Annotated in this window: 51 protein-coding genes (1 of these 51 running past the window's edge); 34 read left to right on the top strand and 17 right to left on the bottom strand. The window is 69.2% G+C overall.

Features of this window, described 5'->3' with window-relative positions:
- From AAG801_RS01210 to AAG801_RS01185, 6 genes are all read right to left on the bottom strand, one after another.
- On the bottom strand, positions 1 to 671 hold the 5' portion of the coding sequence (locus tag AAG801_RS01210) for a quinone oxidoreductase (RefSeq protein ID WP_192193430.1). Its footprint begins 301 nt before the window's first position; 671 of the gene's 972 nt are visible here — the first part of the coding sequence; its start codon is at positions 669 to 671; the stop codon falls past the left edge of the window.
- A gap of 65 nt (positions 672 to 736) precedes the next feature.
- A complete protein-coding gene (locus AAG801_RS01205) occupies positions 737 to 1,720 on the bottom strand; it encodes a tripartite tricarboxylate transporter substrate binding protein (protein ID WP_341886793.1) in 984 nt (327 codons plus the stop codon).
- A 42-nt stretch (positions 1,721 to 1,762) separates the two neighbouring features.
- Positions 1,763 to 2,821 (bottom strand): 3-keto-5-aminohexanoate cleavage protein, encoded by a 1,059-nt coding sequence (locus tag AAG801_RS01200; RefSeq protein WP_341886792.1) that lies wholly within the window; start codon positions 2,819 to 2,821, stop codon positions 1,763 to 1,765.
- Between the two features lie 56 nt (positions 2,822 to 2,877).
- Positions 2,878 to 3,726 (bottom strand): TauD/TfdA family dioxygenase, encoded by an 849-nt coding sequence (locus tag AAG801_RS01195; RefSeq protein WP_341886821.1) that lies wholly within the window; start codon positions 3,724 to 3,726, stop codon positions 2,878 to 2,880.
- Positions 3,727 to 3,930: 204 nt separating this feature from the next.
- The gene (locus AAG801_RS01190; protein ID WP_341886791.1) at positions 3,931 to 6,615 is read right to left on the bottom strand and encodes a LuxR C-terminal-related transcriptional regulator; all 2,685 of its coding nucleotides are present in this window, start codon (positions 6,613 to 6,615) and stop codon (positions 3,931 to 3,933) included.
- Between the two features lie 53 nt (positions 6,616 to 6,668).
- Positions 6,669 to 7,709 carry an AraC family transcriptional regulator gene (locus tag AAG801_RS01185; RefSeq protein WP_341886790.1) on the bottom strand — a complete coding sequence of 347 codons (1,041 nt, stop codon included), beginning with the start codon at positions 7,707 to 7,709 and terminating at the stop codon, positions 6,669 to 6,671.
- Between the two features lie 140 nt (positions 7,710 to 7,849).
- Between AAG801_RS01185 and AAG801_RS01180 the strand changes: the two genes are divergently transcribed.
- A complete protein-coding gene (locus AAG801_RS01180) occupies positions 7,850 to 8,413 on the top strand; it encodes an alpha/beta fold hydrolase (protein WP_341886789.1) in 564 nt (187 codons plus the stop codon).
- Between the two features lie 56 nt (positions 8,414 to 8,469).
- Complete coding sequence (locus AAG801_RS01175; RefSeq protein ID WP_341886788.1) at positions 8,470 to 9,708, top strand: porin; 1,239 nt, start codon at positions 8,470 to 8,472, stop codon at positions 9,706 to 9,708.
- A 53-nt stretch (positions 9,709 to 9,761) separates the two neighbouring features.
- Here the strand turns inward: AAG801_RS01175 and AAG801_RS01170 are convergent, their stop codons facing one another.
- Positions 9,762 to 10,733 (bottom strand): quinone oxidoreductase, encoded by a 972-nt coding sequence (locus AAG801_RS01170; RefSeq protein ID WP_341886787.1) that lies wholly within the window; start codon positions 10,731 to 10,733, stop codon positions 9,762 to 9,764.
- Between the two features lie 199 nt (positions 10,734 to 10,932).
- Here AAG801_RS01170 and AAG801_RS01165 point away from each other — a divergent pair, with 199 nt between their 5' ends.
- From AAG801_RS01165 to AAG801_RS01155, 3 genes are read left to right on the top strand one after another with little or no spacing between them, the layout of a single operon-like run.
- Positions 10,933 to 11,904: a tripartite tricarboxylate transporter substrate binding protein gene (locus tag AAG801_RS01165; protein ID WP_341886786.1), complete on the top strand. Its 972-nt coding sequence runs from the start codon at positions 10,933 to 10,935 to the stop codon at positions 11,902 to 11,904.
- Positions 11,905 to 11,935: 31 nt separating this feature from the next.
- Positions 11,936 to 12,778 (top strand): TauD/TfdA family dioxygenase, encoded by an 843-nt coding sequence (locus tag AAG801_RS01160; protein WP_341886785.1) that lies wholly within the window; start codon positions 11,936 to 11,938, stop codon positions 12,776 to 12,778.
- A 50-nt stretch (positions 12,779 to 12,828) separates the two neighbouring features.
- On the top strand, positions 12,829 to 13,887 hold the full coding sequence (locus AAG801_RS01155; protein ID WP_341886784.1) for a 3-keto-5-aminohexanoate cleavage protein: 1,059 nt from the start codon (positions 12,829 to 12,831) through the stop codon (positions 13,885 to 13,887).
- 94 nt (positions 13,888 to 13,981) lie between these two features.
- On the opposite strand, the gene AAG801_RS01150 is transcribed toward AAG801_RS01155, so the two are convergent.
- Positions 13,982 to 15,022, bottom strand: coding sequence for an AraC family transcriptional regulator (locus tag AAG801_RS01150; RefSeq protein WP_101488873.1), 1,041 nt, complete (start codon positions 15,020 to 15,022; stop codon positions 13,982 to 13,984).
- Between the two features lie 28 nt (positions 15,023 to 15,050).
- Positions 15,051 to 16,043, bottom strand: a complete 993-nt coding sequence (locus AAG801_RS01145; RefSeq protein ID WP_341886783.1) for a tripartite tricarboxylate transporter substrate binding protein — start codon at positions 16,041 to 16,043, stop codon at positions 15,051 to 15,053.
- Positions 16,044 to 16,281: 238 nt separating this feature from the next.
- On the opposite strand from AAG801_RS01145, the gene AAG801_RS01140 reads away from it, so the two are divergent.
- From AAG801_RS01140 to AAG801_RS01125, 4 genes are all read left to right on the top strand, one after another.
- On the top strand, positions 16,282 to 17,340 hold the full coding sequence (locus tag AAG801_RS01140) for a 3-keto-5-aminohexanoate cleavage protein (protein WP_341886782.1): 1,059 nt from the start codon (positions 16,282 to 16,284) through the stop codon (positions 17,338 to 17,340).
- Between the two features lie 113 nt (positions 17,341 to 17,453).
- The gene (locus AAG801_RS01135; protein WP_341886781.1) at positions 17,454 to 18,608 is read left to right on the top strand and encodes an SRPBCC family protein; all 1,155 of its coding nucleotides are present in this window, start codon (positions 17,454 to 17,456) and stop codon (positions 18,606 to 18,608) included.
- Positions 18,609 to 18,738: 130 nt separating this feature from the next.
- Positions 18,739 to 19,344 (top strand): TetR family transcriptional regulator, encoded by a 606-nt coding sequence (locus tag AAG801_RS01130; protein WP_341886780.1) that lies wholly within the window; start codon positions 18,739 to 18,741, stop codon positions 19,342 to 19,344.
- A gap of 42 nt (positions 19,345 to 19,386) precedes the next feature.
- A complete protein-coding gene (locus AAG801_RS01125; RefSeq protein ID WP_341886779.1) occupies positions 19,387 to 20,364 on the top strand; it encodes a nitronate monooxygenase family protein in 978 nt (325 codons plus the stop codon).
- 3 nt (positions 20,365 to 20,367) lie between these two features.
- Here AAG801_RS01125 and AAG801_RS01120 read toward each other — a convergent pair whose 3' ends face one another.
- From AAG801_RS01120 to AAG801_RS01105, 4 genes are read right to left on the bottom strand one after another with little or no spacing between them, the layout of a single operon-like run.
- Complete coding sequence (locus tag AAG801_RS01120; RefSeq protein WP_341886778.1) at positions 20,368 to 20,880, bottom strand: spore coat U domain-containing protein; 513 nt, start codon at positions 20,878 to 20,880, stop codon at positions 20,368 to 20,370.
- Entirely contained in the window at positions 20,850 to 23,195 is a 2,346-nt protein-coding gene (locus tag AAG801_RS01115; RefSeq protein WP_341886777.1) for a fimbria/pilus outer membrane usher protein, read from the bottom strand. Before AAG801_RS01115 ends, AAG801_RS01120 begins: the two co-directional genes overlap by 31 nt.
- Positions 23,173 to 23,943: a fimbria/pilus periplasmic chaperone gene (locus AAG801_RS01110; RefSeq protein WP_341886776.1), complete on the bottom strand. Its 771-nt coding sequence runs from the start codon at positions 23,941 to 23,943 to the stop codon at positions 23,173 to 23,175. The genes AAG801_RS01115 and AAG801_RS01110 overlap by 23 nt, the downstream gene beginning before the upstream one ends.
- A 26-nt stretch (positions 23,944 to 23,969) precedes the next feature.
- Entirely contained in the window at positions 23,970 to 24,500 is a 531-nt protein-coding gene (locus AAG801_RS01105) for a spore coat U domain-containing protein (RefSeq protein ID WP_341886775.1), read from the bottom strand.
- 396 nt (positions 24,501 to 24,896) lie between these two features.
- Here AAG801_RS01105 and AAG801_RS01100 point away from each other — a divergent pair, with 396 nt between their 5' ends.
- Positions 24,897 to 25,586, top strand: coding sequence for an EAL domain-containing protein (locus AAG801_RS01100; protein WP_341886774.1), 690 nt, complete (start codon positions 24,897 to 24,899; stop codon positions 25,584 to 25,586).
- Between the two features lie 18 nt (positions 25,587 to 25,604).
- On the opposite strand, the gene AAG801_RS01095 is transcribed toward AAG801_RS01100, so the two are convergent.
- The 3 genes from AAG801_RS01095 to AAG801_RS01085 form a co-directional block, all read right to left on the bottom strand.
- Positions 25,605 to 27,503, bottom strand: coding sequence for an ATPase, T2SS/T4P/T4SS family (locus AAG801_RS01095; RefSeq protein WP_341886773.1), 1,899 nt, complete (start codon positions 27,501 to 27,503; stop codon positions 25,605 to 25,607).
- Positions 27,504 to 27,549: 46 nt separating this feature from the next.
- Entirely contained in the window at positions 27,550 to 30,273 is a 2,724-nt protein-coding gene (locus tag AAG801_RS01090; protein ID WP_341886772.1) for a diguanylate cyclase, read from the bottom strand.
- A 188-nt stretch (positions 30,274 to 30,461) separates the two neighbouring features.
- Positions 30,462 to 30,854, bottom strand: a complete 393-nt coding sequence (locus tag AAG801_RS01085; protein WP_341886771.1) for an STN domain-containing protein — start codon at positions 30,852 to 30,854, stop codon at positions 30,462 to 30,464.
- A 114-nt stretch (positions 30,855 to 30,968) separates the two neighbouring features.
- On the opposite strand from AAG801_RS01085, the gene AAG801_RS01080 reads away from it, so the two are divergent.
- The 11 genes from AAG801_RS01080 (at position 30,969) to AAG801_RS01030 (ending at position 44,376) form a co-directional block, all read left to right on the top strand.
- Positions 30,969 to 31,697, top strand: a complete 729-nt coding sequence (locus AAG801_RS01080; RefSeq protein WP_341886770.1) for a sigma-70 family RNA polymerase sigma factor — start codon at positions 30,969 to 30,971, stop codon at positions 31,695 to 31,697.
- Positions 31,694 to 32,689, top strand: a complete 996-nt coding sequence (locus AAG801_RS01075) for a FecR domain-containing protein (protein ID WP_341886769.1) — start codon at positions 31,694 to 31,696, stop codon at positions 32,687 to 32,689. Before AAG801_RS01080 ends, AAG801_RS01075 begins: the two co-directional genes overlap by 4 nt.
- Positions 32,690 to 32,762: 73 nt before the next feature.
- Positions 32,763 to 35,258, top strand: a complete 2,496-nt coding sequence (locus tag AAG801_RS01070) for a TonB-dependent receptor (protein ID WP_341886768.1) — start codon at positions 32,763 to 32,765, stop codon at positions 35,256 to 35,258.
- Position 35,259: 1 nt separating this feature from the next.
- The gene (locus AAG801_RS01065; protein WP_341886767.1) at positions 35,260 to 36,654 is read left to right on the top strand and encodes an MFS transporter; all 1,395 of its coding nucleotides are present in this window, start codon (positions 35,260 to 35,262) and stop codon (positions 36,652 to 36,654) included.
- Between the two features lie 56 nt (positions 36,655 to 36,710).
- A complete protein-coding gene (locus tag AAG801_RS01060; protein ID WP_341886766.1) occupies positions 36,711 to 38,384 on the top strand; it encodes a serine hydrolase domain-containing protein in 1,674 nt (557 codons plus the stop codon).
- On the top strand, positions 38,381 to 40,747 hold the full coding sequence (locus AAG801_RS01055) for an alpha/beta fold hydrolase (protein ID WP_341886765.1): 2,367 nt from the start codon (positions 38,381 to 38,383) through the stop codon (positions 40,745 to 40,747). Before AAG801_RS01060 ends, AAG801_RS01055 begins: the two co-directional genes overlap by 4 nt.
- Positions 40,744 to 41,907 carry an alanine racemase gene (locus AAG801_RS01050; RefSeq protein WP_341886764.1) on the top strand — a complete coding sequence of 388 codons (1,164 nt, stop codon included), beginning with the start codon at positions 40,744 to 40,746 and terminating at the stop codon, positions 41,905 to 41,907. Before AAG801_RS01055 ends, AAG801_RS01050 begins: the two co-directional genes overlap by 4 nt.
- Positions 41,908 to 41,938: 31 nt before the next feature.
- A complete protein-coding gene (locus AAG801_RS01045) occupies positions 41,939 to 42,802 on the top strand; it encodes a MotA/TolQ/ExbB proton channel family protein (protein WP_101488901.1) in 864 nt (287 codons plus the stop codon).
- Positions 42,803 to 42,831: 29 nt separating this feature from the next.
- Complete coding sequence (locus AAG801_RS01040; RefSeq protein ID WP_101488902.1) at positions 42,832 to 43,260, top strand: biopolymer transporter ExbD; 429 nt, start codon at positions 42,832 to 42,834, stop codon at positions 43,258 to 43,260.
- A gap of 22 nt (positions 43,261 to 43,282) precedes the next feature.
- Entirely contained in the window at positions 43,283 to 43,720 is a 438-nt protein-coding gene (locus AAG801_RS01035; protein ID WP_099792493.1) for a biopolymer transporter ExbD, read from the top strand.
- Positions 43,717 to 44,376 (top strand): energy transducer TonB, encoded by a 660-nt coding sequence (locus AAG801_RS01030; protein ID WP_180838858.1) that lies wholly within the window; start codon positions 43,717 to 43,719, stop codon positions 44,374 to 44,376. Before AAG801_RS01035 ends, AAG801_RS01030 begins: the two co-directional genes overlap by 4 nt.
- 29 nt (positions 44,377 to 44,405) lie before the next feature.
- On the opposite strand, the gene AAG801_RS01025 is transcribed toward AAG801_RS01030, so the two are convergent.
- Positions 44,406 to 44,885: a helix-turn-helix transcriptional regulator gene (locus AAG801_RS01025; protein ID WP_341886763.1), complete on the bottom strand. Its 480-nt coding sequence runs from the start codon at positions 44,883 to 44,885 to the stop codon at positions 44,406 to 44,408.
- Between the two features lie 143 nt (positions 44,886 to 45,028).
- Between AAG801_RS01025 and AAG801_RS01020 the strand changes: the two genes are divergently transcribed.
- The 13 genes from AAG801_RS01020 to AAG801_RS00960 all read left to right on the top strand — a co-directional run.
- Positions 45,029 to 46,090, top strand: coding sequence for a class I SAM-dependent methyltransferase (locus AAG801_RS01020; RefSeq protein WP_341886762.1), 1,062 nt, complete (start codon positions 45,029 to 45,031; stop codon positions 46,088 to 46,090).
- Between the two features lie 20 nt (positions 46,091 to 46,110).
- Positions 46,111 to 46,326, top strand: coding sequence for a DUF1059 domain-containing protein (locus AAG801_RS01015; protein WP_341886761.1), 216 nt, complete (start codon positions 46,111 to 46,113; stop codon positions 46,324 to 46,326).
- A gap of 94 nt (positions 46,327 to 46,420) precedes the next feature.
- Positions 46,421 to 48,751, top strand: coding sequence for a cation-translocating P-type ATPase (locus tag AAG801_RS01010; protein WP_341886760.1), 2,331 nt, complete (start codon positions 46,421 to 46,423; stop codon positions 48,749 to 48,751).
- The gene (gene ccoS, locus AAG801_RS01005) at positions 48,751 to 48,888 is read left to right on the top strand and encodes a cbb3-type cytochrome oxidase assembly protein CcoS (protein WP_341886759.1); all 138 of its coding nucleotides are present in this window, start codon (positions 48,751 to 48,753) and stop codon (positions 48,886 to 48,888) included. The genes AAG801_RS01010 and ccoS overlap by 1 nt, the downstream gene beginning before the upstream one ends.
- Positions 48,889 to 48,963: 75 nt before the next feature.
- Positions 48,964 to 50,406 (top strand): cytochrome-c oxidase, cbb3-type subunit I, encoded by a 1,443-nt coding sequence (ccoN, locus tag AAG801_RS01000; protein ID WP_341886758.1) that lies wholly within the window; start codon positions 48,964 to 48,966, stop codon positions 50,404 to 50,406.
- 18 nt (positions 50,407 to 50,424) lie between these two features.
- Positions 50,425 to 51,069: a cytochrome-c oxidase, cbb3-type subunit II gene (gene ccoO, locus AAG801_RS00995; RefSeq protein WP_153282323.1), complete on the top strand. Its 645-nt coding sequence runs from the start codon at positions 50,425 to 50,427 to the stop codon at positions 51,067 to 51,069.
- A gap of 23 nt (positions 51,070 to 51,092) precedes the next feature.
- Complete coding sequence (locus AAG801_RS00990; RefSeq protein ID WP_101488910.1) at positions 51,093 to 51,233, top strand: cbb3-type cytochrome c oxidase subunit 3; 141 nt, start codon at positions 51,093 to 51,095, stop codon at positions 51,231 to 51,233.
- Between the two features lie 14 nt (positions 51,234 to 51,247).
- A complete protein-coding gene (gene ccoP, locus AAG801_RS00985; protein WP_101488911.1) occupies positions 51,248 to 52,162 on the top strand; it encodes a cytochrome-c oxidase, cbb3-type subunit III in 915 nt (304 codons plus the stop codon).
- Positions 52,159 to 53,583, top strand: a complete 1,425-nt coding sequence (ccoG, locus tag AAG801_RS00980) for a cytochrome c oxidase accessory protein CcoG (protein WP_341886757.1) — start codon at positions 52,159 to 52,161, stop codon at positions 53,581 to 53,583. The genes ccoP and ccoG overlap by 4 nt, the downstream gene beginning before the upstream one ends.
- Before the next feature lie 11 nt (positions 53,584 to 53,594).
- A complete protein-coding gene (locus AAG801_RS00975) occupies positions 53,595 to 53,885 on the top strand; it encodes a FixH family protein (protein ID WP_101488913.1) in 291 nt (96 codons plus the stop codon).
- Between the two features lie 5 nt (positions 53,886 to 53,890).
- Complete coding sequence (locus AAG801_RS00970) at positions 53,891 to 54,124, top strand: hypothetical protein (RefSeq protein WP_225616777.1); 234 nt, start codon at positions 53,891 to 53,893, stop codon at positions 54,122 to 54,124.
- Positions 54,121 to 55,527 carry an oxygen-independent coproporphyrinogen III oxidase gene (hemN, locus tag AAG801_RS00965; RefSeq protein ID WP_341886756.1) on the top strand — a complete coding sequence of 469 codons (1,407 nt, stop codon included), beginning with the start codon at positions 54,121 to 54,123 and terminating at the stop codon, positions 55,525 to 55,527. Before AAG801_RS00970 ends, hemN begins: the two co-directional genes overlap by 4 nt.
- Before the next feature lie 4 nt (positions 55,528 to 55,531).
- Positions 55,532 to 55,895: sulfite exporter TauE/SafE family protein (locus AAG801_RS00960; protein WP_341886755.1), on the top strand; the 364-nt coding region annotated here is incomplete at its 3' end.

Below are 55,895 nucleotides of genomic sequence, written 5' to 3'. Positions count from 1 at the left end.
GAGGCTTCCAGCGTGTCCTTTCCCACCGAGTCGTACACGACGGGCACACCCTTGCCGTCGGTGATCTCGCGCACGCGTTGTGCGATGTTCTCGCGCGAGGTCACGATGGTGTGAGCGCAACCGTTGGCCTTGGCGACGGCGGCCTTCTCGTCGGTGCTGACGGTGCCGATCATCGTGACGCCCATCGCACGTGCCCACTGGCAGGCGATGAGTCCCACGCCGCCGGCGGCTGCGTGATACAGGATGGTCTCGCCACCTTTGAGCGGATAGACCTGGCGGAACAGGTACTGCGCCGTCATGCCCTTCATCATCAATGTGGCGGCGGTGCTATCCGAGATGCCATCAGGCAAAGGGATCAACACATCAGCCGGCATCACACGCACCTGCGAGTACGCACCCTGTGGCCCGAGCAGATAGCCCACGCGATCGCCCGCGCGGATGTCGGTCACGCCCGGGCCCACGGCCTCGACCACGCCCACGGCATCGGAACCGAGGCCATTGGGCAGTGCGAGCGGATAGCGTCCGGTGCGGAAATAGATGTCGATGAAGTTGACCGCGATGAGGCTGTGGCGCACGCGCGCCTGGCCCGGGCCGGGCTCGCCGACCTCGACGTGTTCGAGCTTGAGCACGTCGGCGCCGCCGGTTTCGTGGAAGCGGATGGCTTTGGACATGTCTTGTTCCTTGAGGGGGTCTGTATCGGACGCACGCGACGCAGTTCAGGCGTCTGCGTGCACGCTCACTGGTTGAGCTGGATGTTGTAGGTCTTGACGATTCGCGCGTTGCGCTCGTACTCGTCGTGCGTGATCTTCGCGAGCTGCTCGGGGCTCTCGCTGGTCATCGGCACAAAGTTCTGCGCGATGAGCCGCTCCCGCACCTTCGGCGAGGAGGCCGCCTTCGTGAGGACCGCATTGATCCGCTTGACGAGGTCGTCGGGCATCCTGGCCGACACGATGGCGCCGGCCCAGTTCGAGAAGTCGATCTCGTCGAAGCCCTGCTCGGCCATCGTGGGCACGTCCGGAAGCTGCGCCAGCCGGGTCTTGGCCCCGACCCCGAAGACCTTCACCTTGCCGGCCTTGATCAGCGGCAGCGACGTGACGATGCCGTCGAACAGGATGTCGACCTGGCTGCCCATCAGGTTCTGCAGCGCCGGCGGCGAGCCCGGGAACGGCACATGCTGCAGGTCCAGCCCCGCCTTCCTGGCAAAGATGGCGCCGGCGTAGTGCGAGCTGGTTCCCGCGGAGTACGAGGCGTAGCTGCCCGGGCTGCCCTTGCCGGTCTTCAGGTAGGCGATGAGTCCCTTCAGGTCGTTGGCCGGCACCGTCGGTGCGCTCACCAGCACCATCGCCGAGCGCGCCACCATGGTCACCGGCTTCACGTCCTTGACCGGGTCGAAGCTGGTCTTCATCACCAGGGGAATCTCGGTCAGGATGTTGCTGACCATGAACATGATGGTCTGCCCGTCGGGCGGTGCGCTGTTGAGGGCCTGCACCCCGATGGCGCCACCGGCACCCGGCTTGTTGTCGACGATCACCGGCTGCCCGATCTCGGCCGAGATCGCTTCGGACAACACGCGGGCCACGACGTCCATGGTGCCGCCGGCGGGCGCCGGCACCACGATGCGTACCGGCTTGGTGGTCCAGGCATGGGCGAGCAGGGGCGCGGCAGCCAGGGCAACCGCCCATGGCCTCAGGCGGCGAAGGATGTTTTGAGTCTTTTTCATCGCGATGTCTCCAGGTGTTCTTGTGCCGGCGGTGCGTGGGGCTCAGGCCGCCTTGCGCAGGAAGCCCTGCTGCCGGCCCGGGGCGTTTGGCGCAAAGCCGTTGGCCGCCAGCGATGCTTCGGTCGTGTCGTAGAAAACGCCGATCTTGGACATCTCGCGTGCCTGCCGGCCCGTGGCGATGGGGCGGCCGAATTCGCGCGAGATGCGAACGAGTTGCTCGACTTGCTTGGCGGTGCCGATCTTGGCCGAGCGGTCCTGGTTCCACAGGTTGTCTTCGGTGCCGGTGCGCACGTGCAGGCCCATGGCGATGCCCATCATGTTGATCGGCAGCACGTTGAGCACCGAGGCCTCCACCGTCACCACCGCGCCGTCGGGCACGGCGCGCATGAAGTTGGCCAGGCTGTAGACGTTGGGCACGTCCATGCCGCCGCCGATGGCCACCCAGTTCATGACCAGCGGGCCCTTGTAGATGCCGCGGCGCATCAGCCGCTCCACCGACTCGAAGCTGTTGATGTTGTAGCACTGGAAGGCGCTCTGGATGCCAGCCTTGGTCAGTCGGCGGATGTGCTCCTCGGCCCAGCCGGGCTGCGAAGGCACGGTCATTTCCTTGTAGGCGTTGAAGGTGGCGGGGTCTTCCATCGACGTGCCCTGGATGTCGCGCAGGTCGAACTGCTCCATCACGTTCATCTGCGAGGTGTTGATGGTCACCGTCACCTGGTCGGGCTTGGGGTCGAGCTCGGCCAGCATGTGGCGCGTGTCGTCACTCAGCCACTTGGCGGCCGCACCGTCGGTCTCGGGTGCGAAGCTGATCGAGCCGCCCACCTGGATGATCATTTCGGGCACGGCATTGCGCACGCCGGCGATCAGCTCGTTGAACTTGGACAGGCGCTTGCTGCCCCGGCCGTCGAGTTCGCGCACGTGCAGGTGCAGCACGGTGGCGCCGGCGTTGTAGCAGTCCACCGCGCGTTGGATCTGGTCCTCCATGGTCACGGCAATCTCGCCGGGGAAGTCCGAAGGCATCCATGAAGGCGCATACGGCGCGGCGGTGATGATCAGCGGCTGCTGGTTTTCGGGGAACAGATGGCCGTCGAGAAAATTCATGGCAAGACCTCGGGAGAAAGGAAGAGAAAGAAAAGAGAGGAGGGCGCAGCGCCCGCTCAGAAGACCGCTTCGCCGACGATGCCGGCGCGTTCCATCTTTCGATGGCAGGGCGGGTAGTCCATGACCGCGTAGTGCTGGGTCGAACGGTTGTCCCACATGGCCACGTCGCCCGGCTGCCAGCGCCAGCGCACCTGGTACTCGGGGATGGCGGTCTGGCTGATCAGGTACTGCAGCAGCGCCGAGTGGCCCTGGGTGTAGTCCTGCCCGTAGCGCACGTTGGCCGGCGTGTGGAAGTTGGTGAAGTGCGTCGTGAAGCCGTTGACGAACAGAATCTTCTCGCCCGTGTCGGGGTGCGTGCGCACCACGGGGTGCTCGGCGTCGGGGAACTGGGCCTTCAGTGCCAGGCGCTTCTCGGTGGGCATCGCGGCGCCGAAGGTGGCCTCGATGCTGTGGCGCGCGCGCAGCCCCGCAATCTGCTGCTGGATGTGCGCGGGCAGCTTCTCGAAGGCCAGCACCATGTTGGCCCACATCGTGTCGCCGCCGACCGGTGGGCACTCCACGCAACGCAGCACGCAGCCGAAGGGCGGCTTCTCGCGCCAGGTGGCGTCGGTGTGCCAGCTGTTCTCGTAGCGATCGACCGGCGTCTCGGGGTTCTTGTAGATGCGCACGAGGCCCGGGTGCTCGGGGTCGCTGCCGATCACGGGGTGGTCCTCGAGCTCGCCGAAGTGGCGGGCGAAGCTGACGTGCTCGCCGCGCGTGAGTTCCTGCTGGCGGAAGAACAGCACCTTGTGCTGCACCAGCAGCGCGCGAATCTCGGCGGCCAGGCCCGCGTCGCGCGAGGCCTCGGCCAGCGACACGTGGCGCAGTTCGGCGCCGATGGCGCAGGTCACGGGGTGGACCTGGATGCCGCGCGTGTGCACGGCGGGGGCGGCCCCGTTCGAGAGGCCTGGCTGGATCGTGGAACCCATGTGTCTTGTCTCCTGTGCCGGTCGTGGCAGTGACCGTGCTGGGAGCAAGAATAGGTCGGGGCCCCTGCGCGCGCCCCCTCCTCGCGGGAGGGGGAACCGGCTCTGGAGGGGAGGGACAAACCCTCGCCCGCTCACGCTTTTTCAGCGTTCGGGGCCGAGCAGTCCCAGGATGCGCGCGCGCTGGACCACCTGCGTGCGCGTGCCGGCGTCCAGTTTGGCGAACAGGTTCTTGACGTGCCACTTGATGGTGGTTTCGCCCACCTGCATGGCGCGCCCGATTTCCTTGTTCGACAGGTTGCGCGCCAGCAGCGTCAGCACCTCGCCCTCCTTGGGCGTGAGCACGGCGCCGTGCGTCGTCACGGGCGGCACGGGCGCGGGCGGCGTCGTGGCTGTGGCAGGGGCGAACGGCGTCTCGGGCTGCGCGCCCTCGGCCGCGAGCGTGCCGACCCAGGCGCCCAACTCGGGGTGCGCGTCGGAGAACACGCGCTGCAGCCCGTAGGCGCGCGCCAGGTCCATCGCCTCGCGCAGCAGCGCCTGCGCGGGCTGGCCGCAGCGCTCCAGTGCCAGCGCGCGCAGGCCCAGCAGCTCGATGTGCAGGCCGCCCTGCTTGCGCTGGCGTGCCTGTTCGTCGGCACGCGCGAGCTGCGCGAGGGCGCCGGGCCAGTCGCGCGCGGCGATGGCCGCGTGGGCGTGCGCCACATCGCGCAGCCCCTGCACGCTGCGCCGCCACAGCGGGCCTTGCGGCAGCGCGGGGTCGGCCAGTTGCGCGTCGATGCGCTCGCACAGCTCGCGGCAGGTCTGGGCGCGGTGGCGCTGCGCGTGCAGGCGCACCTGCTCGGCCAGGCTGGCGATGCGCAGCCGCGGCAGGCGCCGCGCGGCACCGGCCGCGTCGAGTGCGTTCAGCAGTTCCAGCGCGCGGTGCTCGGCGCCTTCGGCCGCCGCGATGCGCGCCGCGGTGCGGTAGGCGAGCAGCAGCGATTCGGGCAGGCCGCTGTGCTCCAGCACGTCGAGGCGGTCGGCCAGCAGCAGGGCGGCGTCGCCGGGCAGGTCGCGCTCCCAGGCCACCGCGGCGAGCAGCGCGGCGAGGTTGCAGCTGAGGCGGTGGCGCCGGCCCAGCTCGGCCTCGGCACCGGCCACGGCGGGCCGCAGCAGCTGTTCGGCCAGCAGCACCTGACCTTCCCAGGCATAGCTCAGGCCGATGACCAGTTCGCTCCAGCGCCGGATGTAGTCGATGCCGGGGCCCGCCTGCCCGCGCGCGACCTGCTGCTGGCGCAGGCGCGCGAGCGCCGGCTCGCCTTCGAGCAGCGCGCGGTAGGCCATGCGGTTGGCGTGCGACTGCAGCAGCAGCGGGTCGGTGATCGGCACGGCCTCGGTCCACGGCGCGTGCAGTTCGACGAAGTGGTCGGGGTCGTCCGCGAACACAGCGGCGCCGCCGAGGATCAGCGCGCATTCGCAGCGCAGCGCATCGCTCGCACCGGGTTGTGCGAGCAGGCGTGCCACGAAGCGGCCGGCTTCGTCGTGCCGCTCGCTCGATGCGAGCGTCCATGCCGCGGCCAGCAGCAGGCGCGGGCGGCGGTCGAGCTCGTCGGCGGGCAGTTGCGCGAGCCATTCGAGCACGGCGGACTGCCGGCCACGCCGCATCAGCGATTCGTACACGCTGCGCTCCGCGAGTTCGTAGGCGGTCTGGTGCTGGCCCGCGCTCAGCGCATGGTGGGCGGCCTCGTCGATCAGGTCGTGCGCGGCCAGCCACTGCGCCGCGCGCGCATGCACCGCCACCTGCTCGGCGGCGTCGAGCGCGCCGAAGCGCTGGCGCAGCACGTCGCGCGCCAGCGCATGCATGCGCAGCCACTCGCCCCCTTCAGCGGCGGCGAACACCGGCGTGTCGTTGCTCAGCCGCGCCAGCCTCGCCGCGGCGTCGTCGGCGCCGGACACGGCCTGGCACAGCTCGGGGTGCAGCAGGTCGAGCACGGCGATGCGGACCAGGAAGTCGCGATCCTGGGGGTCGAGGTTGACCAGCAGCAGCCGCACCAGCTCGCTCTGCAGCTCGCCGGCCGCAGCTGTCATGTCGGACAGTGCGGCGTGCGCGTCGGCCCCGCGCGAGATGATCGTCGTCGCCAGCTGCAGGCCCAGCGGCCAGCCTTCGGTCAGCTCGTGCAGCCGCGCTGCCATGTTGCGGTCGACGCGCGCGCCGAAGCGCGCGTGCACGAGCTGCAGCGTTTCGTCGAGGCTGAACTTCAGCAGCGCGGGGCCGATCTCCACGCACTGCCCGTAGGCCACGAGGTCTTCGATGTCGAGCCGGCCGTCGGGCCGCGTGGCGATGAGCGTGCGCACGTTGGGCGGCGCGTTGCGCAGCAGGTAGGCCAGTGCCTCGCGCGAGGCCGGCGGCAGCCGCTCGGCTTCGTCGATGACCAGCACCACGTCGAGGGCCGCCTGCGTCAGCTCCGACAGCAGGGCCGTGACGCTGCCGAGGTTGCCGGGCCGGTCGTCTTCGAGCACGCTGCGCCCGAACGCGGGGCGGCCCATGGCCACGCGCAGCGCGAGCGCCAGGCTCTGCACCAGCCGGCCCGGGTCGTCGTGGGTCTGCGCCGAGACCCAGGCCACCGGCATGCCCATCGCCAGGTACTCCAGCCGCCACTGCGCCAGCAGCGAGGTCTTGCCGAAGCCCGACGGCGCCTGCACCACGAACACCGCGTGGTCGCGCAGCGCGTCGGCGGTGGCCAGCAGGCGGGCGCGCGACACCAGGTGGCGCGGCACGCGCGGCGGTGTCACCTTGAGCAGCAGGTCGCGGGGGGCGCCGGTCGCACCGGTCGTCGGGAAGGTGGCCAAGTCGTTCGTGTCCGTGGTGTCTGCAGGAAGGAGGGCGGCGCCGATTCTGCGCGTCAATCGTGCGCCTGCCGCGCGGCGGCGCGGCGGCGACCCGCACTGCGTTGGGCGCGGCTTTCTTTCGCGCTGCAGCCGAACTGCGCGTGGAACCAGCGCGACAGCCCGCTGGGCGCCGAGAAGCCGAGCAGCGTCGCCACCTCGGCCAGCGGACGGTCGCTCTCGAGCACGTGGCGCGTGGCGAGTTCCTTGCGCACGTCGTTGACGATCGACGAGAAGGTCTGCCCTTCGTCGGCGAGTCGGCGCTGGACCGTGCGGCACACCACGCCCACGTGGTCCGACACCTGCTCGATGGTGCAGCGCCCGCTGGGCAACAGCAGCAGCACCGCGCGCCGCACATCGTCGTGCAGCGCATCGCCGCCCGGCCGAGCGGCGGCGTCGAGCAGCTGCTGCGCATAGCGCGCCATGGCCGGGTCGGCCGACGGGTTGGGTGCGGCCAGGTCTTCGCGCGCGCAGACGATGCAGTTGAAGTCGTGGTCGAACGCGAGGGCCGGGCCCATCACGCGGCGGTGCGTGCGCAGGTCGCGCGGCGCCGGGTGCGCCAGGCACACGCGCCGCGGCTGCCAGTCGGCGCCGAGAAACTGCCGCATGATCCGCAGCATCACGCCCAGCGCGAGTTCGATGCGCTGGCGCGTGGCGCGGTTGGCCTTGCCGGGCTTCACCTCTTCGCGGATGACCACCACCTGGTCGAAGGCCTCGACCATCAGCGACAGCGAGCCGTTGAGCAGCGGCAGGTAGCGCATCAGCACATCGAGCGAATCGCGCAGCGTGGGTTGTTCGCGCACCAGCAGGCCGACGGCGCCCAGGTTGGACAGGCGCCGCGACTCGGCCATGCACAGGCCGAAGCTCTCGTTGCCCGAACGCTCGGCCGACGACTGCAGCAGCGAGGCGACGGCCTCGACGGGAATCATGAGGTCGGGTTCGTCGAGCACGCTCGGGTTCAGGCCGGCATCGAGCAGCATGCGCACCGGGTCCAGTCCACTGGCACGGGCGACATCGCTGTAGTTGGTGAGACTGGCGGCGCGGACCAAGGAAGACATCGAAAACCTGAGCACTGGAGTGGCATCGAAGGGTAAGTGGCTGGCGCGCAATGTCAATCGGGGGAACACCGCCGTCACCAGAATCCGGGGCAACGCGATGCACTGCCATCGCTCTCCAACGCCCTTGCTGAAACGTGCCCATGACCCCTCCGATTCCCACCACCGTTCTCATCGTGCCCGGCCTGCGCGACCATGTCGCCGACCACTGGCAGACGCTGCTCGCGGCCCGGCTGCCGCGCGTGCGCAGCGTGCCGCCGCTCGAGCACGACAAGCTCAGTTGCGCGGCGCGCGTCGACGCGATCACACGCGCGCTGCAGGACATCGACGGGCCCGTGGTCTTCGTGGCACACAGCGCGGGCGCGATCATGGTGGCGCACTGGGCGCAATCGCATCGCGCGGACCGCATCCGCGGCGCGCTGCTCGCGACGCCCGCGGACCTCGAGACGCCGCTGCCCGCGGGCTACCCCACGCACGACGCACTGCAGGCCCACGGCTGGCTGCCCCTTCCGCGTCTGCCGCTGCCGTTCCCCAGCATCGTGGCCGCGAGCAGCAACGACCCGCTCGCGCAGCTCGATCGCACACGCGACCTCGCGCAGGCCTGGGGCAGCCGCTTCGTCGAGCTGGGCGCGGTCGGGCACCTGAACCCGCAGGCGGGCTTCGGCGACTGGCCGGGCGCTGACGCGTTGATTCGCGAGCTCGCCTGAGCGGGCCGCGCTTCGCAAAAAAAGAATTTCATCCACAGCCATCGGAGACACCGGGCATGCGCATCAGACCTTTCATCCTTGTCGCGGGAACGCTGGGCGCCGTCGGCGCCAGTGCCCAGTCCTCACTCACCGTGTTCGGTGTCATCGACGCAGGCATCAGCCGCTACACGACGAAGAGCGAGACCTACGGCGCCGCTGCGCTGCTCGGTTCGCGCACGGCGGGCCAGCGCCAGACGGTGCTGTCGCCCTCGGGCCTGAGCTCCAGCCGCCTGGGCTTTCGCGGCACCGAAGACCTCGGCGGCGGCCTGGCCGCGAGCTTCTGGCTCGAGGCGCCGCTGAGCAACGACACGGGCGGCGGCATCGCGAATTTCGGACGCCGCTCCACGCTGAGCCTCAGCGGTCCCTTCGGCGAAGTGCGCCTGGGCCGCGACTACACGGCTTCGTTCTGGAACGATGCGGTGTTCGACCCGATGACGGTCAACGGCGTGGGCACGAACCTCATCGCGGTGGTCAACAGCAACATCGCGGCCTCGCGTGCGCTGGCTACAGGCGGCCTGCTGAACGGCGGCCTCTCGGCAGGCACCGACAGCTACCTGCGCACGAGCAACGCGATCAGCTACTTCCTGCCGGCGAACCTGGGCGGCTTCTACGGCCAGGTGCAGTACGCGTTCCCGGAGAACATCAAGGTCGAAGGCCCTGGCGCCCCGGCGGGCACCGGCCAGCGCGGACGCTATGCCGGCGCCCGGGCCGGGTGGACCGGCGGCCCCGTCGACGTGGCGATGGCCTACGGCGAAAGCACGGTGGCCGACACGGCGCTCAACAAGGAGCGGATCAAGAGCTTCAACGTCGGCGCGTCGTACGACTTCGGCGCGGCCAAGCTGTTCGGCGAACTGTCGCGCGTGAAGGATGTGCGCGAAGGCCCGCTGTTCGCGCGCATCAGCGACCGCTACGACGGCGCCTTGCTCGGCCTCACGGTGCCGGTCGGCCCGGGCCTCATTCGCGTCTCGTACGCGAAGGTGAAGTTCGACAACGGCTTGCCGGTGCCGAACGGCGACGCCAGCACCAACAAGTTCGCGGTCGGCTACGTGCACCACCTGTCGAAGCGCACGGCGCTGTACGCGTCGGTGGCGCGCATCCGCATCCGCGACGGCCACAACAACCCCACCGTGATGGGCGTGACGCCGCTGGTGCTGAGCCTGCCCGCGATCTTTCCGCAGGCGAGCTACACGAACACGGGCGGGTTCCAGCCCCGCGGCGCAATGGGCTACGACGTCGGCATCCGGCACGCGTTCTGAGCGTCTGCGAAACAAGGGGGCGAGGCCATCGGCCTCGCCCCCTTGTTTTGTGCTCAGGGCACGAGCACGGTGGCGCCGGTGGTCTTGCGGCCTTCGAGCGCACGGTGCGCCTCGGCTGCATCCGCCAGCGCAAAGCTCTGCTGCGGCTCGCTCACGATGCGGCCGGCCAGCACGTGGCCGAACAGCTCGTCGGCCATGCTCAGCATGTGCGGGCGCGGGTGGATGTAATGCACCATCGCCGGCCGCGTGAGCCAGATCGAGCCCTTGCCCGCGAGCACCTTGGTGTCGAGGACCACGGACCCCGACGACGTGCCGTTGCTCACGAGCGTGCCGCGCGGCTGCAGGCAGTCGAGTGACGCGTCCAGGGTGTCTTTGCCCACGGAGTCGTACACGACCGGTACGCCCTTGCCGTCCGTGATCTCGCGCACACGCTGGGCGATGTTCTCGCGCGAGGTCACGATGGTGTGCGTGCAGCCGTTGGCCTTGGCGACGGCGGCCTTCTCGTCGGTGCTGACCGTGCCGATCATCGTGACGCCCATCGCACGCGCCCACTGGCAGGCGATGAGGCCGACACCACCGGCCGCTGCGTGATACAGGATGGTCTCGCCACCCTTCAGCGGATAGACCTGGCGGAACAGGTACTGCGCCGTCATGCCCTTCATCATCAATGTGGCGGCCGTGCTGTCCGAGATGCCATCGGGCAGAGGGATCAGCACGTCAGCGGGCATCACACGCACTTGCGAGTACGCACCCTGCGGCCCGAGAAGGTAGCCCACGCGATCGCCCACACGGATGTCGGTCACACCCGGCCCCACGGCCTCGACCACACCCACGGCATCGGAACCGAGACCATTGGGCAGTGCGAGCGGATAGCGTCCGGTGCGGAAATAGATGTCGATGAAATTGACGGCGATGAGGCTGTGGCGCACGCGCGCCTGGCCTGGGCCGGGCTCGCCGACCTCGACGTGTTCGAGCTTGAGCACGTCGGCGCCGCCGGTTTCGTGGAAGCGGATGGCCTGGTTCATGGTGCGTCTCCTGGAGTGTCTGGGTGCATGGAAGCGCCCATTCTTGCGGCGCACCGCAGCGACCGGAAGTGCGGTCGAAGGGATGTCCCAAATCGACAAACGGACGCCCCAATAAAGCAAGAACCGAGGGCGGGGTGCGCCGGATACTGGCGGCGTTGGCCCACCGAGGCCTGCGTGACACAAGAACCGGAGACACCCCATGAAACTGCTTCACTTTGTACGCACCGCCGCCGTGGCGCTGGTCGGATGCTCGATGGCCCTCGGGGCCTGGGCGCTGGGCGACAAGCCCCTCAAGCTCATCGTTCCCGCGCCGCCGGGCGGCACGATGGACATCGTCGCCCGCGTCGTCGGGCAACAGATGGCACTGGACATCGGCCGTCCCGTGATCATCGAGAACCGCCCCGGCGCGGGCGGCTCGATCGGCCTGCAAGCGATGCTGCAGGCGCCGGCCGACGGCAACACCATCGTGATGGCCGCGAGCAACGTGCTGGCCGAAACGCCGCAGCTCGTGAAGATGCCCTTCGATCCGCTCAAGGACGTGGTGCCCATCGCCTCGGTGGCGCGCTCGGGCGTGGTGCTCGTCACGGCGGCGAACTTTCCGGCCAAGGACTTCCAGGGCCTGGTCGCCGAGCTGAAGAAGCGCAAGGGCAAGAGCAGCTTCGCCAGCTACAGCCCCGGCACCGTGTCGCAGTACGCCGGCCTGATCCTCAGCGACCGCGCCGGGCTGGACATGCAGCACGTGGGTTACGCCGGCTCGCCGCCCGCGCTGCAGGACCTGCTGGGCGGCCAGATCGACGTCATGTTCGACGGCATGCTCACTTCGATGCCGCTCATCAAGGCCGGCAAGCTGCGCCCCTATGCCTTCACCGGCAAGACCCGCTCGCGCTTCCTGCCCGACCTGCCGACCACCACCGAGCTCGGCTACCCCGACCTGCAGTTCCGCGGCTGGGTCGGCTTCATCGGCTCCGCCAAGTTGCCGGCCGACGTGCTGGCCAGGCTGCAGGCCACGATCGAGAAGGCCGCGCAGGTGCCTTCGGTGCTGCAGAAGCTGAACGACGTGGGCCTGGAGCCCGAGCTGAGCATCGACACGCCCGCGCTGATGGTCGAAACCCGGGCGCTGTCCGAGCGCAACGCCGCCATCGTCAAGAAGTACCGCATCCAGGCGAACTGACCCGCACCCGCCATTCCACCGGAGACCTCTCATGAAGATCAGACCCATCACGCCGTCGATCGGCGCAGAAATCACCGACGTCCACCTGGGCGAGGCCGCGCGCGACGCCGAGCGCTTTGCACCGATCCGCGCCGCGCTGCTCAAGCACAAGGTGCTGTTCTTCCGCGGCCAGGACATCACGCGCGGCGAGCACGTGGCCTTCGCCAAGCGCTTCGGCGCGCTGGAAGACCACCCGGTGCTCGGCTCTGACCCCGACCATCCGGGGCTGGTGCTCATCCATCGCAGCGACAACAAGCACAGCTACGAGAACACCTACCACTGCGACGGCCTGTGGCGCACGACGCCGCCGCTGGGCTCGGTGCTGCGCTGCATCGAGTGCCCTGAGATCGGCGGCGACACCATCTGGGTGAACATGGTGCAGGCGCACGACGAGCTGCCCGAAGAGATCAAGCAGAAGATCGCCAAGCTGCGCGCCAAGGCCAGCATCGAGCATTCGTTCGGCGCCGTGATGCCGATGGAAGCCCGCCTCAAGCTGGGCCAGGACAACCCGCCGGTGGAGCACCCCGTGGTGCGCACGCACCCCGAGACCGGCGAGAAGGTGCTCTACGTGGGCAGCTTCACCACGCACTTCGTGAACTACAGCACCCCCGAGAACGTGCGCCACGGCATCGACAAGACGCCGGGTGCGGCGCTGCTGCTGAACTACCTGCTCAGCCGCGCCACCATTCCCGAGTACCAGGTGCGCTGGTCGTGGCAGCCGGGCGACGTGGTCGTCTGGGACAACCGCTGCACGCAGCACTACGCGCTGAACGACTACTGGCCCGCGCCGCGAAAGATGGAACGCGCCGGCATCGTCGGCGACGTGCCGTACTGATCCGTGCGCTCCCTTCCGACCTCCGCATCGCAACCCGAAAGCGCCACGCCATGAACTTCCTCGACGGCCATCTCTTTCCCGAAAACCAGCAGCCGCTGATCATCACCGCCGCGCCGTATGCACCGGGCTGGCTGCCTTCCGACTTCCCGGGCGAGATCCCGGTCACGATGGAAGAGCAGATCCAGAAGGCGGTCGATTGCTACAACGCCGGCGCCACGGTGCTTCACTTGCATGTGCGTGAACTCGACGGCAAGGGCAGCAAGCGCCTGTCGAAGTTCAACGAGCTGATCGCCGGCGTGCGCCATGCGGTGCCTGAAATGATCATCCAGGTCGGCGGCTCGATCAGCTTCGCGCCCGAGAGCGAAGGCGCCGCGGCCAAGTGGCTCAGCGACGACACGCGCCACATGCTGGCCGAGCTGGAGCCCACGCCCGACCAGGTGACGGTGACGGTCAACACCTCGCAGATGAACGTCACGGAGCACGCCGAGCTGGCCGACTTCAAGGGCACCTCGCGCGAGATCCCCGCCATCTACGAGGCCTACAAGGAGATGACGGTGCCGGCGCAGCCGGGCTGGGTCGAAGAGCACATCCGCCGCCTCACGAAGGCCGGCATCCAGAGCGCCTTCCAGTGCTACAACATCAACAGCTTCGAGTCGGTCGAGCGCCTGATGCGGCGCGGTGTCTACAAGGGCCCGCTGGTGATGAACTGGGTGGCGATCAGCGGCGGCATGGACGCGCCGAACATCTACAACCTGGCCAACTTCGTGCGCGCGGTGCCCGACGGCGCGGTGCTCACGGTGGAAAGCTCGGTGCGCAACGTGCTGCCCGTGAACATGATGGGCATTGCGATGGGCCTGCACGTGCGCTGCGGCACCGAGGACGTGCTGTGGAACCAGACGCGCTCGGCCAAGATCGGCACGGTGGCGCAGATCGAGCAGCTGGTGGCAATCTCGCGCCAGTTCGGCCGACCGATCGCCACGGCGCAGCAGGCGCGCGAGATCTCGAAGATCGGCGTGTTCTACGAGACGGCCGAAGAGTCGCTCGCAGCCAATGGCTTCGCGCCCAATCGCAACGGGGGCAACCAGGGCTTCCTGCGCAAGGCGGCTTGAGAGAGAAGGTGGTGATCATGACAAGGCGCTTCACACACGCGGTCTGGCGCCTGCTGGAGGGCCTCTCGCATGCCCTGCGCCTCGAAGCCCCGGTTCAGAACGCGCGCACCGCGCCCTGAGCCACCGCGCCGGCCGTCTGCTTGCTCCACTGCGAGGCGCTGCAGCCGAAGTGATGGCGGAACCAGTGGCTGAAGCTGCTGGGCCCTGAAAACCCCAGCAGCTCGGCCACCTCGCTCAGCGGCAGGTCGCTGTCGCGCAGGTGGCGCTTGACGAGGTCGGAGCGTACGTGGTCGAGCAGGCTGCTGAAGGTGAAGCCTTCGGCCTCGAGCCGGCGGTGCAGCGTGCGGCGGTCGACACGCAGGTGCCGCGCCACTTCCTGCGCCGTGCAACCGCCACCGGGCATCAGCGCCAGGATGAGTTCGCGGCAGGCTTCGCGCGTGCTCTCACCGCGGTCTTTCAGCGCCGCATCGAGGTACTCGCGCGCAAAACGCGCCGCGCCCTGATCGCCCGATTCGCGCGGCTTGCGCAGGTCGGCCGCCAGGCACACGAGGCCATTGAAGTCCTGGTTGAACTTGACGTGGCGTCCGAAGAAGGCGCGGTGCGCCGACACGTCCGCCGGCGGGCGGTGCGTGAAGCACACCTGCTGCGGGCGCCACTGCGGATCGATGAGTTCGCTGAGGATGCGGAACATGATGCCCACGGCCAGCTCCATCGACTGGCGCATCGGCAGCCCGGGGCTGGGCAGCAGGTCTTCCTGGATGATGACCATGTCGCCCGTGTCCTCGAGGCGAAAGCTCAGCGAGGCGTTCACCAGCTTGAGGTAGCGGCCCAGCGTGTCGAGCGCGTCGCGCGGCGTGGGCTCTTCCTTCAGCACGACGCTGATGGGACCCAGGGCAGAGAGCTTGCGCTGCGCCGCGAGCCGCAGCGCGAAATCTTCGGTGCGCGTGGCGCGCGCGGTGATCTCGAGCAGCTCGCGCACGGCGTCGCCGGGGATCAGCGTCTCGGGGTGCTCGAGCAGCTGGGCCTTCAGCCCCACGGTGCGCATGAAGGCATGCGGGTCCCGGCCGAGCGACTGCACCAGCTCCACGTAGCCGCTGAGGCTCGCGCTGCGCATCAGTCGACCGAGGTGTTTCATGGTGGCTGTGGGAAGGGCCCCGTGATGCTCATTCGGGGCTGATCTTGAGTTTCAGTTTCTCGATGATGGCCCGATTGTGGGCGGTCGTGGCGTCCAGCGTCTGGCGCAGCTGCGGCAGCGACATGTCGCGGGGCGGATCGTAATTCTGCGCGAGCAGGGCCTCGCGGAACTTCGGCGACTGCACCGCCCTGGCCACTTCGGCGTGGATTTTCTCCTGCAGCGCTGGCGGCATGCTGCTGAGCACGAACACGCCCACGCTTGCATCGGGCATCACGAAGTCGGGCAGGCCCAGCTCGCCGAAGGTGGGCACGTCGGGCAGGAAGCGCGAGCGCTTGGCCGACGCCACGGCCAGCGCCTTGATCTTGCCGCTGCGGACCAGCGGCGTGACGTTGCTCACCACCTCGAACGTGAGCTGCACCTGGTTGCCCATGAGGTCGACCAGCGCGGGCGCCGAGCCCTTGTACGGCACCACGAGGATGTCGTTGCCGCTGCGCTCGCGCAGCATCTCGCCCAGCAGGTTGGAGCGCGTGCCCGTGCTCAGGTTGGCCACGCTGAGCGTGCGCGGGTGCTGCCTGGCGTGCGCCAGCAGGTCCTTCACCGTGTTCGGCGCAAAGCCGGTGTTGGCCACCAGCACATGGACCATGCCGGTCACTTCGCCGACGTAGGTGAAGGTCTTCAGCGGGTCATACGGCGTCTTCACGGTGAGCGGAATGTCGGACAGCACGCTCGACGGCGACACCATCAGCGTGTAGCCGTCGGCCGGCGCGCTCATCAAGGCGCGCTGGGCGATGACCGTGGAGCCGCCCGGCTTGTTGTCGACCAGCACGGTCTGGCCGAGGTTCGTGCGCAGATGCTCGGCGAGCAGCCGCGCCGACGCGTCGGAGATGCCGCCGGGCGGCGCGGGAACGATCAGCCGGATGGGCTTGTCGGGCCAGGGCTGGGCTTGGGCCGACGCCGTGCCCATGCCGCAGCACAGCGCGGCCAGGAAGAGAAGGGGAGCTCGCAGCAGATGCAGACACATGAAGTTCGTCCTCAGGTTGAAGAGACAAAGGCGAGCGGATTCTGGGTGCCACCTCCCCCCGAGTGCTTGGCGCCAGGCGCCGGTCACTTACCCAATCGCGACAGAAAAACCTGTTTTTGCAGCGGCCGTTTCAATGCCCCAAAAAGACAAAACATCGCCCCAGATGAGCAAGAAGTTTTCTCCGCTGCGCCAGACACTTTTGGCGTCAGAACCACCTTCCCACCGGAGACACACCCTCATGAACTTCCTCGACGGCCACCTCTATCCCGAGAACCAGCAACCCCTGATCATCACGGCCGCACCCTATGCGCCGGGGTGGATTCCCGCCGACTTTCCGGAAGACATTCCGGTCACGATGGAAGAGCAGATCCAGAAGGCGGTCGACTGCTACGAAGCCGGCGCCACCGTGCTGCACCTGCATGTGCGCGAAGCCAACGGCAAGGGCAGCAAGCGCCTGTCGATGTTCAACGAACTGATCGCCGGCGTGCGTGCCCGTGTGCCCGAGATGGTCATCCAGGTGGGCGGCTCGATCAGCTTCGCACCCGAGGACGATGGCTCTGCCGCCAAGTGGCTCAGCGACGACACGCGCCACATGCTGGCCGAACTCACGCCCAAGCCCGACCAGGTGACCGTGACCGTCAACACCACGCAGATGAACGTGACCGAGCACGCCGGCCTGGACGACTTCAAGGGCCTGTCGCGCGGCGACCCGCGGCTGTACTCGACCTACAAGGACATGATCGTTCCCTCGAACCCCAGCTGGGTCGAGGAGCACATTCGCCGCCTCACGGCCGCGGGCATCCAGAGCGAGTTCCAGTGCTACAACATCAACAGCTTCGAGACCATCGAGCGGATGATCCGCCGCGGCGTCTACAAGGGCCCGCTGGTGATGAACTGGGTGGCGATCAGTGGCGGCATGGACCAGGCGAACATCTACAACCTGGCCAACTTCTTGCGCGCCGCACCCGACGGCTCGGTGGTCACGGTCGAGAGCTCGGTGCTCAACGTGCTGCCCGTGAACATGATCGGCATCGCCCTGGGCCTGCATGTGCGCTGCGGCATCGAGGACGTGCTCTGGAACCAGACCCGTACCGGCAAGATGAGCTCTGTCGAACAGATCAAGCAACTGGTGCGCATCTCGACCGAGTTCGGCCGCCCCATCGCCACCGCGCAGCAGGCGCGCGAGATCATGAAGATCGGCGTGTTCTACGAAACCACCGAAGAGACGCTGCAGGCCAACGGCTTCGCGCCCAACCGCAACGGCGCCCAGCAGGGCTTCCTGCGCAAGCTGGCCTGACACCTCTGTCTCGGGGGCGATTGACGTACCGACTGGTCAGTCGGTAGACTGGGCCGATCTTGCAGCTCACCGGGCTTCACCGGGCTGCATCGCATCGCACAGAAAGCCCCCCGATGAGCGAGAACTTCGCAGCCGAACTCCATCGCCGCGCCACCACGGCCCTGCAGGCCGGGCGCGCCGACGCGCAAGGGGAGGGCGAGCGCGTGCCGGTCGGCCAGTACACCGACGAAGCGATTGCGCGCGACGAGCGGCGACTGCTGCAGCGGCATCCGCAGCCGGTGGCTTCCAGTGCATCGCTCGCCTCGCCGGGCGCGTGGCTGTCGCTCACGCACACCGGCGTGCCGCTGCTGCTGGTGCGCCAGGAGAGCGGGCAGGTGCAAGCCTTCCTGAACGTGTGCCGCCACCGCGGCGCGCGCGTGGTGCCCGAGGGCAGCGGCAGCGAGGCGCGTGCCTTCGTCTGTCCGTACCACGCGTGGACCTACAAGCCCGACGGCGCCTTGCGCGGCGTGCCGGAATCGTTCGGCTTTCCGTGCCTCAAGCAGGAAGAGTCGGGCCTGCGCCGGCTCGCCACGGTCGAGCGCGCGGGCGTGGTCTGGGTCGTGTGCGATCCGTCGATGGCGGACAGCGACCCCGGCGCGCACCTGGGTGCGCTCATGGACAACCTCGAATCGCTGGCCGGGCTGCGCGCGCCCGTGGCCTATGCGCCGCGCACTTATGAGGTCGAGGCCAACTGGAAGCTGCTGGTCGACGGTTCTTTCGAGGCGTACCACTTCAAGGTGGCGCACCGCGAGACCATCGCCCACATGTTCCTGCACAACCTGCAGGTCATCGACGAGTTCGACCTGAACCGGCGCCTGTACCTGCTCAAGGCGAAGTTCCAGGAACACGCGCCCGATGTCGTCGGCTTCGATCCGCGTCGCTACGGCAACCTGACCTACTTCTTCTTTCCCAACACGACCATCCTCGTGCAGCCCGACCATGCGCAACTCAGCATGCTGGAGCCGCTGGGCGCCACGCGCACGCGCGTGCACGAGCTCACGCTGATTCCAGAAGCACCCGCGTCGGAGAAGGCGACCGCGCACTGGGACGCCAACGTCGCGCTGTACCGGCGCACGCTCGCGGAAGACTACGCGTTGGCCGAATCGATCCAGGCCGGGCTCGCATCGGGCGCGAACGACGCGCTCAGCTTCGGCACCTTCGAGTACAGCGCGCCGCGTTTCCATGCGCAGCTCGCGCAGCAGGTGGCGGCGATGCCGGCCGCACGCTGACGCGGGGCGGTGTCGCGCGTGCAACAACCAGACCACAAGACACAAGAAAGAATGGCGCGCCTCGCGTCTGATCGCCGGTCGCGTTGTCGCGGCATGCGCTCTTCTGCGTGACGCTTTCCAGAATCGACCGATGGCCACCCTTGCCCTTTCCCGTAAAGAAATAATCCTCGCGCGCGCCGAGCAGCACTTTGCCGACCATGGCTTCCAGGGCGCGTCGCTCTCGGCCATTGCGCGCGATTGCGAGGTCGGCAACCCGGGGCTTCTGCATCACTTCCCGAGCAAGGAGGTGCTGTACCGCTCCGTGCTCGAAAAACAGGCCGAGGACCTGACGGCGCGCATCTGCAAGCGCGTCGAGGCGGCCCCCGACCTGCCCGCGCGGCTGCAGGCGTTCGTCGCGCTGCAGGTCGAATGGATGCACGCGCGGCCCACGGGCTTCAAGCTCGTCACGCGCGAACTGCTCGACAACGCCGAGCGCATCCAGCATGCGCAGGCGCGGCCGCTCGAAGGCTTCCTGCAGGCCAGCCTGGCCCTGGTGGCTGCAGCGCAGAAGGCCGGCCTCGTGCGCGACGACCTGTCGGCCGTGGTGGTGCTCACGCTCATCTTCGGCACGCTGAACTACGCAAAGATGGCGCGGCCCACCTTTGCCAAGACCTTTGCCGAGCCCGCGCTGAAGAGCGACGCGGCCTGGATGAAGGCGATGGCGCGCGATGTGTTGCGCGTCATCTCGCCGCCCTGATTTTTCTTTCTCTCCAGCAACCCCCGACCAAAGGACGTTCTCTTGAAAACCCGCATCACCGAACTCTTCGGCATCCGTCACCCCATCATCCAGGGCGGCATGCACTACGTCGGCTTTGCCGAGCTGGCAGCGGCCGTCTCCAACGCCGGCGGCCTGGGGATCATCACGGGCCTCACGCAGAAGACGCCCGAACTGCTGGCCCGAGAGATCGCGCGCTGCCACGAGATGACCGACAAGCCCTTCGGCGTGAACCTCACCTTCCTGCCGACCTTTGCCTCGCCGCCGTACCCCGAGTACATCGCGGCCATCGTCGAAGGCGGCATCAAGGCCGTGGAAACCGCGGGCCGCAGCCCCGAGGCCTACATGCCCGCGCTGAAGGCCGCGGGCATCAAGGTGATCCACAAGTGCACCTCGGTGCGCCATGCGCTCAAGGCCGAGCGCATCGGCTGCGACGCGGTGAGCGTCGACGGCTTCGAGTGCGGCGGCCACCCCGGCGAAGACGACGTGCCCAACATGATCCTGCTGCCGCGCGCGGCCGAAGAACTGAAGATCCCGTTCGTCGCCTCGGGTGGCATGGCCGACGGCCGCAGCCTCGTGGCCGCGCTCGCGCTGGGCGCCGAGGGCATGAACATGGGCACGCGCTTCATCGCCACGAAAGAAGCGCCGGTGCACGCCAACGTGAAGCAGGCCATCGTCAACGCCTCCGAACTCGACACGCGCCTGATCATGCGGTCGCTGCGCAACACCGAGCGCGTGATCAACAACGCGGGCGTGGAGCGCCTCATCGAGATCGAGCGCATCAAGGGCGACGCGCTGAAGATCGACGACATCATGGACCAGGTCGCCGGCATCTACCCGAAGGTGATGACCGAGGGCCACATGGACGCCGGCGCCTGGAGCTGCGGCATGGTGGCGGGTTTGATCCACGACGTGCCCAGCTGCGCGGAGCTCATCGACCGCATCATGGCGCAGGCGGATGAACTTATCGCCAAGCGCCTGGCGGGCATGCTGAGGGGTTGAACCTCAGTAGGTCACCGTCACCGTGATCGTGCTGGCGTAGCCGCCCGGCGCCACGTACTGGCCGGGCGGAATGCGGCCGTAGACGGTGTAGTTGCGCGTCACCGTCGTGCCTATCACGGAGGCGGTGATGTTGTAGCTGTCCGGGACGCTGTTGAGTCCCCAGACGGCGGTTCGCGCGTTGTCGGTGTAGAGGTTGTAGCCCAGCGGGCCGCCGACCGGGCCCGTCATCTGCCGGTTGGCGATGGAGCCGGTCGGGCCCGCGTCGAGGCTGATCGTGTAGGACAGGGTCACCAACAGAGCGACCAGGGCGGTGACCTTGCCGACGACGGTGATGGTCGTGGTGTTGTCCTTCGGCGTTGCGACGGCGGGGTCGTAGTTGCCGAATGCCAGCGGCGCTGCCACGCTGACGGTGGCGGAGCAGGTGAACGCGCCCACGCCCGTGCATCCGGCCAGCGACGCGCCCGGGGCCAGCGCCAGCGCGGCCGTCAGCGCGGAGACGACGACACGGGTTCGCATCGGTAAGGTCCCATTGAAGGCAGTGCGCCGGCAGCGCGGTCGGGCGCGCCCAGCGTGAAGCGGCAATGCCCGCTCTTCCATCGCGCCTCGAAGCGTTCGTTCGGCTGCGGGTCGTCCACTGACACCAGCCCGTTGAAGCCCGACAGCAACGACGTGCCGCGCGCCGGCCGCACCACATCGATGCCCGGCGGCAGCGGCGTGCCGTCGGGCAGCAGCACCGTGACGTTCGCCACCACGTCGCGCGCGATGTCGAAGCTCGCCTGCGCCACGCCCTTGTAGCGCGGCACCACGCGCAGCACGTCGCTGCGCACCTGCGCCTCGATCGGCAGGTCGCCGTTGTCGATGCTGATGTGGTTCGGCTCGTAGGCGCGCAGGCCCGAGACGACGGCGCGGCCTTCGCTGTCGGTGATGGTCCAGGGCTGGTTCTCTCGGTAGACCTGCACGTTCGCGGCACCGGGCACGGTCACCAGCGCAAAGGCGTCATCCGACTGGCGCGTGGCAAAGGCCAGACCGCCCGCGAAGCCGACGGCGCCGCTGGCGCGCACGCGCGCCGCGGTCTGGCCTTGCGCGCGCGCCGCTTCGGCCGTCAGCATGCCGTAGCGCCCGCGCCAATCGACACTGGCTTCGCTGCGCGCGTTCTCGCCGTCGGCCGCGCGCAGCCGGTAACCCCAGCCCATTTCGCCGGGCGGCTGCTGCACCAGCTCGGCCACGGCCGAATGCCGGCCCGTGTTCTCGCGTTGCAGCGAGAGCGACGCATGGCGGCGCTCGCCCAGCGCGAAGGTCAGGCTCACGCCGACCGAGGTCGTGGGGCGCTGGCCGTCCTGGCGGGTGCGGGCCACGTAGGTGCCGAGCCAGGCGCTGCCGCCAATGCCGATCGACCAGCTGGCGGTGGTCACGCCCACGCGCTCGCCGGTGTTGTAGTGCAGCTGCGTGTGGCTGGCGCCGAGCGTGCCGTAGCGGCCGAGCGAGCGGCCGGCGAACACCTGGGTCTGTGCGTCGGTATGCACCGGGCTGTCGTGCCAGGCGATCTGCGTGAAGCCGCGGCTGGCCACCTGCCGGCTCACCGAGAAATTCCATTCGTCGCTGGTGCGTGTGTAGGCCGCGCGCCAGAGTCGGCCGGTGCCGCCGTCGCGGTCACGGCTGGCTGCGCCATGCAGCGAGAACTCGCCCACCGTGCCCCAGACCCAGGTCACGCCGGCGCCCGCAGTCTGGCTGCGCGCGCTGGCCTCGCCGCGCGCCTCGACCGTCACGCCGTCGTTCACGCCGTAGCGCCATGTGCCTGCGACGAACGGCGGGCCGTAGTCAAAGCTGCGCTCGCCGTAGCGCAGTCGCGTCCAGCCGGCTTCGAGCGAATAGTCGGACAGCCCCGCGCGCAGCAGGTTCGAACTCACGTAGTACGGCGTCGTCACTGTGCGTTGCACGCCGAGTGCGTCGGTGACGGCGAAGCGCATCTCGCCTGCGCCGGTGAGCACGGGCACGTCGCTGAGCGCGAACGGGCCGGCATCGACGCGGCGTTGGTACCGCAGCGTGTCGTTCACGTAGACCTCCACCGCCGACGGCACCGCCGCGCCGCCGCGCAAGGTCGGCATCGGGTAGCTGATGTAGCCGGGCTGCAAGCCGAAGCGGGTGCCGAACTGCACGCCGCCGAAGCGAAAAGGCGTGGACCACGCGGCAGCCTGCGTGACTGCATCACCCACCGTGAGGCGCGTGAGGCGCGCGGGGTCGTCACGGCGGAAGTAGCTGTCCAGCCGCGTCGCACCGCGTCCGCCGAAGGCCGACTGGCCGGTGACGAAGCTCGTGCCCACCAGGCCCCATTCACCGGAGGCCGCCGCATCGAAGTAGCCCGAGGCGCGCGTGCCTTCGCGGTCGTGCTGCAGGGCCAGGTCGTAGTTGAGAAAAGCCCCGAAGGCCGAGGGCGACAGCGGCGGGCGGTCGTGCAGGTGCGCATGCACGGTGCCGACCGTGAACGCCTCGGCGGGCACGCTCAGGTCGACGCTCTGCGCGCCTTCGTCGAGCTGCAGCTGCGCGCCGGGCAGCGCGCGCAGGTCGTAGTAGTCGGTGCCCTCGCGCCGCAGCGCCGCAGTGGCGGGCCGCACCAGGCGCCAGGCCGCGAAGTCGGGTTCGGCCGCCAGCAGCTGCGTGCCGCGCCGCAGCAGCGGGCGCGGCGCGGGCTGGGTCAGGCCGTTGATGCGCACGTCGAGGATGGCGGGCTGTACCTCGCCCGCCGCATCGGGGGCCCCCGTCTGTGCGCAGGCCACGCGCAGGCCCAGCCAGCCGCAGCAGACCCAGAGGCTAGCGCGGTGTGGCAGGCGCACGGGGCACGCGCACGGTGGCACTGGACGACGCCTCGGGTGCATCGGTGGCGGCCTCGATCTGCAGGCGGGTGTCGGGGGGCAGGGCGGGCAGCTCGATGTCGATGGCGGCCGACTGCCCCGCCAGCGCGTACTGCGACAGGCTCTTGCGCAACAGCTCGGTGCCGTCCTCGCGGCGCAGCACGAGCTGCGTGACCTGGATGTGCTCGCTGCCCTGGTTGTCGAACACCAGCCGCCAGGCGGTGGCTGCCGTGCCCGTGGTGCGGCCCGCAGGCTGCAGCGACCATTGCAGCGCGCGGTGCAGCTGCAACGGCGGCACGAACACCGGCACGCCGATGCGCAGCAGCGTCTGCACCTTCGCGCCCTCGCCGTCGTCCGCCGGCAGGGCCTGGTCGCGCGGCAGCTGGCGCAGAAAGATGCGGTAGCTGCGCTCGGTGGCGTCGGCCGGCACCTGCAGCCCGAGGCGCACGATCTGCCGCCCGCCCGGCGGCAGGCGGAAGATGGCCGGGTTGACCAGCACATCGCGCGTGGGTTCGTAGGCATCGCGTCCGTCCTGCTGCGACCACGCCACCACCTCGGCTTGCACGGCGACCTCGGTGTCTTCGGCGTTGCCCATGGTGAGCGAGGCGACCGGGCGCTGCGGCGTGAGCACGATGCGCAGCGGCGCCACGCTCAGGCTGGTCGCGGCGGCAGGGGGCGCCAGCATCAGGCCCGCCCACAGGGCGGACCCCAGCAGGAATGCGCGGCGCATGCCGGTCGGGCGTGCAGTCAATCCGGTCAGTAGGTCAGCGAGACCGTGATCGTGTCCGTGTAGTCGGTGGCCGGCGCCGCGGCGTACTGCCCTGTGGGAATCTGGCCGTAGATCGTCTGCGTCTGGGGCAGCCCACTGCCGACGTAGCCGGTGCCGGCGACGCTGTTGTCCCAGTTGGTCAGGTGGCCGCTGTCCTTGAACAGGCTATAGCCCAGCGTGTTGTTGCCGGCGGCCGACGAGGTGCTGGTCATCACGCGTGACGCGACGGTCGCGCCCGAGCCGTTGCCCGCGCTCAGGCCGATCGAGTAGGGCGTGCCGAAGGTGCAGGTGACGTTGAGGCTGGTGGTGCCGTTCAGGGAGGCGGCCGACGGGTCGTAGCTGCCGAACGCCAGCGTGGCCGGCGTGCTCATCAGGCAGGCCTTGAGCACGGTGGCCGTGACCTGGAAGGTCGTGGTCGTGGTGACCGCCAGCGCGGAGGGTGCCAGTATCAGCAGGGCGCCGACGGGCAGCACGGTACGGGCCAGGGTGCGAAGGAGGGGGCGGAGCAGGTGGCGCATCGGACGGGACCTTTCATCGGTGGACTGGAAACCCAGGAACGACAGTGAAAATCCACCCACCGGTTTCAGTAGTGGGCGCCCCCTTTCTAACCAATCTCTCCCCGATGGGACATAGGACGCGGTCCTATCGTGAACAGGTCGCTACAGATTTTTCTGATACCGGGAAAACCCACGAATGATTTCGGCCTACAGCCCGCATGCCGGCACGCGACGCCATCTGTTGTCTGCGATTTGTTGTCTGCGTGCGGTTGTGCGCGCTGTGTATAGAAGGGTTTACATTTACGCCCTGGAAGGCGCCCTCCGGCGCCATTGCAACCTTGCCAGCGAGGTCCACGAACCGTGATCGCCGAAACACATGCTGACGCCGCGCCTGTGAGCCTCGCCTCGGGGTTCACCATGGCGTTCCAGCCCATCGTGGACCTGGGCCGCCGCGAGATTTATGCGCACGAGGCGCTGGTGCGCGGCCTGTCGGGCGAAGGCGCCGCCGAGGTGCTCGGGCGCGTCGATCCGGTCGACCGCTTCGCCTTCCACGAAGCCTGCCGCGTCAAGGCGATCGAGATCGCGGCGCGCCTGGGCATGAAATCCCGCCTCAGCCTCAACGTCATGCCCAACGACGTCGCGGGGCAGGCCGAGTGCTTCCGCACCGCCATGGCCGCGGCCAAGCGCTGCAAGTTTCCCGTGCGTCAGCTGATGTTCGAAATCACCGAGGGCGAGCGCGTGCGCGACCTGCACGGCCTGGCCGCCACCTTCAACAGCTTCAAGCGCCACGGCTTCACCTCGGCCATCGACGACTTCGGCGCGGCCTACGCGGGCTTCGAGCTGCTGGCCGCGTTCCAGCCCGACGTGGTGAAGATCGACCTGAGCCTGATCCGCGGCATCCATGCCGACCCGGTGCGACTCACCATCGTGCGGGGCTTTGTCGCCACCTGCGACGAGCTGCAGATCCGCGTGATCGCCGAAGGCGTCGAGGCGGCCGAAGAGGTGCGCGCCTTGCGCCAGATCGGCGTGGAGCTGTTCCAGGGCTACCTGTTCGCACGCCCGGCGATTGCCACGCTGCCGGCGGTGGCGTGGGACGCCGCCGCCTGAGCTGAGCCTCCTCCCGCGTCAGACGTTGCTGGTCGCGCGCACTTCCTCGAGCGTGGTCCGGCCCGCCAGCACTTTCTCGATGCCGTCCTGACGCAGCGTGCGCATGCCTTCGCGCATGGCGGCGTCCTGCAGCTCCTCGGCGCGCGCGCCGCCCTGCACCAGCCGGCGCAGGCCCTTCGACATCGTCATGAGTTCATGGATGCCCACGCGGCCCTTGAAGCCCGTGTCGTTGCAGTGCTTGCAACCGGTGCTGCTGTAGGTCTGCAGCTGGCCGTCGCGCCCGTAGCGCTGCAGCCAGTCGGCGCGCACGGCGTCGCGCGCGGCCGGCGTGTCCTGCGCGCCGAAGGCGTGCATGTAGTCGGCCAGCAGCTCCTCGACCGCCTCGCTGGTCGCGGGGCGGCTCTGCACGCACTGCGGGCACAGGCAGCGCACCAGCCGCTGCGCCAGCACGGCCAGCAGCGAGTCGGCGAAGTTGAACGGGTCCATGCCCATGTCGAGCAGGCGCGTCACGGTTTCGGGGGCGCTGTTGGTGTGCAGCGTCGACAGCACCAGATGGCCGGTGAGCGAGGCCTCGATGGCGGTCTTCGCGGTTTCGGCGTCGCGGATCTCGCCGACCATGATCACGTCGGGGTCGGCGCGCACGAAGGCGCGCAGCGCCTTGGCAAAGGTCCAGTCGATGCGTGGGTTGACCTGCACCTGGCGCAGGCCCGGCTGCGTGATTTCGATCGGGTCTTCGGCCGTCCAGATCTTGCGCTCGGGCGTATTGATGCGCATGAGTGCCGAGTGCAGCGTGGTGGTCTTGCCCGAGCCCGTCGGGCCCACGCACAGCACCATGCCGTAGGGCCGGTCGACCGCCTGCGACAGCTGCGCCAGGTTGCGCTCCGACAAGCCCAGCGCATCGAGCGCAATGGGCTTGGCCGAGGCCAGGATGCGCATCACCACGTCTTCCAGGCCGTTGTTGGTCGGGATGGTCGCCACGCGCAGCTCGATGCGGTGCTGCGGCGAGTACTTCGAGAAGTTGATCTTGCCGTCTTGCGGCTTGCGCTTTTCGCTGATGTCCAGGTCGCACATGATCTTCACGCGCGCGACCACCGCGTTGCGGTAGCTGGGCGGCAGCTCCAGGTAGGTGTAGAGCCGGCCGTCGCGGCGAAAGCGGATGCGCGTCTTTTCCTGTCCCGGATCGCTCTCGATGTGGATGTCGGAGGCGCCCTCGCGGTGCGCCTCGAGGATCATGCTGTTGATCATGCGCACCAGCGAGTTGTCCGACTGCTCGACCGGCGCGTCACCGGCGGCGGGCGCGGCGGCCGATTCTTCCTTCTCGAGCGTCTTCAGCAGCGTGCTGGTGCCCGTCATGTCGAACTCGAGCGGACGCGCCGGGTCGTTCATGTCGATCACCGGGCGTTCGGCCGCCACCTGGCCGAGTTTCTCGTAGGCCTTGTGCAGCACGCCGTCCAGGTCGAGGCACTGGCCCAGCACGGGGAGCACCTTCATCTGCGCGATGAACTCCACCTCGTCGATCACCGTGTGCTGGTTGACCGGGTCGTCGAGCGCGAGCACCAGGCGCCCGCCGTGCAGCATGAGCGGCATCACCTGCAGGCGCCGCGCGGCCTCGTGGCCCACCTTGCGCAGCGCGTCGGCCGCGGCCGGAAACACATGCAGGTTCACGAGCGGGTAGCCCATCTTGCGCACCAGCGCGGTCTGCAGCTGGCCGCGGCTCACGACGCCCATGCGCACCAGCGTTTCGCCCAGCGGCACGGTGGGTTCGCGCTGCTGCTGCTGGAGCGCCGCGTCGAGCTGCGCCTGCGTGACCATGCCCAGCGACATCAGCGCCTGGCCGATGCGCGCGATCGGCATGCGGCTTTGCAGTTCGAGCTCCTGCACGAGCTGTTCGGGCATGACGACTTCAGTGGCTGCCATGGATCGGTCTCCTGGTGGTTGTGGGGGCGCGGCGGGTGTGTCGACGCTAACGGAAAAACGCGAAACGGTTGCGGCCCTGCGACTTGGCATCGTAGAGCGCCGTGTCGGCCCGCGCGAGCAATTCGCCGGCGCCGACGCTGGCATCAACCGTCTCGAGGAACACGACGCCGATGCTGGTCGTGACGTCCAGCCGCCGGCCGTCCACATCGAACACCGGTGCCTCGATGTGCGCGACGATCTTCTGCGCCACGCCCGCCACCGCGTCCTTCGAGTACACGTTCTCGAGCACGATCACGAACTCGTCGCCGGCCAGGCGCACCACGGTGTCGGTCTCGCGCACGCTGGTGCGCAGGCGCCGCGCATATTCGGTCAGCACGCCGTCGCCGATGGCATGGCCGAGCGTGTCGTTGATAGCCTTGAAGTGGTCGATGTCCAGGAACATCAGCGCCATGCCGCCGTCGGTACGGCGCGCGCGCGACATCGCCGCGGGCAGTTGCTCGTTGAAGGCCAGCCGGTTCGGCAGGCCGGTCAGCACGTCCAGGCGCGCCAGCTCGATGAGCTTGCGCTCGGCCTCCTTCAGCGCCGTGACGTTGAAGGTCATGAGGTAGAAGCCCAGCACGCCGCCCGCCAGGTCGCGGTCGGGGATCAGGTTCACCTGGAAGTGCGCCTCCCCGTCCTGGACCGGCACCTGCACCGGGTACTGCGTCGCCTTGCCGGTGAGCACCACGGGCAGGTGGGGCGTGTGCTGCGCATACACCATCTCGCCGACGGCCGAGCGCAGCGTCACGCCGTCGAGTGGCGCGCGTTCGTCCAGGCCGGCCATGCGCCGCGCGCGGCTGTTGCCGTACAGGCAGTTCTGGTCGCGGTCGAAGTAGGCCACCAGCGCGGGGATGTTGTCGGTCACGTCGCGCAGGCGCTTTTCCTGCTGCGTGAGCGCGCGGCGAATGTTCACTTCGTCGGTGATGTCGAAGGTCATCGCGAACACGCCGTGCACGGTGCCCTCGGCGTCCTGGTCGGGAATGTAGTGGGCCTTGAAGGTGCGCTCGCCGATGCCCAGCGCCGCGTCGCCGGCCTTCTCGATGATCACCGTCTCGCCCGCCAGTGCGCGCTCCATGTAGGGCCGCACCACCGCGAAATCGGCTTCGCCGCGGATGCCCGGCATCCACTGGCCGACCAGCGGGTTGCCGTGGTGCAGCGCCCGCACCTTGGCATTGACGAAGGTGTAGTACAGCCCGGCATCGACGTGCGAGACCAGCGCGGGGATGTTGTCGGCAATGGTGCGGATCTGCGCCTCGCTGTGCGCCAGCTCGAGCTCGATGTGTTTGCGCTGCGTGATGTCGAAGGTCATCGCGTAGTAGCCGCACACCTGCCCCTGCGGGTCGAGCTCGGGGATGAAGTCGGTCTGGAAGAAGTGCTCTTCCTCGTCGCGGTGCGCGGCGCCGCGGCGCTCGAAGGACACGGCCTCGCCGGCCCGCACGCGCCGCAGGTTGTGCTCGAGCGTCGGGTCGTCGTGCAGGCCGCTCATGCTCTGCACGGGCTGGCCCACCAGTTCTTCGGCGCTGTAGCCCAGCTCTTCGCACAGCCGCGCATTCACGAAGGTGTAGCGGCCCTGCGCGTCGGCGTGCGAGATCATGGCCGGCAGGTTGTCGGTGATGTCGCGCAGGAACTTCTCGCTGGCCTGGTGCTGCTGCATGAGCCGGTCGAAGGTGCGCGAGAGGTCGCCGATCTCGTCGTGCGGGTAGGTGAGCGCCACCGCCGCCCGCTCGGGCGCTGCCTGGGCGTCGAGCATGCGGCGGTGCAGCCCGGTGAGCGGGCGCAGCAGCCGCTGCGCCACGGCCAGCGCCAGCGCGCCGGCCAGCAGCGCCAGCACGAAGGCGCCGATCCAGGCGGTGCGCTCGATGGTGTCGATGCGGGCGAAGGCCTCGTGGCGCGGGTACATGGAACCCATGATCCAGTCGGCCTGGCGGATGCGCTTGAAGGCGTACAGGCCGCGCACGCCTGCGTGGTTGACGCCTTCGATCGTGCCTTCGAAGCCGGCGAGCGCGCGGTGGATGTCGGGCGCGTCGTCGGCCATGGACGCGTTGGCCTGCTTGAGCACGCGGTCGGCCAGCGGGTGGTCGATCACGATGCCGTCGGCGGTGGTGATGAACACATAGCCCGTCTGGCCGAAGCGCACGTCGGCCAGCTCGCCCAGGATGTTGCGCTCCTTCAGGTTGATGGAACCCGAGATCACGAACAGCACCCGGCCGTCGCGATCGCGCACGGGCTCGGTGATGGCCACCTGCGCCAGGCCGTTGAGCCGGTTGCGATAGGGCTCGGAGATCACGCCGGTGCGCGAGGCGACCGTGTCCTTGAAATACGCGCGGTCCTTGATGTTCACCTTGCCGATCTGCTGCGCGCCGTTCAGGTTGGCGACCAGGTCGCCGTCCATGTCGAGGAAGGCGACGTTGTCGAACGCCCCGCGCAAGGACTGGTGCTTTTCGAGAAAGGCCTGCAGCGGTGCGGCGGTGGTGAAGCCATGCGACCCCACGCTCTCGGCGAGCGTCTTCAGTAGGATGCGCCGGCTGGCGAACTTCTGCTCCACCGCGCTCGCGATGGCCGACAGCCGCGCGAACTCCTCGTTGGCGATCGAGGCCTGCATGCGGTCCTTGACCAGGTGCAGCGCCACCGTGGCGATGATGAAGGTGGTGGCCAGCACGACGGCTGCGACGCCGACGCTGAGGCGCGTGTTCAGGCTGATGCGGGGTTTCCCGGGCGCGAAAAATTTCATGGGCGTCGTGCAGGCAGCGCGGCGAAGCGGAGGGACCACCGGCCGGCCGTCGAGGCACAGCTCACACCGCTCGCTTGTTGCGCAGGTAGTGTGTCAGAAAGTGCGAGAAATGCGCGCCATTCCGGTGCGTCTCGCAGGGCCGAACGGCGCCGGTGTTGTCCCGCGCGCGACGGGTGAGGCCGATCGTATTACTCGACCGTGCGCGGCGGCGTCTCCGAACGCGCGGCCGCGGGCGACCGGGTCGGCGCAATGAGCACCATCGCGCCGTCCTGCCCGCGCCGCACGCGCAGGCGCGTGCCGTCGAGCAGGCGGTCCAGGGCCGCGTCGGCGGCGATCTTTCCCTTGATGCCCCGGGTCGAGAGGTCCTTGACGTCTTCCATCTTGTAGATGAGCTGCACGCCCGACTGCGCGATGTAGGCGTCGAGCGCGGGCCGCAGCTCGCCGCTCTTCACGTCGAACTCGCGCGCGTGGGCGAAGGCCAGCCCCGTCGCCAGCAGGCCGGCGGCGGCAACGAGGGCAAGGCGAGGGCGTCTGATGAAGAGGGCAAGGAGGGTGGGGGTCTGCCTCCGGATTCGAATCATGTCGGTCTGTTTTCCGCGTATTGGTTTTTCTTCTGCCCCCGGTGAGACGAGTTCGCGGGCACTTTCCGGTAACGGGGCAAGGGGGAAAAGCCCTTGGACCCGGCCTTCTAGAATTTGGGGAACCACCGCCGGGCACGGAAATTGGAAGAAATTTCGCCGGCGGGCCTGTGCGCGTTACCGGAAATCTTCGGGCCGTTCGTCTCACTGTCTGTCGCCAATCCCGGCGGCCTGCCGTTCTCCTTTCGGCCCTTCAATTTCCAGGAGCGCTTCGTGGTTCTCAGTGACTTGGATGCCTGGTTCGTCAGCGAGGTGCTGCCGATGGAAGCCGCGCTCACGCGTTTCCTTCGCCGCAACTGGCGCGACGACGCCGAAGTGCCCGACCTGCGGCAGGACGTCTACGTGCGCATTTATGAGTCCGCCTCCAAATCCATGCCCGACCAGGTCAAGCCCTTTGTTTTTGCCACCGCGCGCAACCTGCTGATCGACCGCGCCCGGCGCGCGCAGATCGTTTCCATCGAGATCATTGCCGACCTCGACGCGCTCGACTTTTCCGCCGACGAGCTCACGCCCGAGCGCCATGCCGCCGGCCGCGGCGAGCTGCGGCTGCTGCAGACCGCGCTCGACGCGCTGCCGTCCAAATGCCGCCGCGTGATCGAGATGCGCAAGATCGACGGCCTCTCGCAGCGCGAGGTCGCCACGCAGTTGGGCATCACCGAGGACACGGTCGAGCGGCAGGTGTCGCGCGGTGTGCGCGCCCTGGCCGACGCCCTGCTCTCGGGCGGTGTGCAACTGGACACCAAGGCCTTCGGGCGAGCGCAGAACGAGCGGAGGCTCTCCACATGAGCGAAGCGCAGCGCATTGAATCGTTGGCCGCCGACTGGCTGGCCCGCCGCGACAGCGGCGCCTGGACCGACACCGACCAGCAGCAGCTGGACGCCTGGATCGCCGCATCGATCGCCCACCGCGTGGCGTGGCTTCGGCTGTCCAGCGCGTGGGAGCGCGGCGACCGGCTGGGCGCACTGCGGACGCCGGAAATTCCGATTCCCGCACCGGCGCCCGCACCCGCACCGCAGGCCGCACGTCCGCCTCAACGCCTGTCGCGCTTCTCGCTTCAACGCATCGCCGCCGGCGTGCTCGTGGCCGCTGCCGGCACCGCCTGGCTCGGCTGGCAGTACACGCAGGAAGAACGCGGCCAGCACTACGCCACGGCCGTGGGCGCGCGCCAGTCGGTCGCGCTGTCCGACGGCTCCAGGCTCACGCTCAACACCGCCACGCAGCTGCGCACGGCCGTGAACGACACCGGGCGCAAGGTGTGGCTCGACGCGGGCGAGGCCTACTTCGACATCGCGCACGACAAGAACCATCCCTTTGTCGTCATGGCCGGCGACCGGCGCATCACCGTGCTGGGCACGCGCTTCCTCGTGCGGCGCCAGGGCGACCAGGTGAACGTGACGGTGGAAGAAGGGCGCGTGCAGATCGCCGCGGCCAAGCCCGATGCCAGGAGCGCCGAGCCCACCGTGCTTACGCGCAACCAGGCGGCCGTCACGCACGCCGACAACGTGCTCGTGATGTCGAAGGCGCCCAAGCAGGTCGACGACGAACTGCGCTGGCGCGAAGGCAAGCTCGTGTTCGACCAGACCACGCTGGGCGACGCGGCCGCGCAGTTCAACCGCTACAACCTGCGCAAGCTCGTGATCGCCGACCCGGTCGTCGCACAGGTGCGCATCGGCGGCAGCTTCGATGCGAACAACATGAGCGGCTTCGTGGCCCTTCTCAAGCAGGGCTTCGGCCTTGCTGCGCAAGAGAACGGCAACGAAATCAGAATTTCGAATTAGAAAATTACCGGAATGTGACGGGGCATTCGTCTCAGTGGGTACCCAAACAAATAACCACGCTGGAGAGACACCCATGAATCGCATCGCGCCCCGCACCGGTCTGCCGTCCAAGAAGAAGCGAACGTATGGGGCGCTGCGCCCATGGGTCATTGGCGGCGCGTGGGCGCTGGCGAGCGGCATGGCCGCACACGCGCAGACGCAGGCTCCGACGCAGGGTTTCGATGTGAGCGGCGGCGATCTCAAGACCGCACTCGACGCCTACATCGCGCAGGGCGGCGTGCAGCTGCTCTACAAGGTCGACGACGTGAAGGGCGTGGCCACGCGCGGCGTGAAGGGTGCGCTCTCGCCGCAGGACGCGCTGGCGCAGCTGCTCGAAGGCACGCCGCTGCGCACGCGCCGCGGTGACGACGGCGCCATCGTGATCTACACGGCCGCCGCGGCAACGAAGCCGGTGGCCGACGAGGCACCGCAGTCGCTCGACAGCGTCACCATCACCGCCACCCGCCGCCGCGAGCCGGTGCGCGAGATTCCGATGCAGGTCAACGTGATGAAGGCGCAGGCGCTGGAACGCGCGGGCGCCAAGAACCTGGCCGACTACGTGGCCGAGCAGCCGGGCGTGAACCTCACCAGCAGCGGCAGCGTGGGCGGCACGCTCACCATGCGCGGGCTGACCATGGGCCCGGTGCAGGGCATCGCGACCGTGGGCGTGTACGTGGACGACGTGGCCACCGGTCTGAGCTCGGCCGGCGCCAACGGCGGCAACACGCCGCTGGACATGGGCATGCTCGACCTGAGCCACATCGAAGTGCTGCGCGGCCCGCAGGGCACGCTGTACGGCGCCGGCGCCATGAGCGGCGTGCTCAAGTACGTGACCAACCAGCCCGACACCATGGAGTTCGCGGGTTCGGTGCGTCTCGGCACCTCGTGGACGCAGGGCGGCGGCCCCGGCTTCACGACCGGCGCCGTGCTCAACGTGCCGATCAAGGAAGACGTGGCGGCCATCCGCTTCGCCGCCTTCACCGACCAGGTCGGCGGCAGCTACGACGCCACGGGCCTGGCGCGCGGGCGCAATGTCGACCGCGGCCACACCGACGGCGGCCGCGTCTCGCTGCTGCTCACGCCCACGCGCGAACTCACGGTGCGCCTCACGGGCACCGTGCAGGACGTGCATCGCAAGGGCCTGGGCTTTGAAGAGATGGACAAGCGCACGCTGCGCCCCTGGACGCGGGAGCGCACGCGCCAGCTGTCGGCCAACGAATCGGTCCGCAACCTCACGCAGCTGTTCGGGCTGGACGTGGAGTACGACTTCGGCTGGGCCCGCCTGAACTCGATCACCTCCGCGCAGGACGTGAAGATCAACACCACCGCCGACGTCACCGGCCTGTACGGGCCGCTGTTGAGCGCGCTGCGCGTGCCGGTGGCCTCGGTGCCGGTCAACAGTGCCGTGGAGCAGCACCGCGTCAGCCAGGAGTTCCGCCTGACCTCGCGCTCGGGCACCACCATCGAGTGGCTGGCGGGCCTGTACCTGAACCGCGAACGCGGCAGCAACAACGGCGGCATGGACGCCAACCTGATCGGGGGTCGCAGCCTCGGCCTGTTGACGTCGACGCAGTCCTCGCGCTACCGCGAAGAGGCGCTCTATGGCGACGTCACCTGGAACGTGACGCCCAAGTTCTCGCTCACCGGCGGCCTGCGCCTGGCGCGCAACAAGCAGGAATACGACAGCCGCCAGAGCGGGCAGCTCGTCGGTTCGGTCGCCGCCAAGGCCGCCGGCACCTCGTCGGAAAGCCCGACCACCTACCTGGCCGCCGCCAAGTACACGCTGTCGGACACGAGCACCGTGTACTTCCGCGCGGCCAGCGGTTATCGCCCTGGCGGTCCCAACGTGTTGAAGCCCGACACCGACCGCCGCGTCGTGCAGCCGTCGTACAACTCCGATTCGCTGTGGAGCTACGAGCTGGGCTACAAGGCCGACCTGCTGGACCGCACGCTGTCGCTGGAAGCGGCGCTGTACGACATCGAATGGAGCGGCGTGCAGCAGCCCACGCGCAGCGGCGCCTTCAATTTCATCACCAACGCGGGGGCGGCCCGCATCAAGGGCAGCGAGCTCACGCTCAACTGGAAGCCCAGCAAGGAATGGCGCTTCACCGCCAACGCCGCCGCCATCGACGCGCGCCTGACCGAGGACGCCAAGGGCATTGGCGCCAAGGCCGGCACGCGCCTGCCGCACACGCCGCGCTTTGCCACCACGCTGGGCGTGACGCGCAACTTCAGCCTCGCCGACCACCCGGCCTATGTCGGCATCAGCGCGCGCTACACCGGCAAGCGCGATGCGGGCTACCGCGGCAGCACGGCCCTGCCGAGCATCACGATGCCGGCCTACACGCTGGTCGACCTGCAGGCGGGCATCGACTTCAAGCGCTTCAGCGTCTCGGCTTACGTGCGCAACCTGACGAACAAGCGCGGCATCGTGTCGATCGAAACCGGCCTCAACGTGAACCCGAACCTGGTGACTGCGGCGCTCGTGCCGGCGCGCACCATCGGCGTGAACGTCAACGTTCCGTTCTGACATGTCGGGCCTCCCACCGTTCGCGGCACCGATGCCGCTGGATGCGGCCGCCCCTGCGGCCCTGGAAACGACCCGCAAGGCGCCCACCAGCGCCTGGTATGCGCTGGTGGTGCTCATCATCGCGACGGTGCTGGGCTCGATCGACAAGGTCATCCTCACGCTGCTGACGGAGCCGATCCGCCAGACGCTGTCGCTCTCCGACACGCAGCTCGGGCTGCTGCAGGGCGCGGGCATCGTGCTGTTCACCGGCATCGCCACCTTGCCGCTGGGCTGGCTCAGCGACCGCTACGACCGGCGCGTGGTGCTGGCCGCCTGCGTGGTGCTGTGGAGCGCGGCCACCGCCATGCGCGGCACGGCCATGGACTACGGCGTGCTGTTCGTCGCCTCCGTCGGCCTGGGCGTGGGCGAGGCGGGCCTCACGCCCATCACCAACAGCATGATCCCCGACCTGTTCCCGCGCGCGCAGCGGGTGCTGGCGAATGCGGTGTTCGCGCTGTCGGCCATCTTCGGCAGTGCGCTCGGCGCGCTGCTGGGCGGCACCATCGTGCACCTCACCGACGACCTGCGGCCCTGGCTGCCCGTCGCGATGCAGCAGCTCGAAGCCTGGCGCCTGACCTTCTTCGTGCTGGCGTCCGCCGGCATTCCGGTGACGCTGCTGGTGCTGTCGATCCGGCGCACGCCGCGCGGCGGTGTGCAGGAAGCCAAGCCTGGTGCACCGGCCGCTGCGACCGCCGAGGCGCCCGGTGCCACGACCCTTCGCGAGCACCTGCGTCGGCACTGGCGCACCTTCGCGGGCCTGGTGGTCGGCGTGGGCCTGACCAGTGTGGGCCTGAGCTCGCTGGGCACCTGGCTGCCGATCGTCACGGCGCGCACCTACGGTGTCACGCCGGTGCAGATGGGGCAGGGCATGGGCCTGGCCTTCCTGTGCGGCACGGTGGCCGGCGGCCTGCTGGGCGTGATGTCGATGCGCTACGTGCAGCCGCGCATGGGGCCGGCCGCGGCGCTGCGCCTGATCATGCTGGGCAACCTCTCGGCGGCGTTGATGTCGACGCTGCTGCTGTTCACGAGTTCGGCCAACCACAACTTCGCGCTGCTGGGGCTGCTGGTGGTGCCGCTCATCGGCAGTGCCGTGCTGCTGCCCAACGTGCTGCAGGACGCGGCGCCGCCGCACCTGCGCGCCCGCACCATCGCGCTGCTCACGATGGCCAGCCTGCCCTTCGGCGTGGTGGGGCCGCTGATGGTCGGCATGTTGTCGGACGCGCTCAAGTCGATGCCCAACGGGTTGGCGGTGTCCATCGTCGCGACCACGCTGGTCGGCGGCAGCCTGGGGGCCATGGTGCTGCGCGCCACCGAAGGCCCCTTCGTCCGCCTGATGCGCGAAGCGAAGCCGAACTGAGCCGAACCTGCTGCTTCGAGATTCCGCTCTTCCCTTTCATCGTTCGTTGTTCCTCCATGTCACAACCACACCCTTCAGCCTCTCTTCCTGACACCGCTTCCGCACTGGCCGCCATCGACGCGCTGGTGGCGCCCCTGAACCGCAGCGATGCGCCCGGCCTGGTGCTGGCCATCGCGCAGCACGGCCGCCTGCTGTACCGCCGCGCCGTCGGCATGGCCAGCCTGGAGATGGGCGTGGCGCTCACGCCGACCACGCGCATGCGCATCGCCTCCACCAGCAAGCACTTCACGGCCATGGCCGTGCTGCTGCTGGCCGAAGACGGCCTGCTCGACGTGGAAGACCCGGTGCAGAAATACCTGCCCGAGCTGCCGCAACTGAGCGCCAACGGCCCCACGCTGCGCCACCTGCTCACCCACACCAGCGGCTGGCGCGGCCACGACGAGCTGTGGGCCATTGCGCACGGCCTCACGTTCACCTTGCCCGGCCCGGGCCTGCCCGCCATGGCGCGCCAGAGCGAGCTGAACTTCGAGCCCGGCACGCACATGGTCTACAGCAACGGCGGCTACTTCCTGCTGGCCAAGATCGTCGAGCGCGTGAGCGGCCTGAGCTTCAACGACTTCCTGAAGGCGCGCCTGTTCGGCCCGCTGGGCATGCCTGACACCTCGTCGGTGCAGACCGACCTCGACGTGGTTCCCGGCCTGGCCGGCCTGTACATGCCCGCGCCCGGCGGAGGCTGGCGCCGCGGCCTGTACCCGTGCGAACTCGACGGCGGCGGCTCGCTGGTGTCGACGGCGGACGACATGCTGCGCTGGCTCGCGCACATGCACGGCAGCGAAAAGATCGTGGGCAGCGCGAAGAGCTGGGCGCTGCTGTCGGCGCCCACCACGCTGTCGTCGGGCTCCCAGGTGAACTACGGCTTCGGGCTGGCGCGCCACCCGTACCGCGGCGTCGAGATCGTCCACCACGCGGGCGCCGTGCTCGGCGCGCAGTCGCAGATGATCAGCGTGCCCAGCCACGGGCTGGACATCATCGCCATGGTGAACGGCGCACCCGTGTCGCCGGGGTCGCTGACCCTCAAGGTGATCGAGCTGCTGCTGGGCGACGCGCTCGCGCCGCCCGAGGTGCGCCCGCTGGCCAGCGCCTTCCCCGCGCTGCCCGGCCAGCGCTACCACGCACCTTCCACGGGCGGCCTGCTGAGCTTCTCGGACGTGGGTGGCAAGCTGGCGATGTCGTGGCAGGCCGGCGAGGCCAAGCCCTTGAACCAGGGCGACGGCAAGCTGTGGCTGGGCCTGCAGGACCTGCCGACGAACGACCTCGTGCTCGACACCGCCGACCTCGACCCGCAACGCGCTCCCGATGCCTTCGTGCTGCACGAAGGCGGCCAGCCGCGCCGCTTCGAGCGCCTGCCAGAGACCGCGCCTGATGCGGCATCGCTCGCCGAGCAGCTGTGCGGCGACTACACCAGCCCCGACCTCGACGCCACCGCGCAGATGGCGCTGGTCGACGGCAAGCTGCGGCTCACCGTGCAGGGCCGCCACGGCCAGCACGCGTGCGTGCTGACGCCGCTGTCGGCCGATGTGATGACGCTCGTCTCGGTCGACCCGGTGCTGTCGCAGATGGGCAAATCGGTTCTCAACGTGGAGCGCAAGGGCGGCCGGGTCGTGGGACTGCTGTTCGCCACGACGCGTTCGCGAAACATCCACCTTGCCCGCCAGGAGCCCCGCGCATGAAGTTCTTCACCACCCTGTTCGCCACCGAGACCAACACCTTCGTCTCGGCCCCCACCGGCCTGGGCAGCTACGAGGAATACGGCATCTTCCGCGGCGACGCCAGCACGCGCGATGCGGCCGGCTACGGCCTGTACGCGGTGGAAGTGCGCCGGCAGCTCGCCGCCGAAGGCCATGAAACGGTCGAGAGCCTGCTGGCCTTTGCGCAGCCGCTGGGTCGCACCGTGCGCAGCGTGTACGAACGCCTGCGCGACGAAATCCTGGACGACCTGCGCAAGGCCGGCCCGGTCGACGGCGTGATCCTCGTGCTGCACGGCGCGATGGTGGCCGACGGCTACGACGACTGCGAAGGCGACGTGATCTCGCGCGTGCGCGACATCGTCGGACCCAACGTGCCCATCGGCGTCTCGCTCGACCTGCACTGCCACTTCACGCAGAAGATGCTGAACGCGGCCGACGCGATCATTTGCTACAAGGAATATCCGCACACCGACGCCTTCGATCGCCTGACTGAGCTGATCCGCATCGTGGTCGACACCGCGCAGGGCCGCGTGCGGCCCGTGACGGCCGTGCACGACTGCCGCATGGTCGGCAAGTGGCACACCACGCGCGAGCCGATGGCCGGCTTCGTGCGCCGCATGCAAGAGGCCGAAAAGCAGCCGGGCGTGCTCTCGGTGTCGCTGGGCCATGGCTTCCCGTGGGCCGACGTGCCCGAGTCGGGCGCCAAGATGTGGGTGGTGACGGACAACGACCCCGCGCTCGCCGCGAAGCTCGCCGAAGAACTGGGCCGCGCCTTCTGGGACCTGCGCCATGAAACCGGCGTGCCCTCGCTCTCGATCGAAGAAACGCTCGCCCGCGCCATGGCCACGCCCGACGGCCCCGTGGTCATTGCCGACACCGCCGACAACCCCGGCGGCGGCGCCACCAGCGACAGCACCTTCATGCTGCGCGCCGTGGTCGAGCGCGGCATCGGCGACGTGGCCTTCGGCGGCGTGTGGGACCTGGGCGCGGTGCAGCTGTGCCGCGACGCGGGCGAGGGCGCGAGCTTCGAGCTGCGCCTGGGCGGCAAGTGCGGCCCGGCCTCGGGCGATCCGATCGACCTGCACGTGACCGTCAAGCGCGTGGTCGAGGCGCACTCGCAGGGCGGCCTCTCGGGCGTGCGCACGCCCATGGGCCCGTGCGTGTGGGTGCAGGCCGCCGACGGCGTGGACATCGTGCTCATCAGCAAGCGCAACCAGGTCATCGGCGCCGACCTCTTCACCGGGTTGGGCATCGACCTGACCGCCAAGAAGCTGGTCATCGTGAAGTCGGCGCAGCACTTCCATGCGGAGTTCGGCCCCATCGCCAAGTCGGTGCTGTATGTGTCGACGCCGGCCTCGCTGAGCACCGACTTCGCCAACCTGCCGTACCGCGTGCGCGACCTCGACTACTGGCCGCGCGTGGAACAGCCCGGCCGCCCGTACCACATGGCCGCGCCCGGCGAGCTCTACACCATCGACGGCCGTGCGATGCACCTGCAGCGCAGCGGCCCCGCACCCGCCAGCGCCGCGCAGCCCACGATCGTGATCGAAGCCGGCGGCGGCTGTGCCTCGCCGACCTACGCGCGGCTGCAGCAGGCGCTGTCGGCGAAGCACCCGGTGATCAGCTACGACCGCGCCGGCATGGGCTGGAGCGAGGCCGACGACGCGCCCTTCGACGGCGAGCGCAATGCGCACCGCCTGCATGCGCTGCTCGCAGCGGCCGGCGTGACGGGCCCGATCGTGCTCGTCGGCCATTCGCTCGGCGGCCTGCTGAACCGGGTCTACGCGGGCCTGTATCCGCAGCAGGTGGCCGGTGTGGTGATGCTCGATGCGAGCCACCCTGACCAGTTCGCGATGTACGAGCACCCGCCCGAATCGCAGTTCGCGGCCGAGCGCGACAAGCGCGCGAACTTCCAGGCCGGTGGCCCGCCGCCGCCGGAGCAGGCGCCCGTCGAGGCCCTGTTCGCCGACATGCCGCAGGTGCTGCGCCAGATGAAGGCGACCTACACGCCCGAAGCGCTCGACACCATGCTGGCCGAGGTGCGCGGCCTGCCGCACGTCGCGCGCCAGGCGGCTGCCTCGCCCGACTTCGGCGCGCGTCCGCTCGCCGTGCTGTGGGCGCAGCAGCAGCCGCCGCCGGCCGGCGCTGACCCGGCGATCGCCGCGGTGCAGGCGCGCTGGCCCGAATTCCAGGAGGCGCATGCGGCGCTGTCGACGCAACGTCGCCTGGCCTGCATCGAAGGCGCCGCGCACATGACGCTGGTGCTGCTGCCGCCGCTGGTGCAGCGCGTGGCCGAGGAAATCGACGGCGTGATGGCGCAGGTCGCGTCCGGAACCGGCCGATGACGCCCCTGGCCGAACTCACCACGCCCGCGCTGCTGCTCGACGTCGGCGTGCTCGAACGCAACTGCGAGGCGATGGCGCAGCGCGCGGCGCGCCACGGCGTGGCGCTGCGCCCGCACCTGAAGACCGCCAAGTCGGTGGAAGTGGCGCGCCGCGCCACGCGCGGGCAGGCCGGCGGGCTCACGGTGTCGACCGTGGCCGAGGTGGCCTACTTCGCGCGCCACGGCTTCACCGACCTGACCTATGCCGTGGGCATCGACGCGAACAAGATCGAGGCGCTGCACGACATCCAGTGCACGAGCGGCGCGCGCGTGACGCTGCTGGCCGATTCGATCGAAGCCGTGCAGGCCGCCGGTGCGCGCGCACGCACGCTGGGCGCCCGCTTTCGCGTGCTGCTCGAGATCGACACGGGCGGCGGCCGCGGCGGCGTCGGTCCGCACGACGACGAGCTGCTCTCGCTTGCGCGCGAAGTGCAGCGCAGCGAATCGCTGCTGCTCGCCGGCGTGCTCACGCATGCGGGCCACAGCTACCACGTGCAGGGCGGCACGGCGATCCGTGCCATCGCCGAGGCTGAGCGCGCCGGCGCCGTGCATGCGGCCGAGCGGCTGCGCGCGGTCGGCATTCCGGTCGAGGTGGTGAGCGTGGGGTCCACGCCCACGGCCGTGTGCGCGCAGACGCTCGAGGGCGTCACCGAGATGCGCCCCGGCGTCTACACCTTCTGCGACCTCGACCAGGTGGCGCGCGGCATCTGCGGCGTGGAAGACATCGCGCTGTCGGTGCTGGCCACCGTGATCGGCCACAACCCGCGCTCGCGCCGCGTGCTGATCGACGCCGGCGCGCTCGCGCTGTCGAAGGACCAGTCGGCGGCTGAGTTCCGCAGCGGCCTGGGCTTCGGGCTGGTGTGCCAGGCCGATGGCACGGTGCCGCTGCCCGGCCTGTGCGTGGCCGAGCTGCACCAGGAGCACGGCCTGATCGCCTGCGAGGGTGATGAAGAAGCAGAGGCGATGTTCCGCGCGCTGCCCGTCGGCGCCCGCGTGCGCGTGCTGCCGCACCACGCCTGCATGACGGCCGCGCCCTACGACCGCTACCACGTGGTGGAAGGCGCCGGCAGCGGCGTGCAGGCGGTCTGGGACAAGGCGCGCGGCTGGTACGCCGGCGCCTGAAGCGAATCCATTTTTTTCGGAGAAGACAACGATGACGAAGACATTCCTTGCACGGCTGGCGGCGGTGGCCGCGCCTTTCGTTCTGGCCTTCGGCCTGGGCAGCGCGCCGCAACTCGCGGGCGCCCAGACGCCGGCCGCACCGCAGGCCGCAGCGAGTGCTGCCGCCGCACCGGCGCCGGTGGCGGTGCCCGAGAAGCCCGCTGCACCCGCTGCTGCACATGCCGCCACCGCCAAGGTCGACAACCCCTACGGCGTCGGCGCGCTCTGGTCGCAGAGCGATGCCGTCGCCAAGGCCGTGCTCGCCATCCTGGCGATCATGTCGATGGGCAGCTGGTACGTGATCGTCACCAAGCTGCTCGAGCAGATGCGCATGGGCCGCCAGGCGCGCGCGGTCGACAACGAGTTCTGGAACGCGGGCACCGTACAGGCCGGCACCTCGCGGCTGGCCGAGGGCAGCCCGTTCCGCTTCATTGCCGACGCCGGCATGCAGGCCACGCAGAAGCACGACGGCCTGCGCGGCAAGGTCGACTTCGCCGACTTCGTCGACCTGTGCATCCACCGCGCCACCGAGCGCGTGCAGCGTCGCCTGAGCAACGGCATGTCGCTGCTGGCCACCGTGGGTTCGACGGCGCCGTTCGTCGGCCTGTTCGGCACGGTCTGGGGCATCTACCACGCGCTCACCGCCATCGGCGTGGCGGGGCAGGCGTCGATCGACAAGGTGGCGGGCCCGGTGGGCGAGGCGCTCATCATGACCGCCATCGGCCTGGCCGTGGCCGTGCCCGCGGTGCTGGGCTACAACTGGCTCCTGCGCCGCAACATCACCGTGATGGACGACGTGCGCGAGTTCAGCGGCGAGCTGCACTCCGTGATCCTGGCCGGCAGCGCCGCCGCCTGACGCCCGCACACACGCAAGCGGACTGCGCCATGGCGATGAACATCCCGGCTTCCGGGGGAGACGAGGAACAGGCCATCGCGGCCATCAACACCACGCCGCTGGTCGACGTGATGCTGGTGCTGCTGATCATCTTCCTCATCACCATTCCGGTGGTCAATTACTCGGTGCCCGTCGCGGTGCCGAAAGAGCGCAACGAGGTGCGCGAGAGCAAGCCCGAGACCGTCGTGATCTCGGTGGACGCCAGCGGCCGCACCTACTGGTACGACACGCCGGTGCAGGGCACGCCCGCGCTGGTCGCGCGGCTCACCAAGGTGGCGGCCCTGAACCCGCAGCCCGAGGTGCACATCCGCGGCGACTGGCATTCCGACTATGAGCCGGTGGGCCGGATCATCTACGCCTGCCAGGCGGCCGGGATCGCCAAGGTGGGCTTCATCACCGAGCCGCCCGCGCGCAACTGACGAGCAGACAGCGAGACAAGCCATGCCAAGAAAAGAAAAGCAGGGGCGGCGCAGCAGCGCGCCCTCCGACGAGCCCTTGATGGACATCAACACCACGCCGCTCATCGACGTGATGCTGGTGCTGCTGATCATGCTGATCATCACCATCCCGATCCAGCTGCATTCGGTGAACCTGAACATGCCCACCGGCAACCCGCCGCCCAGCGACCTCAAGCCCGAGGTGCTGCGCATCGACATCGATGCGCTCAGCGTCGTGCAGTGGAACGGCGAGCCGCTGACCGACCGCAGTGAAATGGAACGGCGCTTCGAGCAGGTCGCCGCGCAGGCCGTGCAGCCCGAGGTGCACCTGCGGCCCGACCGCCGCGCCAAGTACGAAGTGGTGGCCGGTGTGATGGCCTCGGCGCAGCGCACGGGCGTGAGCAAGCTGGGCATCGTGGGTGCGGAGCAGTTCATCCCATGAAGCGCTCCCGCAAGGATTTCAACCCCAAGTCCCGCTTCGGGCCCGTCGGCATCGCCGTGATGGTGCTGTTCCACGTCGGCGTGGGCTATGCGCTCGTGTCGGGGCTCGCGCGCCAGACGGTCGAGCTGATCAAGAAACCGATGGACGCGACCATCATCAGCGAGATCAAGCCGCCACCGCCGCCCCCACCACCGCCGCCCCCGCCGCCGAAGAAGATCGTGCGACAGGAAACGCCCAAGCCGCCGCCACCGCCGCGCCCGGCCTACGTGCCGCCGCCGGCCGTGACACCGCCCGCCACCTCGGCGCCCGCGATCACCGCCGTGCAGAACACCGAGCCCACGCCACCGCCGCCGGCCGCACCGCCGGCGCCTCCCGCGCCGCCGGCCCCGCCGAAGGCGACCACCACCGACATCGCGGTGGCCTGCCCGCGACAGGTCAAGCCCGAGATGCCGCGCAAGGCGATGGACGAAGGCATCGGCGGCGTGGTCAAGGCCGAGGTGCGCATCAAGGGCGGCCACGTGCAGGAGGTGCGCTTCCTGTCGGGGCCGCGCGTGTACCACTCGGCCGTGCGTGCCGCGGTGATGCGCTACGAGTGCCAGACCACGGGCGACGCGGAAGTGCTGGCGACGCAGGAGTTCGTCTTCCGCATCGAATAGCGCGCAGGAGCCGAGCCGGTCTCACTTCTTCAGGGAGGCCGGCCCATGGCGAGCGCGCGCATCACGGCGGCCGTGCGCGTCTCGACGCCCAGCTTCACGTAGACATGCTCCAGGTGCTTGTGCACGGTGCGGGGGCTGATCGTGAGCAGGGCGGCGATTTCGGCGTCGGTCTTGCCTTGCGAGAGCCAGTGCATGACATCGCCCTCGCGCGGCGTGAGGCCGGCGGGCAGGGCGTCGGGCAGCGTGTCGAGCAATGGCGCCTGGGCGCGGCAGGCCAGCCGGTACAGGAAGGCCACCGCCATCGCATGCTCCAGCCCCACGCGCTGGCAGTAGTCCGCCTGCAGGGCGGCGCGGCGGAATTCGCGCCGGCCCGGCGCCTTGGCGATGCGGCGGGTGGTGCGCAGGTGATGCGCGTCAGTGCCGCGATGCCGCACGGGTGAATCCCCGGACTCCAGCTTGTCCAGCAGGCGAAGCGCGCTCGCCCAATCGTTGCGCGACAGGTGCGTCATGGCATGCCTTTCACGGTGCATACGCATTGCTGCGTATGGCGCCCGCATGCATCGAGAGACAGGATGCTCGCAGGCCCTTTGCCGCGAATTCAGTATAGGCACGCAAGGGCCGCGCAAGTCGCCTGCCGACGAAGGGGATACACATGGCCATCGACGAAACACGGCTTAACGCCTTCATGGGTAACTTCGTCCATGACCTCGGGGCCGTGATGCACGCGGCCACCGTCGTCGTCGGCGATCAGCTGGGCCTGTACAAGGCGCTGGCCGAAGGCCCCTGTACCGTGGAGGCGCTGGCCCGCCGCACCGAGACCGACCCGCGCTACCTGCGCGAATGGCTCTCGGCCCAGGCCGCCAGCGGCTACGTCGAATACGACCCGAAAGGCGAGCTGTTCTCGATGACCGAGGAGCAGGCCTTCGCGCTGGCCGAAGAGGGCAGCCCGGCCTTCGTGCCCGGTGCGTTCCAGATCGCCGTGGCGCAGTTCAAGGTCATTCCCAAGATGCTCCAGGCCATGCGCACGGGCCTGGGCATCGGCTGGCACGAGCACGACGCGGCCCTGTTCCATGGCACCGAACGCTTCTTCCGGCCCGGTTACGCAGCCAATCTGGTGAGCCAGTGGATTCCGGCGCTCGAAGGCATCGAGCCGCTGCTGAAAAGCGGCGCGCGCGTGGCCGACGTGGGCTGCGGGCACGGGGCCTCGACGCTGCTGATGGCGCAGGCCTATCCCGAATCCAGCTTTGTCGGCTTCGACTACCACGCGCCGTCGATCGAGCGCGCGCGCGAAACCGCGCGCAAGGCCGGCGTCGACGATGAAAAGCGCCTGCGCTTCGAGGTCGCGAGCGCCAAGGATTTCCCCGGCGAAGACTACGACCTGGTCGCCGTCTTCGACTGTCTGCACGACATGGGCGACCCGGTCGGCGCAGCGGCCCACGTGCGGCAAACCCTCAAGCCGCAGGGCACGTGGATGATCGTCGAGCCCTTTGCCAACGACCGGCTGGAGGACAACATCAACCCGGTGGGGCGCGTGTTCTATTCGGCCTCCAGCTTCATCTGCACGCCGGCCTCGCGTTCGCAGGAGGTGGGACTGTGCCTGGGTGCGCAGGCCGGCGAAGCGCGCCTGCGCGACGTCGTCTCGCAGGGCGGCTTCTCGCACTTCCGCCGCGCCAGCGAAACGCCCTTCAACCTGATCTTCGAAGCACGTCCATAAGGACACATGAAGGAGCCGCCATGTCACGCCAATACATCGACTGCCGCGAGTATCCAAGCACGATGAACTGCAGTGTCGCGCTCTGCGCCGATTCCGAAAGCGAACTGCTCGATGCCGCCGTCCAGCACGCCGTGGCCGTGCACGGCCACACCGACACGCCCGAACTGCGCCAGCAGCTGGCGAGCATGTTCAAGGCCGGCACGCCGCCGGTGGAGCTCGCGAAGACGCCCGCCTGACTGGCTGACTGAAGGTCCTGCGCGGCCCCGGCCGCCGTCACGAACCTTGATGCAGATCAAACGCTTGCATCGGCAAGGCGCTTAGCCTGCCCCGATGCAAGCTTCCGCCGCGCTCGCGCCGTTTCCGTCCCTGCCATCGTCCGCCAGCGGCGATGCCCGCGCGGACGCCTGGCAGCTGCTCGACGATCCCGCCGAGTGGGCCGCGTTCGGCCGCCAAGTGGATGCCGCCACGGGCCGCTGGGAATCGCATGTCGCGGTCGAGGGCATGCACTGCGCGGGCTGCGCTTTCACCGTCGAGGCCGCTCTGGCGCAGGTGCCGGGCGTGGTCGAAGTGCAGGTGAATGCCGCGAGCCGGCGCGCGCGCGTCGTGTGGTCGGCCGCGGCCACGCGGCCTTCGCGCTGGTTCGAGGCCAGCGCGCGCGTGGGCTACCCCTTGCTGCCCGCAGGCAGCCGCAGCGCGCGCGAGACGCGCACGCGCGAACTGCGCATGGCGCTGTGGCGCTGGCTGGTCGCGGGCTTCTGCATGATGCAGGTGATGATGTACGCCTACCCGGCCTACGTCGCGCGCCCCGGCGACATGACGGCCGATGCGGCCCAACTGCTGCGCTGGGCCTCGTGGGTGCTCAGCCTGCCCGTGGTGCTGTTCTCGTGCGGGCCGTTCTTTCGCAGCGCCTGGCGCGACCTGCGCATCGGGCGCATCGGCATGGACCTGCCTGTGACCTTCGGCGTGGTCATCACCTTCGTGGTCAGCACCGCCGCCGCCTTCGACCCCACGGGGCCGCTGGGACACGAGGTCTACTTCGATTCGCTGACGATGTTCGTCTTCTTCCTGCTCACCGGCCGCTGGCTCGAGGCGCGGCTGCGCGACCGCACGGCCGGCGCGCTCGAGGCGCTGATGCACCGGCGGCCCGCCGGCGTCGAACGCCTCGGGCCCGACGGTGCGTGGACCCGCGTGGCGGTGCGCCGGCTTGCGACGGGCGACGTGGTGCGCGTGCGACCCGGCGAGGCCTTTCCGGCCGACGGCACGGTGATCGACGGCGACACCACCGCCGACGAGGCGCTGCTCACCGGCGAGTCGCGCCCCGTGCCGCGCCCCTGCGGCGACCGCGTGCTCGCGGGCAGCCACAACCTTTCAGCCGTGGTGCAGGTGCGCATCGCCTCGGTGGGCGAGGGCACGCGCTTTGCGCAGATCGTGCGGCTCATGGAAAACGCCGCGCTCGACAAGCCGCGCCTGGCCCGCCTCGCCGACCGCATCGCGCGGCCCTTTCTCATCGCCGTGCTGGTCTGCGCCTTCGGCGCGGGCGCGCTGTGGTGGTCGGTCGATCCCGGCAAGGCGTTGATGGTCGCGGTGGCGGTGCTGATCGTCACCTGCCCCTGCGCCTTGTCGCTCGCCACGCCCGCCGCGATGCTGGCGAGCGCGGGCACCCTGGCCCGCGGCGGCGTGCTCACGTCGAACCTGCAGGCGCTCGAAGCCTTGGCCGGCGTCGACACCGTGGTGTTCGACAAGACCGGCACGCTCACGGGCGACACGCCGCGCCTGGAACGCGTGTACTGCCGCCAGGGCCTGCGCCCCGGCGATGCGCTGGAGATCGGCGCGGCGCTCGGCACGCTGTCGTTGCACCCGGCCGCGCGCGCGCTCGTGAACGCGTGGCAGGCGCAGTTCCGCGCGCCGCCGGCCTGGTCGGCGATGCAGCTGCGCGAGACGGTGGGGCAGGGCGTGGCTGCGCTGCTGCACCGGCGGGACGCAGTCGATGGCCACGGCGCGCGCCCCGTGCGCCTGGGCTCCGCGTCGTTCTGCGAAGTGCCGCCGCTGGAGGTCGATGCGGCGCAGATCCACCTGAGCGACAACGAAGGCTGGATCGCCAGCTTCGTGCTCGCTGAAGAGCTGCGTCCCGATGCGGCGCAAGCCGTGGCCGCATTGCAGGCGCAGGGCCTGTCGGTGCGCCTGCTGTCGGGCGACCGCGAGAACGCGGCGCGTGCCATCGGCGCGCAGGCCGGCATCGCGGCGGTGCAGGGCGATTGCGCACCCGAGGACAAGCTCGAGGTGCTGTGGCAGCTGCAGGCGGCCGGGCGCGAGGTGGCGATGGTCGGCGATGGCTTGAACGACGGCCCGAGCCTGGCGCGCGCCAACGCCTCGTTCGCCTTCGGCCACGCCGTGCCGCTGTCGCGCGCACGTTCCGACTTCGTCGTGCTCGGCGATGCGCTGCAGGCCATTCCCACGGCCGTGGCGCAGGCGCGCCGCACGCTGCGCGTGGTGCGCCAGAACCTGTTCTGGGCCGCGGCTTACAACGCCGTGTGCGTGCCGCTGGCCGTGGTGGGTTGGCTGCCGCCGTGGCTCGCGGGGCTGGGCATGGCCGCGAGCTCGCTGCTGGTGGTGCTCAACGCGGCGCGCCTCGCCGGGCCCGGCAAGGCGGCGGTGGCCTGATGGACGTGCTGTTCCTGCTCGTGCCGCTGTCGGTGGTGCTCGTGCTCGCGATCCTCGGGGGTCTCTGGTGGGCCATCGAGCTTGGCCAGTTCGAGGACATCGAGGTCGAAGGCGACCGCATCCTGAACAACGACTGATGGCTTGATCTGTATCAAGCCTGCCTCGGCGATGCAGGCAGACACTGCCCGCAAACCACATTCACGGGTACCACGATGCAGCAGACCACGCACCCTCCAGCGGCCATCTACGACGACACCGTCGTGCGGCAGTTCGCACTCATGTCGGTGGTCTGGGGGGTGGTCGGCATGCTGGTCGGCGTGATCATCGCCTCGCAGCTGACCTGGCCCGATCTCAACCTCGGCATTCCCTGGCTCAGCTACGGCCGCCTGCGTCCGCTGCACACCAACGCGGTGATCTTCGCGTTCGGCGGCTGCGCGCTCATGGCCACGAGCTTCCACGTGGTGCAGCGCACCTGCCAGGTCCGCTTGTTCGCACCGGCACTGGCCTCGTTCGTGTTCTGGGGCTGGCAGCTGGTGATCGTTGCCGCGGCCGTCAGCCTGCCACTGGGCTACACCAGCGGCAAGGAATACGCCGAGCTCGAGTGGCCCATCGACATCCTGATCGCCGTGGTCTGGGTGGCCTACGCCATCGTGTTCTTCGGCACCATCGGCCTGCGCAAGGTGCGCCACATCTACGTGGCCAACTGGTTCTACGGCGCCTTCATCATTGCGGTGGCGCTGCTGCACATCGTCAACAGCGCGGCCATTCCGGCCGGCTGGATGAAGAGCTACTCGGCCTACGCCGGCGTGCAGGACGCGATGGTGCAGTGGTGGTACGGCCACAACGCCGTGGGCTTCTTCCTCACGGCCGGTTTCCTGGGAATGATGTACTACTACATCCCCAAGCAGGCGGGGCGTCCGGTGTACTCGTACCGGCTGTCGATCGTGCACTTCTGGGCGCTGATCTTCACCTACATGTGGGCCGGCCCGCACCACCTGCACTACACCGCGCTGCCCGACTGGACGCAGTCGTTGGGCATGGTGTTCTCGCTCATCCTGCTCGCGCCCAGCTGGGGCGGCATGATCAACGGCGTGATGACGCTGTCGGGCGCCTGGCACAAGCTGCGCACCGACCCGATCCTGCGCTTTTTGATCGTCTCGTTGTCGTTCTACGGCATGTCGACCTTCGAGGGTCCGATGATGTCCATCAAGACCGTCAATGCCCTGAGCCACTACACCGACTGGACCGTGGGCCACGTGCACTCCGGCGCGCTGGGCTGGGTGGGCTTCATCACCATGGGCTCGCTGTACTACCTGATCCCGCGCATGTACGGCCGCATCGCCATGTACAGCGTGCGCGCCATCGACCTGCACTTCTGGATGGCCACCATCGGCATCGTGCTGTACATCGCCGCGATGTGGATCGCCGGCGTGATGCAGGGCCTCATGTGGCGCGAGATCAATGCCGACGGCACGCTGACCTACACCTTCGTCGAGAGCGTGAAGGCCACCTTCCCCTACTACCTGGTGCGCGTGATCGGCGGCGTGCTCTACCTGGGCGGCATGCTGGTCATGGCCTGGAACGTCTGGATGACCGTGATCAGCGGCCGCTCGGTGCGCGCCGAGATCCCGGCCGTTGCCGCCGCCCACGCCTGAAGCCACTGAGGACGCACGATGAACGCACCTGACACCAAGACCCCCGCGCCCGCCGCCACCGGCTTCACGCACGAGAAGGTCGAGACCAACAACCTGCTGATGATCGTGCTGATCCTGCTGGTGGTGGCCATCGGCGGCCTCGTGGAGATCGTGCCGCTGTTCTTCCAGAAGTCGACCACCGAGGCGGTGCAGGGCGTGAAGCCGCTCACGCCGCTGCAGCTGGCCGGCCGCGACGTGTACCTGCGCGAGGGTTGCTACAACTGCCACTCGCAGATGATCCGCCCGTTCCGCTCGGAGACGCTGCGCTACGGCCACTACTCGGTGGCCGGCGAGTTCGTGTACGACCACCCCTTTCAGTGGGGCAGCAAGCGCACCGGCCCCGACCTGCACCGCGTGGGCGGGCGCTACAGCGACGAGTGGCACCGCATCCACCTGAACAACCCGCGCGACCTCGTGCCCGAGTCGAACATGCCGGCCTACCCGTGGCTGGAGAAGGGGCTGGTCGACGGCGGCAGCATCGCCACCCACATGCGCGCGCTGCGCAAGGTCGGCGTGCCCTACACCGACGAAGAGATCGCCAAGGCCGCCGACGAGGTGGCCGGCAAGACCGACATGGACGCCACCGTGGCCTACCTGCAGTCGCTGGGCCTGGCGCTCAAGTAAGAAGAAAGAACAGGCAACGCCCCATGACCGACATCACCACCCTGCGCATCGCCGCGACCATCGCCTGCTTCGTCGTCTTCATCGGCATCGTGGCCTGGGCCTGCGCGCGCCGCAACACGCAACGCTTCGCCGAAGCGGCCCGGTTGCCGTTCGAGCAGGACTGAAGGGACACACCGCGATGAGCGATTTCATTAGTAACTTCTGGTCCAGCTACGTGGCCGTGGCCTCGCTGCTGAGCATCCTCGGCTGCGCGCTGCTGCTGTGGCTCACCGCGCGCAAGCGTGTGCCCTCGGACGCCGACAACACCACCGGCCACGTGTGGGACGAAGACCTGCGCGAAGCCAACAACCCGCTGCCGCTGTGGTGGGTCGGCCTGTTCGTGCTGACTATCGTCTTCTCGCTCGGCTACCTGGCCGTGTTCCCGGGCCTGGGCAGCTTTCGCGGCACGAACGACTGGAGCTCGCGCGGCGAGTACCAGGCCGATGTGGCCAAGGCCACGCAGGCGCTGGAGCCGGTGTATGCGCGCTACACACCCATGTCGATCGAAGAGGCCGCACGCGACCCGCAGGCCCATGCCATCGGCGAGCGCCTGTTCATGAACAACTGCGCGCAGTGCCACGGCTCCGACGCGCGCGGCAGCAAGGGCTTTCCGAACCTCACCGACGCCGACTGGCTGCACGGCGGCACGCCCGACAAGATCGTCGAATCGATCACCCACGGCCGCACCGGCGTCATGCCGCCGGCCGCCGCGATGGTCGGCTCGCCCGACGACGTGAAGAACGTCGCCAACTACGTGCTGAGCCTGTCGGGCGAGCCGCACGACTCGCTGCGCGCGGGCCTGGGCAAGTCGAAGTTCGCCGCCTGCGCGGCCTGCCACGGCATCGGCGGCGTGGGCAACGCCGCCATGGGCGCGCCGCGCCTGAACGACCGCATCTGGCTGCACGGCTACGGCGAAGCCGCCATCGTGCAGATCATCAACGAGGGCAAGCACAGCACCATGCCCGCGCAGGACGGCCGCCTGACCGAGGCGCAGATCAAGCTGCTGGCCTCGTACGTGTGGGGCATGTCCAATCCGCCTGCCGCGACGCCATGAGGCGCAAGACCGTCATTCCCATCGTCAGCGCAACGCCTGCCGCTGCGCCGGAGGTCGGTCTCTACGAGGCGACGAAGAAGATCTACCCGCGCAGCGTGCAGGGCCTGTTCGCGCGCTGGCGCTGGGCCATGGTCTTTCTCACCCAGCTGGTGTTCTACGGCATGCCCTGGGTCGAATGGGGCGAGCGGCAGATGGTGCTGTTCGACCTGGCCGCGCGGCGCTTCTACATCTTCGGGCTGGTGCTGTACCCGCAAGACCTGATCTACCTGTCGGGCCTGCTGGTGGTCAGCGCGCTCGCGCTCTTTCTCTTCACGGCCGTGGCCGGCCGCCTGTGGTGCGGCTACGCCTGCCCGCAGACCGTCTACACCGAGATGTTCCTGTGGGTCGAGCAGCGCATCGAGGGCAACCGCAGCGCGCGCATCCGCCTCGATGCCGGCGCTCTCTCTGTCGAGAAGCTCGGAAAGAAGGCCCTCAAGCACAGCGTCTGGATCGCCATTGCGCTGTGGACCGGCTTCACCTTCGTGGGCTACTTCACGCCCATCCGCGAGTTGGGCTCGGCCCTGCTGCAGCTGCAGATGGGCTCGTGGGAAGTGTTCTGGGTGTTCTTCTACGGCTTTGCCACGTACGGCAACGCCGGCTTCATGCGCGAGCAGGTGTGCAAGTACATGTGCCCCTACGCGCGCTTCCAGAGCGCGATGTTCGACCGCGACACGCTCATCGTCAGCTACGACCCGCAGCGCGGCGAGCCGCGCGCACCGCGCCGCAAGACCGTCGATCCGCGCAGTGCCGCATTGGGCGATTGCATCGACTGCAGCCTGTGCGTGCAGGTGTGCCCCACCGGCATCGACATCCGCGAAGGCCTGCAGTACGAATGCATCGGCTGCGGCCTGTGCGTGGACGCCTGCGACAGCGTGATGGACAAGATGGGCTACGCGCCGCGCCTCATCCGCTACGACACGCAGAACGGCATGGAGGCCGGCTGGTCGCGCCGCCAGCTCTGGCGCCGCGTGCTTCGCCCGCGCGTATTGATCTACACGGCGTTGCTCGCGTTGCTGGTGGCGGGCCTGCTCGCCAGCCTGGTCGCGCGCACGCCGCTGAAGGTCGACGTGGTGCGCGACCGCGCCTCGCTGGCGCGCATCGTCGAAGGCGGGCGGCTGGAGAACGTCTACCGGCTGCAGATCATGAACGCGACCGAGCGTACGCAGCACTACCGCATCGCCGCCCGCGGCATTGAGGGGCTGAGCGTGTCGCCCGACGAGGCCATCGAGGTCGAGCCCGCGCAGGCGCGCTGGGTGGCTGTGCGGCTGCAGGTGCCTTACGGCGCCGCGCCGGCCGGTTCGCACACGGTGCACTTCGACATCCGCGAGGCGGATGGCGCGGCGCAGGTTTCCGAAAAAGCGGTCTTCCTGGTGCCGCGCTGAAAGGTCTTCCCATGAACGACGCCCTGCCGATGAACGAGCCCGCGACCTCCGGCCCCTGGTGGCGCTACCCGCTGGTCTGGCTGGTGATTGCGGGGCCCGCGGCCGTGGTGCTCGCGAGCATCGCGACCGTCTGGCTGGCGCTGCGCACGCCCGAGGTGCTGGTGTCGGAGGACTACTACCGCGAAGGCATCGAGATCAACCGCACACTGGCCGACAAGAAACTCATGCCGGCGCAGGCCGGGCGCAACCATGCGGCGACGCCCGAGGGCGACGTGCCGGTGCCCAAGCGGGGCGCGCAGTGAGTGCCATGCGCCGGGTCGCCGGCATCCTGTGGCCGTCGTTCCTCGTCGCCTGCGGCATGGAGGTGCTGGTGTTCGCGATGATCGATCCGGTCCACACCTACTGCGGTGCGGACGCACTGAGCCTGTCGCGCCAGGGCATCTACACCGTGTCCTTCTTCGTGTTCTGGCTGATGGCGGCGGCCTCGAGCGCGTGCACCACGCTGCTGGCGCTGCCGTCCGAGAAAGAGACTGCTTCATGACGCTTCCTCTCGCGTGTGTTCCCGAGACCCCGTCCGTGCTGCCCGTCGAGCTGCTGCGCCGCTTCGACGTGCCCGGCCCGCGCTACACCTCGTACCCCACGGCCGACCGTTTCGTCGACAGCTTCGGCGCCGGTGACTACGCGCAGGCGCTGCACCAACGGCGCGATGCGGACACGGCCGGCGAGCCGCTGTCGCTGTACGTGCACATCCCGTTCTGCGAATCGCTGTGCTACTACTGCGCCTGCAACAAGGTCGTCACCAAGCACCGCGAGCGCGGGCGCGAGTACCTTGGCTACCTCGCGCGCGAAGTGGCGCTGCAGGTCGCGCAGCTGGGGCCCGATGCGCCCGTCGGCCAGCTGCACCTGGGCGGTGGCACGCCGACCTTCCTGGACGACGAAGAACTTGGTGAGCTGGTCGCGATGCTGCGCCGTGCGTTCGCCTTCGTGCCGGGCGGCGAGCACTCGATCGAGATCGATCCGCGCACTGTCGATGCACAGCGCCTCGCGGCACTGGCTGCGCTCGGCTTCAACCGCCTGAGCTTCGGCGTGCAGGACTTCGACCCCGCCGTGCAGCAAGCCGTGCACCGCATCCAGCCGGTGGAGCAAGTCTTCGCGCTGATGGACACGGCGCGCGCGCTGGGCTTTCGCTCGATCAACGTCGACCTGATCTACGGCCTGCCGCGCCAGAACGACGCCTCGTTCGAACGCACCCTCGCGCAGATCCGCGAACTGCGGCCCGACCGCATCGCGCTGTATGCCTACGCCCACCTGCCGGAGCGTTTCAAGCCACAACGGCGCATTGCGGCCGACGAGTTGCCCGATGCGCCCACGCGCGTGCGCATGCTCGGTCGCGCGATTGCCGCGCTCACCGAGGCTGGCTACGTCTGCATCGGCATGGACCACTTCGCGCTGCCCGACGACCCGCTGGCCGTGGCCAAGCGCGAAGGACGGCTGCACCGCGACTTCCAGGGCTACAGCACCCAGCCCGACGGCGACCTCGTCGCGCTCGGCGTGTCGGCCATCGGCCGCGTGGGCGCGACCTACAGCCAGAACGCGAAGACGCTCGAAGACTATTACGCGCTGCTCGACCAGGGCCGGCTGCCCGTGGTCAAGGGCCTCGCGCTGTCGGACGACGACGTGCTGCGCCGCGACGTCATCATGGCGCTGATGTGCCGCGGCCGCGTCGACTTCGACGCCGTCGAGGCTGCGCACGGCATTGCCTTCGCCGACTACTTCGCCCCCGAGCGCGCCGCGCTGGCGCCGATGGCCGAGCAGGGGCTGGTGTGCCTGTCGGCGCGCGCCATCGAAGTCACCGACGCCGGCTGGTTCCTCGTGCGCGCGGTGGCGATGGTGTTCGACCGCTACTGCGCCGCGACGCGCACGCGCTTCTCGCGCGTCGTCTGACCTGATGGATTCACCCGCACTCGCTGGCGCTGCTTTGCTCATGGGGCTCGCGGGCGGGCCGCATTGCGTGGCGATGTGCGGCGCGGTGTCGTCCGCGGTGATCCGCATCGTGCCGGCGGGCGGGCCCTCGCAGGCCACGCACGCCATCGCGCCGGTCGCCTTTCACCTCGGCCGCCTGGCGAGCTACGCAGCGGCCGGCGCCATCGCTGCCGCAAGCCTGCACGGCTTGGGCGCAGCGAGCGCGCAGGTCGCGGCTTGGCGCCCGCTGTGGGTGATGCTGCATGTGTTCGTGTTCGCCTGGGGTGCGATGCTCGCGATCGCGGGACGCCAGCCGCTGTGGGCGCAGCGCGCCGGGCGTGCGCTCGAAG

Source organism: Variovorax sp. YR752, from assembly GCF_943372545.1.
Note: the sequence above shows the minus strand (reverse complement) of the source record. Positions and strands in the feature narration are given on the sequence as shown.

Excerpts from the sequence above, each read along its gene's own strand:
- AAG801_RS01205 (WP_341886793.1), bottom strand. The coding sequence starts at position 1,720 with ATGAAAAAGACTCAAAACATCCTTCGCCGCCTGAGGCCATGGGCGGTT.
- AAG801_RS01200 (WP_341886792.1), bottom strand. The coding sequence starts at position 2,821 with ATGAATTTTCTCGACGGCCATCTGTTCCCCGAAAACCAGCAGCCGCTG.
- AAG801_RS01185 (WP_341886790.1), bottom strand. The coding sequence starts at position 7,709 with ATGTCTTCCTTGGTCCGCGCCGCCAGTCTCACCAACTACAGCGATGTC.
- AAG801_RS01180 (WP_341886789.1), top strand. The coding sequence starts at position 7,850 with ATGACCCCTCCGATTCCCACCACCGTTCTCATCGTGCCCGGCCTGCGC.
- AAG801_RS01175 (WP_341886788.1), top strand. The coding sequence starts at position 8,470 with ATGCGCATCAGACCTTTCATCCTTGTCGCGGGAACGCTGGGCGCCGTC.
- AAG801_RS01170 (WP_341886787.1), bottom strand. The coding sequence starts at position 10,733 with ATGAACCAGGCCATCCGCTTCCACGAAACCGGCGGCGCCGACGTGCTC.
- AAG801_RS01165 (WP_341886786.1), top strand. The coding sequence starts at position 10,933 with ATGAAACTGCTTCACTTTGTACGCACCGCCGCCGTGGCGCTGGTCGGA.
- AAG801_RS01160 (WP_341886785.1), top strand. The coding sequence starts at position 11,936 with ATGAAGATCAGACCCATCACGCCGTCGATCGGCGCAGAAATCACCGAC.
- AAG801_RS01155 (WP_341886784.1), top strand. The coding sequence starts at position 12,829 with ATGAACTTCCTCGACGGCCATCTCTTTCCCGAAAACCAGCAGCCGCTG.
- AAG801_RS01150 (WP_101488873.1), bottom strand. The coding sequence starts at position 15,022 with ATGAAACACCTCGGTCGACTGATGCGCAGCGCGAGCCTCAGCGGCTAC.
- AAG801_RS01145 (WP_341886783.1), bottom strand. The coding sequence starts at position 16,043 with ATGTGTCTGCATCTGCTGCGAGCTCCCCTTCTCTTCCTGGCCGCGCTG.
- AAG801_RS01140 (WP_341886782.1), top strand. The coding sequence starts at position 16,282 with ATGAACTTCCTCGACGGCCACCTCTATCCCGAGAACCAGCAACCCCTG.
- AAG801_RS01135 (WP_341886781.1), top strand. The coding sequence starts at position 17,454 with ATGAGCGAGAACTTCGCAGCCGAACTCCATCGCCGCGCCACCACGGCC.
- AAG801_RS01130 (WP_341886780.1), top strand. The coding sequence starts at position 18,739 with ATGGCCACCCTTGCCCTTTCCCGTAAAGAAATAATCCTCGCGCGCGCC.
- AAG801_RS01120 (WP_341886778.1), bottom strand. The coding sequence starts at position 20,880 with ATGCGAACCCGTGTCGTCGTCTCCGCGCTGACGGCCGCGCTGGCGCTG.
- AAG801_RS01110 (WP_341886776.1), bottom strand. The coding sequence starts at position 23,943 with ATGCGCCGCGCATTCCTGCTGGGGTCCGCCCTGTGGGCGGGCCTGATG.
- AAG801_RS01105 (WP_341886775.1), bottom strand. The coding sequence starts at position 24,500 with ATGCGCCACCTGCTCCGCCCCCTCCTTCGCACCCTGGCCCGTACCGTG.
- AAG801_RS01100 (WP_341886774.1), top strand. The coding sequence starts at position 24,897 with ATGGCGTTCCAGCCCATCGTGGACCTGGGCCGCCGCGAGATTTATGCG.
- AAG801_RS01095 (WP_341886773.1), bottom strand. The coding sequence starts at position 27,503 with ATGGCAGCCACTGAAGTCGTCATGCCCGAACAGCTCGTGCAGGAGCTC.
- AAG801_RS01090 (WP_341886772.1), bottom strand. The coding sequence starts at position 30,273 with ATGAAATTTTTCGCGCCCGGGAAACCCCGCATCAGCCTGAACACGCGC.
- AAG801_RS01085 (WP_341886771.1), bottom strand. The coding sequence starts at position 30,854 with ATGATTCGAATCCGGAGGCAGACCCCCACCCTCCTTGCCCTCTTCATC.
- AAG801_RS01075 (WP_341886769.1), top strand. The coding sequence starts at position 31,694 with ATGAGCGAAGCGCAGCGCATTGAATCGTTGGCCGCCGACTGGCTGGCC.
- AAG801_RS01070 (WP_341886768.1), top strand. The coding sequence starts at position 32,763 with ATGAATCGCATCGCGCCCCGCACCGGTCTGCCGTCCAAGAAGAAGCGA.
- AAG801_RS01065 (WP_341886767.1), top strand. The coding sequence starts at position 35,260 with ATGTCGGGCCTCCCACCGTTCGCGGCACCGATGCCGCTGGATGCGGCC.
- AAG801_RS01060 (WP_341886766.1), top strand. The coding sequence starts at position 36,711 with ATGTCACAACCACACCCTTCAGCCTCTCTTCCTGACACCGCTTCCGCA.
- AAG801_RS01055 (WP_341886765.1), top strand. The coding sequence starts at position 38,381 with ATGAAGTTCTTCACCACCCTGTTCGCCACCGAGACCAACACCTTCGTC.
- AAG801_RS01050 (WP_341886764.1), top strand. The coding sequence starts at position 40,744 with ATGACGCCCCTGGCCGAACTCACCACGCCCGCGCTGCTGCTCGACGTC.
- AAG801_RS01045 (WP_101488901.1), top strand. The coding sequence starts at position 41,939 with ATGACGAAGACATTCCTTGCACGGCTGGCGGCGGTGGCCGCGCCTTTC.
- AAG801_RS01040 (WP_101488902.1), top strand. The coding sequence starts at position 42,832 with ATGGCGATGAACATCCCGGCTTCCGGGGGAGACGAGGAACAGGCCATC.
- AAG801_RS01035 (WP_099792493.1), top strand. The coding sequence starts at position 43,283 with ATGCCAAGAAAAGAAAAGCAGGGGCGGCGCAGCAGCGCGCCCTCCGAC.
- AAG801_RS01030 (WP_180838858.1), top strand. The coding sequence starts at position 43,717 with ATGAAGCGCTCCCGCAAGGATTTCAACCCCAAGTCCCGCTTCGGGCCC.
- AAG801_RS01025 (WP_341886763.1), bottom strand. The coding sequence starts at position 44,885 with ATGACGCACCTGTCGCGCAACGATTGGGCGAGCGCGCTTCGCCTGCTG.
- AAG801_RS01020 (WP_341886762.1), top strand. The coding sequence starts at position 45,029 with ATGGCCATCGACGAAACACGGCTTAACGCCTTCATGGGTAACTTCGTC.
- AAG801_RS01015 (WP_341886761.1), top strand. The coding sequence starts at position 46,111 with ATGTCACGCCAATACATCGACTGCCGCGAGTATCCAAGCACGATGAAC.
- AAG801_RS01010 (WP_341886760.1), top strand. The coding sequence starts at position 46,421 with ATGCAAGCTTCCGCCGCGCTCGCGCCGTTTCCGTCCCTGCCATCGTCC.
- ccoS (WP_341886759.1), top strand. The coding sequence starts at position 48,751 with ATGGACGTGCTGTTCCTGCTCGTGCCGCTGTCGGTGGTGCTCGTGCTC.
- ccoN (WP_341886758.1), top strand. The coding sequence starts at position 48,964 with ATGCAGCAGACCACGCACCCTCCAGCGGCCATCTACGACGACACCGTC.
- ccoO (WP_153282323.1), top strand. The coding sequence starts at position 50,425 with ATGAACGCACCTGACACCAAGACCCCCGCGCCCGCCGCCACCGGCTTC.
- AAG801_RS00990 (WP_101488910.1), top strand. The coding sequence starts at position 51,093 with ATGACCGACATCACCACCCTGCGCATCGCCGCGACCATCGCCTGCTTC.
- ccoP (WP_101488911.1), top strand. The coding sequence starts at position 51,248 with ATGAGCGATTTCATTAGTAACTTCTGGTCCAGCTACGTGGCCGTGGCC.
- ccoG (WP_341886757.1), top strand. The coding sequence starts at position 52,159 with ATGAGGCGCAAGACCGTCATTCCCATCGTCAGCGCAACGCCTGCCGCT.
- AAG801_RS00975 (WP_101488913.1), top strand. The coding sequence starts at position 53,595 with ATGAACGACGCCCTGCCGATGAACGAGCCCGCGACCTCCGGCCCCTGG.
- AAG801_RS00970 (WP_225616777.1), top strand. The coding sequence starts at position 53,891 with ATGCGCCGGGTCGCCGGCATCCTGTGGCCGTCGTTCCTCGTCGCCTGC.
- hemN (WP_341886756.1), top strand. The coding sequence starts at position 54,121 with ATGACGCTTCCTCTCGCGTGTGTTCCCGAGACCCCGTCCGTGCTGCCC.